58 protein-coding genes and 2 pseudogenes (1 of these 60 cut by a window edge) are annotated in these 54881 nt (G+C 66.7%); 31 read left to right on the top strand and 29 right to left on the bottom strand.

The window, feature by feature from the left end; translation table 11 throughout:
* On the bottom strand, positions 1-73 hold the start of the coding sequence (locus tag FFI87_RS25375) for a hypothetical protein (RefSeq protein WP_012365723.1). Its footprint begins 200 nt before the window's first position; only the first 73 of its 273 coding nucleotides appear in the window; it begins with the start codon at positions 71-73; the stop codon falls past the left edge of the window.
* Between the two features lie 536 nt (positions 74-609).
* On the opposite strand from FFI87_RS25375, the gene FFI87_RS25365 reads away from it, so the two are divergent.
* On the top strand, positions 610-945 hold the full coding sequence (locus FFI87_RS25365) for a hypothetical protein (protein WP_012365725.1): 336 nt from the start codon (positions 610-612) through the stop codon (positions 943-945).
* A gap of 112 nt (positions 946-1057) precedes the next feature.
* On the opposite strand, the gene FFI87_RS25360 is transcribed toward FFI87_RS25365, so the two are convergent.
* From FFI87_RS25360 to FFI87_RS25335, 6 genes and pseudogenes are all read right to left on the bottom strand, one after another.
* Positions 1058-1234, bottom strand: a complete 177-nt coding sequence (locus FFI87_RS25360) for a CsbD family protein (protein ID WP_012365726.1) — start codon at positions 1232-1234, stop codon at positions 1058-1060.
* A gap of 212 nt (positions 1235-1446) precedes the next feature.
* The gene (locus FFI87_RS25355; protein ID WP_006755260.1) at positions 1447-1626 is read right to left on the bottom strand and encodes a hypothetical protein; all 180 of its coding nucleotides are present in this window, start codon (positions 1624-1626) and stop codon (positions 1447-1449) included.
* 391 nt (positions 1627-2017) lie between these two features.
* Positions 2018-3259: a cation:proton antiporter gene (locus tag FFI87_RS25350; protein WP_261378653.1), complete on the bottom strand. Its 1242-nt coding sequence runs from the start codon at positions 3257-3259 to the stop codon at positions 2018-2020.
* Positions 3141-3603, bottom strand: a pseudogene (locus tag FFI87_RS34980) (transposase). The gene FFI87_RS25350 and the pseudogene FFI87_RS34980 overlap by 119 nt, the downstream one beginning before the upstream one ends.
* 195 nt (positions 3604-3798) lie before the next feature.
* On the bottom strand, positions 3799-4518 hold the full coding sequence (locus tag FFI87_RS25340; RefSeq protein WP_012365728.1) for a Crp/Fnr family transcriptional regulator: 720 nt from the start codon (positions 4516-4518) through the stop codon (positions 3799-3801).
* A gap of 578 nt (positions 4519-5096) precedes the next feature.
* Positions 5097-5915, bottom strand: a complete 819-nt coding sequence (locus tag FFI87_RS25335; protein ID WP_138848609.1) for a PRC-barrel domain-containing protein — start codon at positions 5913-5915, stop codon at positions 5097-5099.
* A gap of 521 nt (positions 5916-6436) precedes the next feature.
* Between FFI87_RS25335 and FFI87_RS25330 the strand changes: the two genes are divergently transcribed.
* Complete coding sequence (locus FFI87_RS25330; protein WP_041490159.1) at positions 6437-6673, top strand: hypothetical protein; 237 nt, start codon at positions 6437-6439, stop codon at positions 6671-6673.
* A 729-nt stretch (positions 6674-7402) separates the two neighbouring features.
* Positions 7403-9664, top strand: a complete 2262-nt coding sequence (locus tag FFI87_RS25325) for an EAL domain-containing protein (protein ID WP_261378580.1) — start codon at positions 7403-7405, stop codon at positions 9662-9664.
* Between the two features lie 227 nt (positions 9665-9891).
* Here FFI87_RS25325 and FFI87_RS25320 read toward each other — a convergent pair whose 3' ends face one another.
* Both FFI87_RS25320 and FFI87_RS25315 read right to left on the bottom strand, forming a co-directional pair.
* Complete coding sequence (locus FFI87_RS25320) at positions 9892-10443, bottom strand: DUF1003 domain-containing protein (protein ID WP_012365732.1); 552 nt, start codon at positions 10441-10443, stop codon at positions 9892-9894.
* A 175-nt stretch (positions 10444-10618) separates the two neighbouring features.
* The gene (locus FFI87_RS25315; protein ID WP_138848611.1) at positions 10619-11014 is read right to left on the bottom strand and encodes a hypothetical protein; all 396 of its coding nucleotides are present in this window, start codon (positions 11012-11014) and stop codon (positions 10619-10621) included.
* Here FFI87_RS25315 and FFI87_RS25310 point away from each other — a divergent pair.
* The gene (locus tag FFI87_RS25310) at positions 11013-11495 is read left to right on the top strand and encodes a hypothetical protein (RefSeq protein WP_138848612.1); all 483 of its coding nucleotides are present in this window, start codon (positions 11013-11015) and stop codon (positions 11493-11495) included. The genes FFI87_RS25315 and FFI87_RS25310 overlap by 2 nt on opposite strands.
* A gap of 223 nt (positions 11496-11718) precedes the next feature.
* Here FFI87_RS25310 and FFI87_RS25305 read toward each other — a convergent pair whose 3' ends face one another.
* The 3 genes from FFI87_RS25305 to FFI87_RS25295 are packed head-to-tail and all read right to left on the bottom strand — an operon-like array spanning position 11719 to position 14166.
* Positions 11719-12567 (bottom strand): SDR family oxidoreductase, encoded by an 849-nt coding sequence (locus tag FFI87_RS25305; RefSeq protein WP_012365735.1) that lies wholly within the window; start codon positions 12565-12567, stop codon positions 11719-11721.
* A 43-nt stretch (positions 12568-12610) separates the two neighbouring features.
* Positions 12611-13372 carry an SDR family NAD(P)-dependent oxidoreductase gene (locus FFI87_RS25300; RefSeq protein ID WP_012365736.1) on the bottom strand — a complete coding sequence of 254 codons (762 nt, stop codon included), beginning with the start codon at positions 13370-13372 and terminating at the stop codon, positions 12611-12613.
* A 53-nt stretch (positions 13373-13425) separates the two neighbouring features.
* Positions 13426-14166: an SDR family oxidoreductase gene (locus tag FFI87_RS25295; RefSeq protein WP_138848613.1), complete on the bottom strand. Its 741-nt coding sequence runs from the start codon at positions 14164-14166 to the stop codon at positions 13426-13428.
* A 279-nt stretch (positions 14167-14445) separates the two neighbouring features.
* Here FFI87_RS25295 and FFI87_RS25290 point away from each other — a divergent pair, with 279 nt between their 5' ends.
* Complete coding sequence (locus tag FFI87_RS25290) at positions 14446-15339, top strand: AraC family transcriptional regulator (protein ID WP_012365738.1); 894 nt, start codon at positions 14446-14448, stop codon at positions 15337-15339.
* 6 nt (positions 15340-15345) lie between these two features.
* On the opposite strand, the gene FFI87_RS34975 is transcribed toward FFI87_RS25290, so the two are convergent.
* A complete protein-coding gene (locus tag FFI87_RS34975) occupies positions 15346-15483 on the bottom strand; it encodes a zinc-binding dehydrogenase (RefSeq protein WP_324287485.1) in 138 nt (45 codons plus the stop codon).
* A 2-nt stretch (positions 15484-15485) separates the two neighbouring features.
* On the opposite strand from FFI87_RS34975, the gene FFI87_RS34970 reads away from it, so the two are divergent.
* Together FFI87_RS34970 and FFI87_RS34965 are read left to right on the top strand one after the other, a co-directional pair.
* On the top strand, positions 15486-15833 hold the full coding sequence (locus tag FFI87_RS34970) for an SDR family NAD(P)-dependent oxidoreductase (protein ID WP_261378579.1): 348 nt from the start codon (positions 15486-15488) through the stop codon (positions 15831-15833).
* Positions 15833-15991: pseudogene (locus tag FFI87_RS34965) on the top strand (SDR family NAD(P)-dependent oxidoreductase); the annotation flags it as partial. The gene FFI87_RS34970 and the pseudogene FFI87_RS34965, both read left to right, overlap by 1 nt.
* Before the next feature lie 769 nt (positions 15992-16760).
* On the opposite strand, the gene FFI87_RS25265 reads toward FFI87_RS34965, so the two are convergent.
* Positions 16761-17918 carry a DUF4382 domain-containing protein gene (locus tag FFI87_RS25265; RefSeq protein WP_012365740.1) on the bottom strand — a complete coding sequence of 386 codons (1158 nt, stop codon included), beginning with the start codon at positions 17916-17918 and terminating at the stop codon, positions 16761-16763.
* 360 nt (positions 17919-18278) lie between these two features.
* On the opposite strand from FFI87_RS25265, the gene FFI87_RS25260 reads away from it, so the two are divergent.
* Entirely contained in the window at positions 18279-18491 is a 213-nt protein-coding gene (locus tag FFI87_RS25260) for a hypothetical protein (RefSeq protein WP_006753552.1), read from the top strand.
* Between the two features lie 51 nt (positions 18492-18542).
* Here FFI87_RS25260 and FFI87_RS25255 read toward each other — a convergent pair whose 3' ends face one another.
* The 4 genes from FFI87_RS25255 to FFI87_RS25240 all read right to left on the bottom strand — a co-directional run bounded on the left by FFI87_RS25255 (position 18543) and on the right by FFI87_RS25240 (position 22004).
* The gene (locus tag FFI87_RS25255; protein WP_012365741.1) at positions 18543-18845 is read right to left on the bottom strand and encodes a hypothetical protein; all 303 of its coding nucleotides are present in this window, start codon (positions 18843-18845) and stop codon (positions 18543-18545) included.
* Between the two features lie 86 nt (positions 18846-18931).
* Positions 18932-19354, bottom strand: a complete 423-nt coding sequence (locus tag FFI87_RS25250; protein ID WP_012365742.1) for an NUDIX hydrolase — start codon at positions 19352-19354, stop codon at positions 18932-18934.
* 97 nt (positions 19355-19451) lie between these two features.
* Positions 19452-20840: a nucleobase:cation symporter-2 family protein gene (locus tag FFI87_RS25245; protein WP_012365743.1), complete on the bottom strand. Its 1389-nt coding sequence runs from the start codon at positions 20838-20840 to the stop codon at positions 19452-19454.
* 195 nt (positions 20841-21035) lie between these two features.
* The gene (locus FFI87_RS25240; RefSeq protein ID WP_138850178.1) at positions 21036-22004 is read right to left on the bottom strand and encodes a LysR family transcriptional regulator; all 969 of its coding nucleotides are present in this window, start codon (positions 22002-22004) and stop codon (positions 21036-21038) included.
* A gap of 133 nt (positions 22005-22137) precedes the next feature.
* Here FFI87_RS25240 and FFI87_RS25235 point away from each other — a divergent pair, with 133 nt between their 5' ends.
* The 4 genes from FFI87_RS25235 to FFI87_RS25220 all read left to right on the top strand — a co-directional run bounded on the left by FFI87_RS25235 (position 22138) and on the right by FFI87_RS25220 (position 25290).
* A complete protein-coding gene (locus FFI87_RS25235; protein ID WP_138848615.1) occupies positions 22138-22854 on the top strand; it encodes an SDR family oxidoreductase in 717 nt (238 codons plus the stop codon).
* 189 nt (positions 22855-23043) lie between these two features.
* Entirely contained in the window at positions 23044-23379 is a 336-nt protein-coding gene (locus tag FFI87_RS25230; RefSeq protein ID WP_006753558.1) for a putative quinol monooxygenase, read from the top strand.
* Positions 23376-24533, top strand: coding sequence for an iron-containing alcohol dehydrogenase (locus tag FFI87_RS25225; RefSeq protein WP_138848616.1), 1158 nt, complete (start codon positions 23376-23378; stop codon positions 24531-24533). Before FFI87_RS25230 ends, FFI87_RS25225 begins: the two co-directional genes overlap by 4 nt.
* A 172-nt stretch (positions 24534-24705) precedes the next feature.
* A complete protein-coding gene (locus tag FFI87_RS25220) occupies positions 24706-25290 on the top strand; it encodes a putative glycolipid-binding domain-containing protein (RefSeq protein WP_138848617.1) in 585 nt (194 codons plus the stop codon).
* Positions 25291-25310: 20 nt separating this feature from the next.
* Here the strand turns inward: FFI87_RS25220 and FFI87_RS25215 are convergent, their stop codons facing one another.
* Both FFI87_RS25215 and FFI87_RS25210 read right to left on the bottom strand, forming a co-directional pair.
* On the bottom strand, positions 25311-26303 hold the full coding sequence (locus FFI87_RS25215; RefSeq protein WP_138848618.1) for a sulfonate ABC transporter substrate-binding protein: 993 nt from the start codon (positions 26301-26303) through the stop codon (positions 25311-25313).
* Positions 26304-26523: 220 nt separating this feature from the next.
* Positions 26524-26931, bottom strand: coding sequence for a DUF427 domain-containing protein (locus FFI87_RS25210; RefSeq protein WP_012365749.1), 408 nt, complete (start codon positions 26929-26931; stop codon positions 26524-26526).
* Positions 26932-27161: 230 nt separating this feature from the next.
* Between FFI87_RS25210 and FFI87_RS34595 the strand changes: the two genes are divergently transcribed.
* Complete coding sequence (locus FFI87_RS34595) at positions 27162-27299, top strand: hypothetical protein (RefSeq protein WP_175736676.1); 138 nt, start codon at positions 27162-27164, stop codon at positions 27297-27299.
* The gene (locus FFI87_RS25205; protein WP_138848619.1) at positions 27296-28957 is read left to right on the top strand and encodes an ABC transporter substrate-binding protein; all 1662 of its coding nucleotides are present in this window, start codon (positions 27296-27298) and stop codon (positions 28955-28957) included. Before FFI87_RS34595 ends, FFI87_RS25205 begins: the two co-directional genes overlap by 4 nt.
* Before the next feature lie 139 nt (positions 28958-29096).
* Here the strand turns inward: FFI87_RS25205 and FFI87_RS25200 are convergent, their stop codons facing one another.
* The gene (locus FFI87_RS25200; protein ID WP_138848620.1) at positions 29097-30050 is read right to left on the bottom strand and encodes a TauD/TfdA dioxygenase family protein; all 954 of its coding nucleotides are present in this window, start codon (positions 30048-30050) and stop codon (positions 29097-29099) included.
* 722 nt (positions 30051-30772) lie between these two features.
* On the opposite strand from FFI87_RS25200, the gene FFI87_RS25195 reads away from it, so the two are divergent.
* The 12 genes from FFI87_RS25195 to FFI87_RS25140 all read left to right on the top strand — a co-directional run bounded on the left by FFI87_RS25195 (position 30773) and on the right by FFI87_RS25140 (position 41284).
* Positions 30773-30952: a Flp family type IVb pilin gene (locus FFI87_RS25195; protein ID WP_012365752.1), complete on the top strand. Its 180-nt coding sequence runs from the start codon at positions 30773-30775 to the stop codon at positions 30950-30952.
* Positions 30953-31039: 87 nt separating this feature from the next.
* Positions 31040-31519 (top strand): prepilin peptidase, encoded by a 480-nt coding sequence (locus FFI87_RS25190; protein ID WP_138848621.1) that lies wholly within the window; start codon positions 31040-31042, stop codon positions 31517-31519.
* 20 nt (positions 31520-31539) lie between these two features.
* Entirely contained in the window at positions 31540-32568 is a 1029-nt protein-coding gene (gene cpaB, locus FFI87_RS25185) for a Flp pilus assembly protein CpaB (protein ID WP_138848622.1), read from the top strand.
* Between the two features lie 54 nt (positions 32569-32622).
* Positions 32623-34005 (top strand): type II and III secretion system protein family protein, encoded by a 1383-nt coding sequence (locus FFI87_RS25180; protein WP_012365755.1) that lies wholly within the window; start codon positions 32623-32625, stop codon positions 34003-34005.
* A 14-nt stretch (positions 34006-34019) separates the two neighbouring features.
* Positions 34020-34403 carry a CpaD family pilus assembly lipoprotein gene (locus tag FFI87_RS25175; protein WP_006755785.1) on the top strand — a complete coding sequence of 128 codons (384 nt, stop codon included), beginning with the start codon at positions 34020-34022 and terminating at the stop codon, positions 34401-34403.
* 21 nt (positions 34404-34424) lie between these two features.
* Positions 34425-35648 (top strand): CpaE family protein, encoded by a 1224-nt coding sequence (locus FFI87_RS25170; RefSeq protein ID WP_138848623.1) that lies wholly within the window; start codon positions 34425-34427, stop codon positions 35646-35648.
* A complete protein-coding gene (locus FFI87_RS25165; protein WP_138848624.1) occupies positions 35645-37057 on the top strand; it encodes a CpaF family protein in 1413 nt (470 codons plus the stop codon). The genes FFI87_RS25170 and FFI87_RS25165 overlap by 4 nt, the downstream gene beginning before the upstream one ends.
* Positions 37054-38031, top strand: a complete 978-nt coding sequence (locus FFI87_RS25160; RefSeq protein WP_012365758.1) for a type II secretion system F family protein — start codon at positions 37054-37056, stop codon at positions 38029-38031. The genes FFI87_RS25165 and FFI87_RS25160 overlap by 4 nt, the downstream gene beginning before the upstream one ends.
* Complete coding sequence (locus FFI87_RS25155) at positions 38028-38972, top strand: type II secretion system F family protein (protein ID WP_138848625.1); 945 nt, start codon at positions 38028-38030, stop codon at positions 38970-38972. The genes FFI87_RS25160 and FFI87_RS25155 overlap by 4 nt, the downstream gene beginning before the upstream one ends.
* On the top strand, positions 38969-39826 hold the full coding sequence (locus FFI87_RS25150; protein ID WP_138848626.1) for a tetratricopeptide repeat protein: 858 nt from the start codon (positions 38969-38971) through the stop codon (positions 39824-39826). Before FFI87_RS25155 ends, FFI87_RS25150 begins: the two co-directional genes overlap by 4 nt.
* Positions 39823-40251, top strand: a complete 429-nt coding sequence (locus FFI87_RS25145) for a TadE/TadG family type IV pilus assembly protein (protein ID WP_012365761.1) — start codon at positions 39823-39825, stop codon at positions 40249-40251. Before FFI87_RS25150 ends, FFI87_RS25145 begins: the two co-directional genes overlap by 4 nt.
* On the top strand, positions 40244-41284 hold the full coding sequence (locus tag FFI87_RS25140; RefSeq protein ID WP_138848627.1) for a TadG family pilus assembly protein: 1041 nt from the start codon (positions 40244-40246) through the stop codon (positions 41282-41284). Before FFI87_RS25145 ends, FFI87_RS25140 begins: the two co-directional genes overlap by 8 nt.
* On the opposite strand, the gene FFI87_RS25135 is transcribed toward FFI87_RS25140, so the two are convergent.
* On the bottom strand, positions 41248-42513 hold the full coding sequence (locus FFI87_RS25135) for a glycosyltransferase family 87 protein (protein WP_175736668.1): 1266 nt from the start codon (positions 42511-42513) through the stop codon (positions 41248-41250). The two genes, FFI87_RS25140 and FFI87_RS25135, sit on opposite strands and share 37 nt — an antisense overlap.
* Before the next feature lie 15 nt (positions 42514-42528).
* Positions 42529-43605 (bottom strand): glycosyltransferase family 2 protein, encoded by a 1077-nt coding sequence (locus FFI87_RS25130; protein ID WP_138848628.1) that lies wholly within the window; start codon positions 43603-43605, stop codon positions 42529-42531.
* A 290-nt stretch (positions 43606-43895) separates the two neighbouring features.
* Between FFI87_RS25130 and FFI87_RS25125 the strand changes: the two genes are divergently transcribed.
* On the top strand, positions 43896-44270 hold the full coding sequence (locus FFI87_RS25125) for a phage protein NinX family protein (protein ID WP_041490161.1): 375 nt from the start codon (positions 43896-43898) through the stop codon (positions 44268-44270).
* A gap of 16 nt (positions 44271-44286) precedes the next feature.
* Here the strand turns inward: FFI87_RS25125 and FFI87_RS25120 are convergent, their stop codons facing one another.
* Positions 44287-45276 carry an ABC transporter substrate-binding protein gene (locus FFI87_RS25120; protein WP_138848629.1) on the bottom strand — a complete coding sequence of 330 codons (990 nt, stop codon included), beginning with the start codon at positions 45274-45276 and terminating at the stop codon, positions 44287-44289.
* A gap of 138 nt (positions 45277-45414) precedes the next feature.
* Positions 45415-46293: a LysR family transcriptional regulator gene (locus tag FFI87_RS25115; RefSeq protein WP_138848630.1), complete on the bottom strand. Its 879-nt coding sequence runs from the start codon at positions 46291-46293 to the stop codon at positions 45415-45417.
* Positions 46294-46391: 98 nt separating this feature from the next.
* Here FFI87_RS25115 and FFI87_RS25110 point away from each other — a divergent pair, with 98 nt between their 5' ends.
* Positions 46392-47951 (top strand): MFS transporter, encoded by a 1560-nt coding sequence (locus FFI87_RS25110; RefSeq protein ID WP_138848631.1) that lies wholly within the window; start codon positions 46392-46394, stop codon positions 47949-47951.
* Between the two features lie 138 nt (positions 47952-48089).
* Here the strand turns inward: FFI87_RS25110 and FFI87_RS25105 are convergent, their stop codons facing one another.
* Positions 48090-49256, bottom strand: a complete 1167-nt coding sequence (locus FFI87_RS25105; RefSeq protein WP_138848632.1) for a LysR family transcriptional regulator — start codon at positions 49254-49256, stop codon at positions 48090-48092.
* A gap of 372 nt (positions 49257-49628) precedes the next feature.
* Here FFI87_RS25105 and FFI87_RS25095 point away from each other — a divergent pair, with 372 nt between their 5' ends.
* Positions 49629-49898: a hypothetical protein gene (locus tag FFI87_RS25095; RefSeq protein WP_138848633.1), complete on the top strand. Its 270-nt coding sequence runs from the start codon at positions 49629-49631 to the stop codon at positions 49896-49898.
* Between the two features lie 179 nt (positions 49899-50077).
* The gene (locus FFI87_RS25090) at positions 50078-50632 is read left to right on the top strand and encodes a DUF3005 domain-containing protein (RefSeq protein ID WP_138848634.1); all 555 of its coding nucleotides are present in this window, start codon (positions 50078-50080) and stop codon (positions 50630-50632) included.
* A gap of 63 nt (positions 50633-50695) precedes the next feature.
* Here FFI87_RS25090 and FFI87_RS25085 read toward each other — a convergent pair whose 3' ends face one another.
* Positions 50696-51457 (bottom strand): DUF4397 domain-containing protein, encoded by a 762-nt coding sequence (locus FFI87_RS25085; protein WP_012365772.1) that lies wholly within the window; start codon positions 51455-51457, stop codon positions 50696-50698.
* Positions 51458-51999: 542 nt separating this feature from the next.
* Between FFI87_RS25085 and FFI87_RS25080 the strand changes: the two genes are divergently transcribed.
* On the top strand, positions 52000-52332 hold the full coding sequence (locus FFI87_RS25080) for a hypothetical protein (RefSeq protein ID WP_011658466.1): 333 nt from the start codon (positions 52000-52002) through the stop codon (positions 52330-52332).
* 89 nt (positions 52333-52421) lie between these two features.
* Here the strand turns inward: FFI87_RS25080 and mmsB are convergent, their stop codons facing one another.
* A complete protein-coding gene (gene mmsB / locus FFI87_RS25075) occupies positions 52422-53312 on the bottom strand; it encodes a 3-hydroxyisobutyrate dehydrogenase (protein WP_138848635.1) in 891 nt (296 codons plus the stop codon).
* A gap of 14 nt (positions 53313-53326) precedes the next feature.
* The gene (locus FFI87_RS25070) at positions 53327-54853 is read right to left on the bottom strand and encodes a CoA-acylating methylmalonate-semialdehyde dehydrogenase (RefSeq protein ID WP_138848636.1); all 1527 of its coding nucleotides are present in this window, start codon (positions 54851-54853) and stop codon (positions 53327-53329) included.
* Between the last annotated feature and the right edge of the window lie 28 nt (positions 54854-54881).

Genomic DNA, 54881 nt, shown 5'->3' with positions numbered 1-54881 from the left:
CGAACGGCGGGAAAAGCATTTGTGAATAGACGCGGAGTTCACGTCCGCGATATTCGAGAGTGGGGATGGTCATGATTTGCTCCTGACAGAGCAACCGTTGGCGCCGAAGGATTCAAGGGCGCCGATGCCTTGACAAAAAAAACGGCAGGTATCTTCAGTGTGCGCGCTTGACAATGGTTTCGCAATAAAAATATCGGAGGCCGAATCATATTTTCGATACGGATAAATCACCGGGTTGCGGTGCGGTTGCGGAAGAATTCGCTTCAAAATAGTCGATACCGTACAGACCAACGCGTGTCGTCCGGTTCACGATGAAATCAGCACCGAGGAGGCTGCCATGTGCATCCCACTTTCACCCGAGGTCGTCGAGACCCTCAAATCGCTTGATCGAATTCCGGATTCCCAAGCCGATATTCCACGTTCCATAGCCAATGAACTATTGACTCACGGGCTCGCATACGAGTCGCGCACCGGCGGCTCCATCAATATGACGTCAGCAGGCCGGATGTGGCTGAATCGGTGCGCCGATTATTAGGAAGCGCGCACGCATCGACCGGACGAGATGGGAGTTTTGTCGCGTACCACGCTCCATGGACAAGTGAGGCAATGATGAAAATCCAATCTACACGATGGTTTACGCTGAACCGGTATGCGCCTGTTCGCAACGGATGGTATGAAGTGCGACTGGTGAGCGGCGACACGGCATTTGCGAAGTTCGGCGACGGCGAATGGACCGAAAAGCCGATGCTCGCCTTTACGCGTTGGCGAGGCTTGCGCTCCGATCCGGACAAGTCGGGCGACCAGGAGACGATTGCCGCGGATGCGACCGTAGCGAAAGGTGTCCGAGACGTGTGGAACGCATTCTTTCCCGGCGTGGGAGACGAGCAGCACACACCACTTGCCGCCGCGCACAGCGATCACACCCGACACACTGCGGCATCGTGACGGCCGACTGGAAACGGAATTCGCCGGGTGCAGACGTGTGTTATCGGCACCCGGCGAGTCAACCGCAACTTGCACGATCGCGCGGCGCGTCGGAACGAGCCGCGCGCGCACCCTACGGTCGCTTCTTGAATTGCGCTCTCGCGTCACCGAATGAGGCTTGTGTCTTTCCGACGACCTGCTTGACCGTACCCTGCATTCTGGTCGTTCGATTCCCCAGGATCCTGCCGATCATTTCCTTCAGTTTGCCTTTTGCTTCATCGATGCGGCCTTTCACTTGATCCCTGTTCATCACATTGCTCCTTGGCAAGACCGCCTGTCTCACCGATACGAAACCACGAACCGATCGAAGCCTCGTATCGGGCGCGTTGGCGCACGACAACCAAGGCACCGCAACACATGCTGTGCGCCGTCTAGCCGCGAACTCGCTCGCCACGCTCCATTCGCGATATGACGGCTGAACACCGGTCGGCCTCGTGGAGGCCATAAGGCGCCTTGCATCGCTCATCTCGCCCGATTGTCGGGACGCGAATAACGCCACTTGGTCGCATTGGAATTGATGCCGGCATCCTGCCGGATGCGCTTTTCGGACCGCTCGATGTCGGCGCGGTCGAAATCTTCCCGCTGCTTCTGTCGGGTCGCCTGATCGCGTTGATCAAGTGGTGTGCCTAAATGATGTTTCATGGATCCTCCTGATTGGAGCGTACCGTGTATCGATATCGACCACTGCCGCAAATGTGTGCAGACACAGAATGGGCGAGAAAAAGGGGGGAGTCGGTACGATGCCGTGCAGTGGTGGTTGGCGTCGCTTCAAATCGTCATGCAGATGCTTTCCGGCGATGTCCGCCATGACCCGCGTGCGCCCGGTACTTTGCCGGCCAGACTCCGCGCCAGCGTTCGGCTACTTGGATATCGAAAGATTCGATGCACGTTCCGAACCGGGTGCATCGAGCACGTGTCCTGCATGAAGGAGCAGGGCGACTTGCGTCCCGGCCACCCGGCACTTGCGTGCCGGCGGCATCGCACTGGACCGCTCGACGCTGGCGCGCAGCGCACCACGGCGTCCGCCTGAGTCTTACGCATAGCGGCGCATAAGCGGCGTGGCCGAAATGCCGTGCAGCACGATCGACACGGCGATGATGGCCAGTACTTGCGGAACCAACGGCAACAGTTCCGCGCGCGGCCCTTGCTCGAGGGACAGCATCAGGTAATACAGGGAACCCACGCCACGGATGCCGAACCAGCCGATCAGCCGGCGCTGGTGGCGCGACGCTCGGGAACCGATCAGCGCAAGCCAGGTAGCGGTCGGCCGGATGACGAGCAGCAGTGACGCAACCACGGCCGCGCCTGTCCAGGTGAGCATATCGGCCCAATAGCGGGAGACGAGCGCGCCAATCAGCAGGATCAGCACGGCTTCGGCGATGTGTTCCAGCTCGATCGTGAATCCCATGACCGATTCAGCGACGAAGGCATGAGCTTTGTCGGGGTTGGTGGAGGTGGCTTCGACATCCTCGCTGTCCACGACGCCGACCGTCTCCTTCGACGTCTTCCGGCCGCTCGTGCGATGCTCGACGCGTCGCATCGCGACGCCCGCAGCGAACACGGCCAGGAACCCGTAGCCGTGAACGGCGAGCGCCGCGCCATATGACAGCATGATCAGGCCCAGCGCGAAAAACCCTTCGAGGCCGAGCGCCTGTCCGTGACGGCTGCGCAGAAATGCGACGAGCCGGGCGGTGGCCAAGCCAAGCAACCAGCCGACGCCCACACCGGAGGCGATACCCCATGCAACGCCGCCGACCATGTTCCAGTGAAGCGCCGACGTCGTGCTGGAATCGCACAATAGCAGGCCGAGCACCGCGCACGGATAGGCCGTGCCGTCGTTGATCCCGCCTTCGCCAGACAACGAAAAGCGCACCAGTTCGACATCACCCGCGTCGCGCACGCCGACGTCATGAGCGAGCACGGGATCCGTCGGCGCGATCATCGCACCCAGCAGCACCGCGACGCCGAGACTCAAATGCAGCACCAGCATGCCAAGCGCGGCGATCGACGCGACGGTGAAGATCATCGCGACGACGCCAAGCCGCAGCGGCAGCATCCAGCGGCGATCGGCGGGCGGGACACGCAGCCTCAGGCCGATCGCGAACAGCGAGATCAGCAAGCCGATTTCGGCAGCGATGCGCAAGCGCGTGACGTCATCAGGCAATGTCATCGCCAGGAAACCGATACCGGACGGCCCGACCAGAAAGCCGATGCCGAGATACACCATGGCCGCGCTCAGCGGCAAGCGCTTGAGCGACGATCCGACGAGTCCCATGAAAATCAGTAGGGCCCCGAAGATGAGGCATCCAATCGTTTCGGTCACTTTGAATGTCCTGCATGGATAACGTCGCGCTCGCCGCGCGTCGAGCGCAGGTCGCCATGCGGTGTCGTCGAGACTGCACGCGGGACGCGCGGGACGGCACACACAGGGATGGGCGTCGATGCCTCGCATTCGTCGCACGATATCGCGCTGGTCGTACCTGACCGCGTTGCGAGAGACCCCGCCGAGTCAACTTGTTGCGCCAACGATAGAACGTCTGTTCCGAGATGTTGTGGCGCTTGCACCGATCCTTCACCGGCTCGTCCCGGTTCTCGGCCTCCCGCAAAGTTGCGGATGATCTGCTCGTCGGATTTCGCGCCCGGCCCATCGAAAGCATTACCGGAAGTCGCCCCACATCAAGCACCGTTAGCGCAGGTTGCGCGGCGCGCATGTCGAAGGCAGGAAGGCAATCCGTCTCGTCGAGAGCGCGAACGTGTCGATGCCCCGGTTTCACTCCTTCGGGAGCGTCACGGACATCCGCGGTGCAGTGGCGGCTAGAGTCGCTTCAGATCGGGAAGCAGGCGATCGAATTCGCGTTTGACCACCCCATAGCATTCGCACACGCGCTTTTCGAGCCCAGGTCGGTCCAGCACCTCGATATGGCCGTAGTTGTAGCGGATGAGGCCTGCATCCTGCAGCTTCAATGCCGCTTCCGTCACGCCCGACCTGCGCACGCCCAGCATGTTGGCGATCAGCTCCTGCGTCATGCGCAACTGGTTCGAAGGCAGGCGGTCGAGGCTGAGCAGCAGCCAGCGGCAAAGTTGCTGGTCGATCGAGTGATGCCGGTTGCATACCGCAGTCTGAGCCATCTGCGTGATGAGCGCCTGGGTATAGCGCAACAACAGGCGTTGCATCGCATTGCCGCGCCGGAATTCTTCTTTCAGAATGCGCGCGTCGAGCCGGTAGGCCTGCCCCGCGCTTTGCACGACGGCGCGACTCGGCGTCGTTTCTCCGCCCATGAACAGCGACACGCCGATCATGCCCTCATGGCCGACGATCGCGATTTCAGCGGACGAGCCGTCCTCCATCACATAGAGCAACGAAACGATCGACGTGGTCGGAAAAAAGACGTGATGAAGCTGGCCGCCCGACTCGTACAGCACTTTTCCCAACGGCATGTCGACAAGGGTCAGGTGAGCGGCGAGGTGAGCGCATTCGTTTTCGGGCAGCGCGGCAAGCAGGTGATTTTCGGTAATGGGCGGGTTGTCCTGCATGCGAGGCTCCTGCGCGCGGCTGACGATGGTGAATCCGGCCGATATGGGCGCAGCGGAAATCGGCGGGACGAGACACCCATCATACTTTACCGATCCGACGACCGGACAGGATGGCGGCAATGCGTCCTTTTTTCGATGAGTTCGGAATGTCCGTTCGAATTCGAACCTACCTTCAAAAATTATAGTGTTGGCACATGTCTCATCAAGGTGCGCAAAATCACGCGCGCTCGATGCGGAACCGATATTTCATGGAGCGTTTGAAGGGAAATCGCGGTCGCCAGGCCTGGCCGGCATCGACCGCCGAACGGTGTGCCGCGATGACTCGGGTGCGTCGGTACTCGGCGTCCAAATGGGGAGGTAGGTCGAGATGGTGGATCTAATCGAAGTGCGCGACGGCGATTGGCCGACGGACGAGACGAACGTAGATAGATGACTACGCCGCTCGCCCGGCGCGTCTCGGCAAAAAGTCGAACTCGAAATGACGGGCATGAACGCGAACACGTAGCTTTTTCGATACGAACCGATAAAGAGTTCGCGATGGACGACCCCCGAGGGCCGCAGCGGTCATGCTGGTGGCATCAAAGCGTCCCGCGGGCCGAGGATGATTCGGCATTCAGCCAGTAGCCATGCTTGCCGTAAAACTGATACAACGCAATCTCGTCGCTTCGGTAGACGGGCTGTGAATCGTCGTATTCGGGACTGTGGCGAATCGAGTCGCGGTTGAGCGCGGTTGATACCGTTTCCGTGGCCCAGTTCACCCGGTCGAGCCAGTGCGTCGCGATCAGAATTTCCTTGTTGGTCAACCACCAGTTTCGCGTACTGATTGCGAGATAGCGGATCACCCAGGCTTCATCGTCGTAGACGAAGTCAGACACGTGGCCGATGCGTCCGGCCGTGGCTTCGAGCCGATAGCCCTTGACTCTGCTGGTGCCGTGCAGATGCGTATCCGTCGGCGCATCGGCCGGCACATCGCGGGGCATTGTGAGGGAGGGGAGCGGATTTCCGGCCTCGAGTTCTCGCGACAGGGTGGCAGAACCGGACGTAGGGTATGCGTCCATGCCCCACCGGTTCGGGCCATCCCAGTAGCGCGGATAATGGTAGTAGCTCAGGTATTCGATCTCGTGTTGGCGGGATACGGGTTGGTGTGTGTCCAGAGCCGGGCTGTCTCCCACTTGCTGGCGCGTGAGGTCGACATGCAGCGTGCTGGACCGGGAGTCGGTGTGCTTGATGCAGTAGGGCGAGATGAGCACCTGCCTCTCGTGCAGCCAGTCCTCCGTCTTGACGACGAGGTAACGGATGCACCAGTCGTTGTCGAAGTAGGCTTGATTGACGTGTCCGATGTCTCCGTCCTTTGCACGCACCGCACTTCCGTGTAATGCCTTGGTGCTTCGTAACATGATGTTCTCTTCAGATCGATGCGCGGCATGCCGATGATCCGGCTGAATCGCGAGCCGTGCGGTGGCGTCCAGTCACTCGCCCGCGGATGACGGGCGATGCGTGCCGATCCCTTTCATTCACGCGGTTCGCTGTCGCGACGTCGTAACGGATATCCGGCATGCTTTACACGGTACCGGCAATGCGCAATCAACGCGGTACGAAAGCGTACAGAGTGCGTGCCCATCGATGCAGATCAGGGTGTCGAATCGACCCGAACGGAAAGGCCGATGCGTTTCAAGCGTTGGCGAGTTACGCGGATGTGACGTGAAGCCGAGGATGCAGGCATTCGACAATGCGAATTGGCTGCCGACGGCGAACTCGCAGTGCGGATTGTCGCTTCATCGTCGATTACAACGGGACGCCGTGCTTGGCGGATAGTACGTCGGACAAATATTCGTTCCTCCAGGTGCTCGACACGCACGCCGGCGATCTCAAGCGTATTTCATTCATGCTAGGCTCCTTCCAAGTAGCGGAGGTTGTCATGCAGCGCACGATCCAGTACCGCGGATTTGAAATTGATATCCAACTGATCCCATCCGCTCCAGATATGTTCGATGTCATGTTCCAGATAAAGGGGCGCGACAATCTCGGCATACTTGGCGCGCATGGGCATCGGATACCGCTTCGAAACGGCCCATTTACCCGACGCTGGGCGTACCTTGTTGCCGAGATCGCTGGGCAGGCAGCGATTGACGTTCTGCTCGGCCCCGCTGATTGATTTCATGTGCGCCCCAGCGGAAAGTGGTGGCCATCGTTTGGTCGGCTGCTGCGATGTGCCCGGCGTCTATCAGGTGCGCGGCTACCCGTCCCCCAACCCGACCATACCGCGTCCGACCGTCCATTCGCCGTCAAGCGCGAATGAGATTCCCGGTCACGAAAGTTTGTCAGATCGATGCGCGCGACTATACTTCGATCGTCTGACGAAATTGGGCCAATCTTTGGGGCTGATTTCGACCCAACACATGCGGGGCCCGACGTACAGCGGTGCCGCGGTGAGTCGACGTTGACGTATTGAATCAACATCGCTGCCAGCGTGGATCGGCCGGAATCGTCCAACTGTCCTAAGCAATCGTGTATCTGCGGCCCGACCCGTCACCGTGAGGCTTCGAGCGACCCCACGCCGCCGATCGGCTCGATGCGAATGCGATCGCGCTGGGCGGGATCGATGCGTCCCTATACGTGCTCAGGCGCTTTTTGTGGGGCGCAACTTGAGATCGATTCGATTCAGCGGCGACCGTTAGCGGGATTGCGGGGAGAACCTGTCATGCGTTTTCAATCCAGGCTTCACCACGGACAGGGGGAGGCACGGTCTGGGCCTCACGCCGGGGCTTACATGGAACCGCACTGGCTGCCCAGGCGCGTGCGCTCCGGCAGACACGGTGCGATGACGCCTGCAAAGGCGAAACCGTTGCCGTCGACCCACCACTGGCACCGTCAAGGGTCCTGCGTGAGCGTACAGAGCGATTCGGTCAATCGTCGCATCCTCGTGATCAACGACAACGTTGCGGCGCACCAGAATTTCCGCAAGATCCTCGCTCGGCCACTGGACGGCGAAACTGCGCTGGCCGCAACCCAGGCGCCGTTGTTCGGCGAGGTTCCAGCCGGTCGCGCGGCGTTTCAGATCGATTCCGCCTATCAGGGCCGGGACGCGCTGGAGCGGGTCGTGCGTGCGCTGGAGGAGGACAAACCCTATGCGATGGCCTTTGTCGACACGCACATGCTGCACGGTTGGGACTGCCTTCAGACCATCGAGCGACTCTGGCAAGTGGATCCGAAGCTGCAGTTTGCCCTATGCAGCCCGCATTCCGATCCCCCTTGGGGCACCCTGGCCAGGCGCCTGGGCGCAGACGACCGGCTGCTCATTCTCAAGAAGCCATTGAACAACATCGAGGTCCGTCAGACGGCCAGCGTGCTGACCACGAAGTGGCAGATGACGAAAGAGGCGGCCTTCAAGACGGGCGACCTGGGAGAGCTCGTCGAGGAAAGAATCAATGCGCTTGCCGAAGCCAACATCATCGTCCAGAACAGTCCGGTCATCCTTTACCGTCTGCGCGGCGTGCCGTCGTTTCCGCTCATCTACATATCGCATGACATCGCCAGGTTCGGCCACGACCGCGCTACCTTGCTCGCTTCGCCAGTCTGGGCCAACGAGCTTGTCGCGCAGGACGACCAGGCCAGAGTCGATGCGGCGCTGGCGCGAATACTGGACAAGGACACCGAAGGCGTCTCGATCGAGTTCCGCTTGCGCACTGGCGACGGCGCTTACCGTTGTGTCGAGAATCGCTATGTTCCGGTCCGCGACAAGGATGGACGGCTAATCGAAGTCGAAGGGATCATCATCGACATTGCCGAGCGCAAGGCGGCGGAGGAAAAGATCGCGCGGCTCGCTCATACCGACGCGCTCACGGGATTGGCGAATCGTGCCGGCTTCCTCGCGCGGGTGCGCCACGCTTTCGCCGCGGCCCGACATGGCACCATGCCGTTTGCGATCTTGTTTGTCGCTCTCGACCGCTTCAGGCCGGTCAACGACAGGCTGGGTTATCCGGTCGGCGACCTGTTGCTTCGGGAGGTGGCGGAGCGTCTCGGGAATTGCGTTCAGGAAAGCGACCTGGTTGCACGGTTGGGCGGCGATGCGTTTGCCGTGGTGCAGGGCGAGATGATCGAGCCGGCGGACGCCGGGGCACTGGCTGCGAAGCTCCAGGCGGCGCTGGCGGCTCCCTATCTGCTTGATGGCAACGATGTGCGGATTTCGGTGAGCATCGGCATCCGGGCGTACGTCCAGGGCGACAGTGGAGCAGACGCCATGCTGATGCAGACCGATTTGGCGCTCCACCGCGCGAAGCATCACGGCGGCAACCGGTACCGCTTTCATTCCGACGAACTGGACCACGAAGTACGCGAACGTGTCGCACTCGCCGACGACTTGAAAGGAGCGATGGATCGCGGCGAGCTGGAACTCCAGTACCAACCCGAGGTCGAGTTGTCCTCCGGAAACATTCTCGGAATGGAAGGGCTGGTTCGCTGGCATCACCCGACGCGAGGCCTCATTGCTCCCGGTGTGTTCATTCCGATCGCCGAGAGGGAAGGCTCCATGGCAGCGCTTGGTCGCTGGGTGCTGGATCAGGCGTGCCGGCAAATGAGAACGTGGCGCGACGAGGGGGTGGCCCCGCTGATGATCGCGATCAATCTGTCTCTGTTCGAGCTCCGGAGTACTCAAACGTTCGTGCGCGATGTCGCTGAAGCGGCCGCGAAGTGGCGCCTTGCCCCCTCCGATCTGGAATTCGACGTGACCGAGGCGACACTGGCCAGGCTGTCGTGGGCACAAAGCGACATCCTCCCGCAGTTGCATGCGCTCGGCGCGAAGCTTGCCATCGATGATTTCGGTAGCAATTACGCGTCATTTGAGTATGTCCAGGCTTATCGCGTGAACCATCTCAAGATCGCGCGATCCCTTATCCACCGGTCAACCAGCGATCCAGAGAGTGCGGCGACGATACACGCCATCGTCACCTTTGCGCACAGTATCGGGATCGGAGTCATTGCCCAAGGCGTGGAGACCGAGCAACAGCGCGCGCTGCTGGCTGCGACGAATCGGGCGACAAGCGCGCAAGGCTTCCGTTTCAGCGAAGCGGTGGGGGCCGCTCGCGCCAGCGAACTCCTGCGCCAAGGCCACATCGCGCCATGCGCGGCGCCTTGTCCGGAAGGGTAGGCATTCGATGGTCGCGGCCGCACGTTCCGCACGGGTACCCGTTGACACGAATCGAAAGCCGATACGCATAGCGCATCGATGGTGCCGGAGCCGACTGGCTGGTTCGGCCGGTTCCGGTCGTCAAGCGACACCCGCGGCAATCCGCGAAGAATTGCTTGCATCGACGTTCCGATTGCCGGAAAAGAAGAAGGGGCGTCGCGAAGCCGCCGATCCCGATGCGCGATCGCTCACGTCCTGCCAGGTTCGAGCAGGTTCTTCAGCGCAGCCAGCTGTTCCTTCTGCATGTTCAGCAATTCAGTCCATTGCTCCTCGCGCAACCCGTCCAATTTTTCATGGAGCAACATGATCTCGAGTTCGGCCTTCAGATTGATTTCATAATCGTGTTCGGCCGACACCCGATCCTTGTATGACTGCCGGTTCTGGGCCATCAGGATGATGGGCGCCTGGATTGCTGCCAGCATCGACAGAAACAGGTTGAGCAGGATATACGGGTAAGGGTCGAAGGCCTTGCTGTACGTTGCCAGAATCAGCGAATTCAGGCTGACCCAGACGACCATGACCACAATAAAGCACGTGATGAATATCCACGACCCACCGAAGGCCGCAACGGCATCCGCTGCGCGCTGGCCGCGCGTTGCCGTTGCATCGAGCGTTTGCGTGGAGTCTCTCGCTATGTGCTTTCGTTCCGCGATGAGGCGTGCAACATTTTTCGTGCGCTCGTCCAACGATTCATAGGGTATGCCGAAGAATTTTTCGGCAAGCTCGGCAGGTTTGTGCATGTCGCCCTCCGCGCGGTCGCACAATCCGGACGGAATGGAACCGCAATAACGTCATGGAAAAATGTTGCCGGCGCAGCAATCGGAAAGCAAGGAAACCGAACGAGACCGAACGGCGTTCTGTCCCGGTTCCGTTGCCATTCGGCTCAGCGGACAACGTCCCGTGCGATTCCGCACGCTACCGGAATCGGAGCGGTATGAACAGGCTGACGCCCGGCGCCGTCTGAGGGGCATAAACGACTGGGGGCGGCGCGTACACATAGTCCTGGGAGTCGTAGTAGTCGCCGCGACGGTAGACATTGTCCGGATGTTGATAGGCATGCCGATCGCGGTGATCCCATCGGTGTCCATGGTGCGGCCGGTACCCGTTGTCCATGCGGTGCTGCTGTAGCTGGCTTTGATCATGCTGATAGCCGTCATACGGGCCATGCTGCTGACCGTCGTAGTCGCCGTAGTCCGCGCCGAGCGCCGACGCCATGGACATGCCGCCAATCGCCAGGGCCAGGCCAACCGCCGTCATGCTTCTGGTCATCATCGAGCCGACCGACGCGACGCGTACGTCTGGAGTTTTCATGATGTTCTCCTGTCTGAGATCCGGAGCGCCGAACGTGGGCACCGGTCCGCTTCCCGCTGCGGGTGTCTCAGGAGGCTCGATGCGCGCCGCCGGTCTCACGGGGCGCGAATCCTTGAAAGCGAACATGACGGCTAATGCCTGCGATATCACTCATTCTGCCGGGCTTGGCCTTGCAGCGGTGGCCAGGCGCGCGCAGGCCCGAATGATTGATTTCGTCATCGATTTGTCCAGTGCGGGCCGTGACGGGACCGTGCGTATCGAACGCGCTGAAACAGACGCGTCGAGCGCACTGTGTACGTTGATCTCGGCCCGCATCGAAGTCGGTACGGTGCCGTACCCGGCTTCGGAGCCCACCGTTTTCATGATTTTCCGCGATGCGCAGCGACAGGGACTGACTGCCGACACGCTCTCCAGCCCCGGAGCGCCGAATCGCATCAGTCAGGTCGGCCGGTCGCCGATTTACCGTTCCCGAGCCGTTTGAAGGAACGGCGGCCTTCCGCGGGCACGGGCGTGACCGCCTTTTCGGCAATGCGGGTGCCCGCGCCTGTTCGGTCATGGGTACGGCAGCAGTACCGACTGCCGGGGCGGGCCGCGTATAGCGGGGGGAAGACGTGACGGGAACGCGCATCGCGTCGGATGTGTTTCTCCGGCCGCATGTGATAAGCGACAGCGCCTCCTTCAGTATCGGAGGCTTCCTCCCGGACTCAGTCCGCGAAGTCGGTGGCTTCGGAAGAGCCCCTCCACGCGTCGAGATCCTGTGCGACAGCGTTAGCCTTGACTGCTGCGAGTTCGTTGGCGATCTTGCCGGCGAACAGATGCAGGGGCGGCGTCTCGACACTGGCTGCCTGGATGATCAGCAGTGCCAGCTTGTCTGGGTCCCCCGCCTGATGGCCGTGCAGCGTGTCCAGGTGCAGGTCGAGCGACGCCTTTGCCTCCGCATAGTCGTCGATCTGCCGCTTTGCCACTGCCAGCGCGCCGCTCGACAGGAATTCGGTGCGCACTGGGCCCGGATACACCACCGTGGCGCGAATGCCGAGTTCAGCAACTTCGGCGGCCAGCGACTCCGTCAAACCCGCCAGCGCGAACTTGCTCGAAACGTAGCTGCCCCAGCCGGCATATCCGCCCTGGTAGCCAACAATCGACGAGATGTTGATGATGTGTCCGCTGCGCTGCCTGCGCAGATGCGGCAGCGCATGGCGCAGTACAGCCACTGGGGCAAAGAAGTTCACTTCGAAATTCTGACGAAGCTCGCCTTCGGACAGTGCCTCGACCGTTCCTTGCTGTGCGTATCCGGCGTTATTCACGACCACATCGATGGCGCCAAATGTCTGCACGGACTTCTCGATTGCCTGTCGGATGCTCTGTTCGCTGGTAAGGTCCACTTCGAGCGGAAGGAAGTCGTCGGATGCCTGACCGAACGCTTCCGTCAGCGAAGCTGCGGTGCGCGACGTCGCGGCCACGCGGTGGCCTTGCTCGAGCAGATGATGGACGAGCTTCTGACCGACGCCTTTCGATGCGCCAGTGATAAACCAGGTACGGGATGCTGATTTCATGATGAAAGTCCTTGAGTAGCGGAGGATTGGGTGTGCAATGTCTTTACGGGAGTGCGACGCTCATGCCGCCATCGGCCATCACCACGGCGCCAACCATGAAGCTGGCCTTTTCCGATGCCAGGAAGGCAATCACCTCTGCAATTTCTTTCGGCTGGGCCGCGCGGCGGATCGGCGCCTTTTTGCCGTGCTCGGCCAGGAATGCTTGACCGTCAGCGTGGATGTGATTGGTGATGTTGGTGATGACGTCGCCCGAGCCGACCGCATTGACGCGAATGCCATGCTCGATGGCTTCCAGCGACAAGGCGCGCGTCAACTGCGCCAGCGCCCCCTTCGAGGCCGCATAGGCTGCGATCGTCGGGAAAGCCTGATAGCACGCGTACGAACCCACGTTGACGATGGCGCCGGTCTTTGCCGGCACCATCACGCGCATGGCTTCCCGTGAGAACAGAAACGCACCTGTGGCGTTGACTGACTGGATGCTGTTCCAGTCTTCAAGCGACATTTCAACGACGGGCTTGTTGATGATGATCGCGGCATTGTTGACGAGGATGTCGAGCTTGCCGAATTTATCCACCGCAGCTGCGACGGCCTGCACGGCGCTTTCTTCCCGCGCAACGTCGGCGATGAGGGGCACGATGCCGGGGCGGGCGAGCGCCTCGACATTGGCGCTGCGCCCAACCGCGATTACGTTTGCACCTTCGGCATGGAGCAGTTCCGTAGTCGCCAGGCCAATGCCGCTGGCCGCGCCGGTAACGATAGCGACTTTGCCTGCGAAGGCTCCGGTTTCTCGATTGCGTGATGTCATGATGGTTTCCTTGATGGTTTGCCAGATCGGGGTGAGTGACAGGTGCCCGACTTTCAGAACGGGCTGGCGGTAGGCCGCACGACTATTTCGCTGACGTCGACATCCGCCGGCTGCTCTACGGCGTAGGCGATGGCGCGGGCGATGGCGTCGGGTGTGATGGCAATGCGGCGGAACTCCTGCATGGCCGACCGCGCGGTGTCGTCGGAAATCGAATCGGCCAGTTCGGACTCCACGACGCCTGGGCAGATCACGGTTACGCGGACCTTGTCGGTCTCCTGGCGCAGCCCGTCGGAAATGGCGCGCACGGCGAACTTGGTGGCGCAGTAGACGGCTGCGGTCGGCGTTACGGACAGCCCACCGATCGAGGAGATATTGATGATCTGGCCTTGGCCTTGCTGCTCCATGGCCGGCAGGACCGCCGCAATGCCGTGCAGTACGCCCCGGATGTTTACGTCGATCATCCGGTTCCACTCGGTGATCTTCAGTGCGTTCAACGGTGACAGGGGCATCACGCCGGCATTGTTGACAAGCACGTCAATGCGGCCAAACGTACCGAGCGCAAAGCGGGCGAAGGCCGCGACGTCCTCGGATGAGGTGACATCGAGTTCGCGGTAGCGGACGATGCCGCCGGCCGACTGCAGCGACTCCGTCAGTTCGACGAGCCGGTCGGTGCGGCGCGCGCCAATCACGAGCCGATGGCCTTGCGCGGCGAGCAAACGGGCGGCGCCCTCGCCAATGCCGCTGCTTGCGCCGGTGATCAGAATGACTTTGGGCTCGGTGGATGGGATTGCCATCTTTCACACTCCTGTTGTTGGTTCGAAATTGGCCGCGCCTGTCACTGATAGCTCGGAGGACGACGTTGCCGGAGTTCGGCCTGTAGAAGCGCTATGTGTTCATCGGCCGGTGAATGAATGGTAGGGAAGACGGCATCGCAGGCGAATACATGGAGCGATGCCATCTTTGCCTAATCCTATTGACTCGGTTGGCGCATACAGCGGGGGTGAATAAAATGCTGTCTGTCGAAACTTCGGGAGAGTGTGGTGCCGAACACTCGCAAAACGGTTTCCATCCGGATGGTCCGGCTACTGGAGAAACTTGCGCCCAACGAGGGTTACACCCAGTCGGCGCTCGACAGCGTGCGGCTGATGCGATCGGATCGCCCGCTCGGGCGCACGCCCGTGTTGTACGAGCCGAGCATCGTGATCGTTTGCCAGGGGCGCAAGCTTGGATTCCTGGGAAACGAGGTCTACGTTTACGATGCGCAGCACTATCTCGTGCTGTCCGTCCCGCTACCGTTCTCGACGGAAACGCAGGCCTCGCCAGACGAGCCGATGCTTGCCGTATCAATCCGGCTGGACCTGCTCGAACTGAGCGAACTGATCGCGCAGATCGGTGCGGCCAGGCAGCATCCCAAAGCGGCGCCAGCGGGTATCGTCTCCACACCGCTGGACGGCAACCTCGCGGGCGCGACAATACGGTTGCTGGAAGCGTTGACAGAGCCGCTCGATGCACAGGTACTCGGGCCGGCGATCGTGCGCGAAATCTGCTATCGCGTACTCACTGGCGAGCAGGGAGCGGCAATGCGTGCCGCGCTGGCACATCACGGCCGCTTCGGACGCGTGGCGCGGGCACTCAAGCGGATCCACACCGAATATGCGGAGCCGCTCAATGTCGCGCGTCTTGCCGAGGAAGCGGGCATGAGCGTTCCTGCGTTTCATGCCAACTTCCGTACCGTGACCCAGACATCGCCGATCCAGTACATCAAGTCCACCCGCCTTCATCAGGCGCGCCTCATGATGATCCGTGATGGTGTGACTGCGGCGGCGGCAGCCGGACGAGTTGGGTACGAAAGCGCGTCCCAGTTCAGCCGGGAGTTCAAGCGCCTGTTTGGGCGGACACCGGTCGAGGAAGTGCGCGACATGCGCGAATCATTCACGCTCTCGCCGGCGGTCCGCTTCGGGACGTAGGCTTTGCTAAGCGGCTACATCGAGTGTCACCTTCCCGCGCACGTGGCCGCTCATGCTCCGTGCAAGGGCATGGCTTGCCTTCGGCAAGGAAAAGACCGAATCAATGTGGGTGCGCAATTCACCTGAGGCATAAAGCGCGGCCAACGTTGCAAGCAGCGATCCATCGGCACGGGTGGCGAAGTTTTTCGCCCGTATGGTTCATCTCCGGCGCATCGTCCGGCATCGGCCGTGCGCTCGCCGAAGCCGTGCTCGAACGTGGCTGGCGCGCGGTGGTGACCGCACGCCAGCCCGACGGCCTGTCGGATCTCGCCCGCCGGTACAACGAGCGCGCGTTGCCGCTGCCGCTCGACGTCACCGACCCGGCTTCGATCGCAAGTGCCGTCGAGCAGGCGCGATCTCGTTTCGGCGCGATCGACGTGCTCGTGAACAGCGCCGGCTACGGGTATCTCGCCGCGCGCAGTTCGAGGCCAACGTGTTCGGCCTCAACGCACTGATGCAGCGGATTCTTCCCCGCATGCGGCAGCGGCGCCGCGGCCACGTCTTCAACATGTCGTCGCTCGGCGGGCCCGTCGCGTGCGCCGCGACCGGCTACTACCGCGCGACGAAATTCGCGGTCGAGGCCCTGTCCGAATCGCAGTCTCATGAAGTCGCGCCGCTAGGCATTCGCGTGACGATCGTCGAGCCGGGTGCGTTTCGCACCGACTGGGCGGGGCGTTCGATGGTTGAATCCGCGATTCGTACGGCCAGGCGGGCGCCTGAGCGATTTCATGAGCCGCCCGGGAGCGGCCCCTGCGTCGAGTGCCGAATGCGACCGATTAGAGCGTGGAGAGCACCGTATCCAGTTCCGTCAGCAGACGGTCGGCGTCGTTGGACCCGAATACCAGCGGCGGCCGGATCTTCAACACGCTCGCGTGTGCGTGCAGAGCATCGAGAGCTGACGGGCAATGGCGTCGACGATGCGCGGATTGGCATGCCCGACGCAGACGACATTGTTGTAAGCATCGAGATAGTCGTTGCCTCGATCGTCGTACAGATAGACCTTCTCGCCACGCACGATCTTCACCGGCTCGGCGTAGAACAGTCGATGTTTAACCAACCTTATCGCGGTCAAAAGTTCCACATGTTATTGAACCGATATCGGCGCGATATCGTCAACACCACGAAAAAGGCCCGCTTTCCGCGGGCCTCATACAATCAGCAATTGCCTTTCTTCGCCTGTCCGGGCGGGCAGAACCCGTTGCCCGGGCCGCCCTGCGGTGCGACGACGACCGGCGGACCCGGAACGTATGCGACGCATCCACCGAGTGCGCCAACCACGCTCGCCGCGACGAGCAGTGCGATCACCCCTTTCTTCACTTCGTTCTCCCGTTATTGAGGAAAGGGCCGCGAGGCCCTTTCGTTGAATGCTGCCGACGTGTGCGTCAGAAGCTGAAGTTGACGTTCGACTGGCTCGTCGTGGCGTTCACGTTCGTCGATTGCGTTGCGCCCGATGCCGCGTCCGCCTCGATCGTATATTGTGCAGCGGCAGCCGGCGATGCAGCCAGCGCGACCGGCAGCGAGCCCGAGTACGTACCGACGATCGGTGCGGCCGTGGGCACGTTCAGCGCATAGGCGCCCGTGTCCATGTTCGCGTTGATCGACGTGATCTCGTACGCGCGGGCATCGACCGTCTGCAATGCCCGAACCAACGCGTCGGCGCTTGCCGTCACCGTGCCGCTGACCGAGCTCATCGTCGAGGCCGGCAGCGTGATCGGCGCGTTCGACGCCGACACGGCCGTGGTCGTGTTCACCACGACCGGCACCGTGCGCACGATGCCCGACGCGAAGTTGTTCTGCACGATCACGACGTCGTAGTTACCTTGCGTCGAACTCTGGATCAACGGCGACAGCACGAACTTCCCGGTGCTGTCGGCAACGGTGCCCCTGACCACCTTGCCACCCTGTTCCGCGTACACGGTCGCGCCGGCTTCGGCCGGTGCGACATAGCCGGAGATCGCGCCGCTCACGACAGTCGGGATCGCGGTGACGACCGGCTTCAGCGCATACGTGCCGTTGCCGCGCTGAACGATCGACTTGCACGCGTTGAAGTCGAGCACGAGGTCGACGAGCGTGTTCGCTTGCACCGTGAATGGCTGGATGATCTTGTAGCCGCTTTGCGTCGCGCTCGGCGTTGCAAGCGCCTGCTCGGTGCCGCCCGTCGGAACGACCGAATTCGCGAGGCTGTTGCCCTGGTTCGGCGCGAGAACGAGGCGGATTTGCTGATACTGGCCGGCCGGCAGTGCGGTCTGGCCGATATCGGCGAGCACGCCGTTGGTCAGCGACAGCAGGTCGATCTTGCGCGGTGTCGCCAGCGTGATCGTCGACCAGCCGGCATCGTTATCGGAAGCATTCGTATTCGCATTGACGCGAACCTGCGAGACGGTCACGTAGACATGGTCGAATCCGCATGACGGCGCATCGGTCATCGCGACATGCAGCGTGCCGGTTTGCGCGCCGCCATCGTCGCCGCCGCCGCAACCTGCCAGCGCAAACGGCACCATGGCCGCGCACAGTGCGGCCTTCCAGAAATGGTTGTTCATGATTTTGCCCCCTCCAATCTGATTGTGGATGCAACGAAGCATAGCGGCGCGGCATGCCCAAAGTGTGGACAGCTTTGAAACGAACCGTAAATTGTGCGTCGGAGCGTAAGGACTGCTGCCAACCGGTTGCGAATGGCGATGCAACGGGCGGAAAGCTGTTCGAGAGCCGCCGAATTTTTCGCCATTCATCTGACGAAAAGGAGCGAACCGCGACGTCGCCCGATTGCGTCCGCGAAAAACTTGATGGGGAAAAGCACCGAACCCGTTTGAATTTTTTCCTCGCTATAGTCTAGGCACGGACGGTAGGCGCACGTGCGATGTGCCGACACCGTTCAGGCAATAACCGTAGACGGGTGCTGTATGAAAAACACAATCGAAAAGACCACCGGACCGGTGTGGGGTGTGGCGGCAGGGGTATTCCTGGCTGCCGCAGGACTGAGTCTCGGCATCTTCCCGAAATCGCTGAACAGCGCGGGAACCGCAAACGACTTCATTGCATCCGGCGTCGCGATGCTGGGTATCTTCCTCGTCGTCTATTCGACGCACGAACTGCGACGAAAACGCCTGCACTGAGCGCCGGCACGCCGGCCGATCCGCCCAGCACGTTCGAGGCCGACCACCGGCTCAGGAACGCGCGCGCCCGTCGGCGGGGCCGCAATCGACCAACAGATCGTCGACGATGATTTCGCCGGCGGCCCGGCCTGCACGCAACGCATTGAGCGTGTTGTCGAACAGGCGGCCGCCATCGTCCGCGAGGCGGACCGGTGCGAGCAGACGCGGCGCGCTGCCGGCCGTGCGCACCTGCACGACCGCGACGAACCCGAACCGGAGCGTGTCGGGCGGCGGCGCGTGGTCGCGCGGTTCGTCGAGCCGGAATTCGCAGCGGACGTCGATGGTGTATCCGCGGTAGGTGTACGCACTGTTCATCTGCAGCTCGCTCGGAAGGGAACGCGACGACGGACCGTGGGCGCATCATATCGGCTCGTGCGAGCCGCTGGGGGTGGGGTGTCTACCTACTTGAGGAGTTCGTGCCGGTAGACGAGCTCGACGATGCGCTTCGTCGGAATGCTCGCGCGCACGCCGTCGACGCTGTCGATGCGAAACCACTTGCACTTCTGGATCTCGTTGCTCGCTTGCGGCGTCTGGTCCGGGCCGACTTCGGCGAAGAACACGTGATGCACCTTCGCGAGCCCGGTGAACTGCATCGAGTAGACGAGATCCTGGCCGGTGATGCCGGTCTCTTCCTGCAGTTCCCGATGCGCGGCTTCGAGCGGCGTTTCTCCGCGCTTGATCGTGCCGCCCGGTAGCGCCCAGCGCGACGTCGCGCGTGCCACGAGCAGGACCTGTTCATCGCGGTAGCAGACGATCGTCGCCCGTTCCTTGATCGGGACGGCATTGCCTTCCGGCGGCTTCGTGGAGAGGAGAGTTTGAGGCATGGACCGATTCTAGCGAGTGTCGGGCACCCGGCCAAGCCGGGGCGTCGAGCGCGACGCGGCCCGCCCGCCGGGTCGCGTCGTCATGCAGCCGCCAGTGTTACTTCTGTTCCGGCAGGAACCAGTTCATCACGAGCGCACAGATGCCGCCGGTGGCGACGCCCGATTCCAGCACGTTCTTCAATGCATGCGGCAGGCTGTTCAGAATGTCCGGCACTTGCGACACGCCGAGGCCGAGCGCGAGCGACACCGCGATGATCAGCAGCGCGCGGCGATCGAGGTGGATGCCGGACAGGATGTTGATGCCCGACGCGGCCACCGCGCCGAACATCACCATCGCCGCACCGCCGAGCACGGGCTCCGGCACGGCCTGCAGCGCGCCCGCGACGACCGGGAACAGGCCGAGCACCACGAGCATGCCGGCGATCCAGATGCCGACGTGGCGGCTCGCGACGCCGGTGATCTGGATCACGCCGTTGTTCTGCGCGAACACGGAGCTCGGGAACGTGTTGAACACGCCGGCCAGCAGCGAGTTCGCACCGTTCACGAGCACGCCGCCCTTGATCCGCCGCATCCACACCGGCCCTTCGACCGGCTCCTTCGAGATCTTGCTGGTGGCGGTGACGTCGCCGATCGCTTCGAGCGACGTGACGAGGTAGATGATCAGCATCGGCACGAACAGCGACCACGAGAAGCCGATGCCGAAGTGCAGCGGCGTCGGGACCTGGAACAGCGCGGCCTGATGCACGCCGGTGAAGTCGAGGCGGCCGAGCACGGCGGCCGCGGCATAGCCGATCACGAGGGCGATCACGAGCGCGGTGCTGCGCACCCACACGATCGGCACGCGGTTCAGCAGGATGATCGTGCCGAGCACGACGCACGACAGCGTCAGGTTCTGCGCGCTCGCGAACGTGCCGTTGGCCATCGCGCCGTAGCCGCCGCCCATGCTGATGAGACCGACCTTGATCAGCGTGAGGCCGATCAGCAGCACGACGATACCGGTGACGAGCGGCGTGATCAGGCGTTTCACGAACGGCAGGATGCGCGACACGGCCATCTCGACGAACGAACCGGCGATCACGACGCCGAAGATCGCGGCCATCACGGTCTCGACGGGCGTGCCCTGCTTGACCATCACGCTGCCGCCGGCGATCAGCGGGCCGACGAAGTTGAAGCTGGTGCCCTGCACGATCAGCAGGCCGGCGCCGAGCGGGCCGAAGCGCTTGCACTGCACGAAGGTGGCGATGCCGGAAATCACGAGCGACATCGACACGATGAGCGTGGTATCCCGGCTCGATACGCCGAGCGCCTGGCAGATCAGCAGGCCGGGCGTGACGATCGGCACGATGATCGCCAGCAGGTGCTGCAACGCGGCGACGAAGGCGACCATCGGCGCGGGCCGGTCATTGGGGCCATAGACGAGGTCGTGCGACGGATCGGCGTCGGCGGCGCCGTGGGCGGCGGATCGGGCGGGGGAAGCGGGTTGCATGGCGAGCGGGCCGGACAAGGTGGAAAGTGCGGCATTTTAGCCGATGGGCCCTGCGGCGCGGCTCGCGCGCGATGCAGGGGTCGGGAGGCGGAAAAGCGGCGCCGGATGCGTTTCGCCGAGCACGCGGCGGCGAGCTTGCGGATCGTCGGCTGGCTGCTGCCTGCGTCGACAGCGTTTCGCGCGGATCGCGGCGCTTCAGCCGGCGCCGCGCGGTGTCGTGCCGCGCGCCGGTGCGCGGGCCGCCGGATACGCGCGCCTGCACACGTCGATGACGGCATCGCGCAGACGGCGATGGACGGGGTCGCCGTGCATGCGCGGATGCCATAGCGCCGAGATCAGGATCTCGGGCAGCCGCACCGGTATCGCGAAACCGCGCAGGCCGAGTGCATCCACGAGCCCCGGTGTGAATGCGTTGCCGAGGCTCGAGCGCGGCACGAGCGCAATCAGGTCGGTGCCGGCCGCGACGCGCATCGCATCGGGATAGCCGGGCACCACGACCTGCACGGTATGGACGGGTGCGGGCGTGTCGGCCGCATCGTTGGTCGGGCCGCCGAAGTCGCCGAGTTGCGCTGCGATCACATGACGGCAGGCCGCGTAGCGCGCGGGCGTGATTCTGGCCGCCGCGAACAGCGGATGCCCGGCGCGCGCCACCGCGACGTGCCCGTCGTGAAAGAGCTCGCGCGTGTGCAGTTCGGGCGCGTCGTCGCCGCGCTTGCCGATTTCCAGGTCGACCGTGCCGTCGCGCAGCGGCCCCGGATCGCGGTCGGGCTTGGGGACGAAACGCACGCGCACGCCGGGGGCGATGTCGCCGATCGCGGCGACCACCGGGCCGGCGAGCATGTCCATGAACGATGCGGCCGCGCGGATGGTGAACGTGGACGACAGCGTCGTCATGTCGATATCGGCCGTGGCCGGCCGAAGCACGGCACGCGCATCGACCGCGACGGCATGCACGCGATCGCGCAGTGCCGCCGCGTGCGGCGTCGGCACGAGCTTGCGTCCGGCGCGCACGAGCAGTGGATCGCCGGTCGCGGTGCGCAGCCGCGTGAGCGTGCGGCTCATCGCGGACGTGCTCAGTCCGAGCCGGCGCGCGGCCCCGGTCACGCTCCCTTCGGTCAGCAGCACGTCGAGCGCGGTGACGAGGTTCAGGTCGATGTCTTCCATCCGGACAGCATACGACATCGCGCGAAATGACATGGCGTTTGATGCAACTATCGATTGAATTTGGTGCGTCTGGTGCATCCGATGAGGCGCGCCTATAGTGGCCGGATCACGGACTTCGGCAAAGGTGAAACCCATGCAATCGACTGTATCGAACGCCAGCACACCGTCGATCCTGCTCGTCGCGGCCTCGCGCGGCCTCGGGCTCGCGATGGCGGAGCAATTCCTGAACAAGGGCTGGCATGTCACCGGCACTGTCCGCGCCGGATCGGGGCGCACGAAGCTGCATGAGCTCGCCGAGCGCTTCGGCGAACGACTCGAGATCGACACGCTCGACATCTGCGAGCCGGACCAACTGGCTGCGTTGCGCGCGCGCCTGTCGGGCCGGCGCTTCGACATGCTGTTCGTGAATGCCGGCACGACCAACGATCCGAACGAAACGATCGGCGAAGTCGCGACCGACGAATTCGTGCGCGTGATGATCACGAACGCGCTCGCGCCGATGCGCGTGATCGAGGCGTTGCAGGATCTCGTGACCGAGGACGGCCTGATCGGCGCGATGTCGTCGGGGCAGGGCAGTGTCGCGAACAACGTGAGCGGCATGCGCGAGGTCTACCGCGGCAGCAAGGCGGCGCTGAACCAGTTCATGCGCAGCTTCGCGGCGCGCCAGGCCGGGACGCCGCGCGCGATGGTGCTGATGGCGCCGGGCTGGGTCCGCACGGAACTCGGCGGCCCCGATGCGCGACTGACGATCGACGAAAGCGTGCCGAGCCTCGTGAACGTGCTGATCGGCAAGCAGCGGCGCGCGGGACTCGAATACCTCGATTACCAGGGGCGCACGGTTCCGTGGTAGTGGCCGGGCCAGCGGGCGCGTGACGACGCGCTGCGCATGCCGCGCCGATTCAATACAATGCGACGTCGAGGTGCTGGCGCCATGTCGGGCAGCCGGGCGCCCCGTTCGATGAGCGGTATCGACCGGCGACCGCGCATCGTGGAATGACGTCCTGCCCTGACGGGGCCGCTGGCGAATACGGAGCGCAGCATGAACGAACCCTACCTGCAGGTCATCGCCCATTTCTTCGCGAAACCCGGCAACGGCGACCGCGTGATCGAACTGCTCGCGGAACTCGCGCCGCTCACGCGTGCCGAGCCGAAAAACCTCGACTACGCGTACTTCCGCTCGCCGGTCGAGCCTGATCACATCGTGATCCTCGAGCGTTACCGCGAAGCCGACGGCCTCGACGTGCATCGGGAAACGCCGCATTTCCAGCGGATCGGTGTCGGCGCGATCATTCCGTTGCTCGATCGCCGCGACGTGACGTGCTACATGGTGCAGCCGGACACCGGCACGGCGACGCCACCGGGAGGCACCCGATGAACCCGTTTCAATTCCGTACCGTTCCGACGCAGATCGTGGAATTCGGCGCCGCGCGCCGGCTCGGCGCGGTGTTGCGCGAACGCTTTCCGGCGCTCGCGCGGCTGTGCGTCGTCACCGACGCGTTCCTGCATCGCAGCGGCGTGCTCGCGCCCGCGCTGGCGAGCCTCGCCGCGCACGGCTGGCAGGTGACGGTGATCGACGACGTGATCGCCGATCCGCCCGAGCATGTAGTGCTCGAAGCGACCGCGCGGGCGGTGGCGGCCGACGCGGAGATCGTGCTCGGCCTCGGCGGCGGTTCGTCGATGGACGTCGCGAAGCTGATCGCCGCGCTCGCGCCGGGGCGGCAGGCGCTGGCCGACATGTACGGCGTCGACAAGGTGGCAACGTCGCGGCTGCCGCTCGTGCAGATGCCGACCACGGCCGGCACCGGCTCCGAAGTGACGGCCGTGTCGATCGTCACGGTCGGCGAGGCGCGCAAGATGGGCGTCGTGTCGCCGCACCTGTTCGCGGACGTCGCGATCCTCGACGCAGAGCTGACGCTCGGGCTGCCGCGCGCGGCAACGGCGGCGACGGGCATCGACGCGATGGTGCATGCGATCGAGGCCTATACGTCGTCGCGGCTGAAGAATCCGGTGTCCGACATGCTGGCCGTGCAGGCCTTGACGCTGCTGTCGCGCAACCTGCTGAAGGCGTGCGACGACGGCCTCGATCGCCACGCGCGCGAGGCGATGCTGGTCGGCGCGATGTTCGCCGGCCAGGCATTCGCGAACGCGCCGGTCGCGGCCGTGCATGCGCTGGCCTATCCGGTCGGCGGCATTTTCCATGTGCCGCACGGGTTGTCGAACGCGCTCGTGCTGCCGCATGTGCTGCGCTTCAACGCACCGGCCGCCGCGCCGCTGTATGCGGAGCTCGCGGCGATCGTCGCGCCGTCGGCGACGGGCAGCGACGAAGCGAGGACGCAGGCGCTGATCGACGAGGTCGATCGGCTGATCGTCGCGACGGGCATCCCGCGCACGCTCCGCGAGGTCGGCATCGGCGAAGGCGACCTGCCGCGCATGGCGTCGGATGCGATGCTGCAGACGCGCCTGCTCGTGAACAATCCGCGCGAGGTGACGGAAGCCGACGCGCTGGCGATCTATCGGCACGCGTGGTGATGCGGCGCGCGTGACTGCGCAATGGCCGGCGGCGTCACGCCACCGGCCGCTGCCATTTCTGATCGCGATTCTTGCAGGTCGACTCGAGTTTGCCGTCGGGCTTGCGAGGTGGCACATGCGCGCGTCGGCGGCATGAATGGAAATCGCCTTCGCTCGATCGACAGGAGACGACATGACGCAACGGGACGAAGCGGCGCGCACACGATGCGTTGCGTGGCAGATCGCGCAGACCTGGCAGGCGGGCGAATGGTGCCGGCTCGTCGAGACGCGTGACGGCGTCGATCTGTCGGGGGCGGTCGCGGGCGCGATCGACGGCACGCCGTTTCGCGTCGACTATGCGATCGCGTGCGGCGCCGACTGGCTGACGCGTTCCGCGCGCGTCACGCACTGGCTCGGCGCGGCGCCGCCAGCGCAGCTCGAGATCGAATGCGACGCGGGGCGCTGGACGGTCGACGGCGCCGACGCGCCGGCACTCGCGGGCGCGACCGACATCGATCTCGGCTTCAGTCCCTCGACCAATACGCTGCCGATCCGGCGTCTGAGGCTGGCGGTCGGCGCATCGGCCGTCATCCATACCGCGTGGCTGCGCTTCCCGGCGTTCGAGCTCGTGCGCGGCGAGCAGCGCTATGCGCGCACGGCGCAACGCGTGTACCGCTACGAGAGCGGCACGTATGCGGCCGACATCGCGGTGGACGATGCGGGCCTCGTCACCGATTACGACGAATGGCGGCGGATCGGTGCGACGCGTTCGCCGTAACGCGTCGCAGCGACGGGGCGTCAGCGCGCGTTCGCGACCGTCACCCTGGCCGGAATCAGCTTCAGCGTGCTGAACGCGTCGGCGATCTTCTGCTGATACGCGAGCGTCGCATCGGTGATGGGCTGCACGCCGTAGCCGGCCCGCTTGAGCGCGATTTCGAGCGTCGGCGCGTCGAGGCCGACGAGCGGCGACAGTTGCGCGGCGACTTCCGGAACATTGTCGCGTCCCCAGCGGTCGACCGCGTCGACTTCGTCGAGCAGCGTGCGCAGCACCTGCGGTTGCGCGGCCGCATACTTGCGCGCGGCGAGGTAGTACTGCGTGTTGCGCACGAGCCCGTCGCCGTTCGCGACCACGCGCGCGCCGAGCTGCCGTTCGGCGGCCGCCAGATACGGATCCCAGATCACCCACGCGTCGACGCTGCGCTGCACGAACGCGGCGCGCGCATCGGCGGGCGTCAGGTAGACCGGCTGGATGTCGGCATATGTGAGGCCCGCGTGTTCGAGCGCCTTCACGAGCAGGTAGTGGACGTTCGAACCCTTGTTGAACGCGACCTTCTTGCCGCGCAGCTGCGCGACGGTGCGAATCGGTGAATCGGGCAGCACGACGATGGCCTCGCCGTGCGGCGCCGGCGGTTCGTTGCCGATATAGACGAAATCCACACCCGCGGCCTGCGCGAAGATCGGCGGCGTCTCGCCGACCGTGCCGACGTCGATCGCGCCGGCATTCAGCCCCTCGAGCAATTGCGGGCCGGCCGGGAATTCGAGCCACTGCACCGCCACGCCCTGGCTCGCGAGCCGTTTCTCGAGCGTGCCGCGCGCCTTGAGCACGACGAAGTTGCCGTATTTCTGGAAGCCGATGCGCAGCCGCTTGTCGCTGCCCTGCGCCAGTGCGGGCAGGCCTGCGAGCGGGCCGAGCGCGAGCCCGGCCAGGCCGGCGGCCGCGCCGTGCAGCCAGTGGCGGCGGCGCGGGTTGGCCGGGGTCGTTTCAAGGTCGGCGTGCGGTGTGTCGTTCATCGAAGCGTCCTGCTGGCGGGTTCACGGGGCGCGCGCGGGCGGGCGGCGCAATCGGCACGGGAACACGGGACGCAGCCTTATGCGGGCGATGCGCACGGCCGGCCCGCGCCGGATTCGAGACGATACGGCCGCGCGGGCCGGCCGCCAACCAACGAATCCGCATATGCAAATCAGCGGCCGGACGATACGTGAACGACGGGGTGGCAGCACACCGCCGTGCTCAATCGGTGCCGAGCGGGCTTTCCTCGATCGCGTCGACGCGGTCCGGATAGAACGCGAGGTGCGCGCGAATCGATTCGACGGCGGGATTCGGATGCTCGTACGTCCACACCGCGTTGGTCGCGCGTTCGCCGCCGGCGGGGATCGAGTAGTACGCGCAATCGCCCTTGTACGGGCAGTACGTCGCATGGTCGGTTCGTTGCAGCAGCGACATGTCGGCATCCTCGCGCGGAATGTAGAGCACGGCCGGATAGCTGGCCTCGCGCAGCGCCAGCGCGCGGCGCGTGTCGGCGACGGTCTTGCCGGCCACCTTGACCACGACGCGCGACGGATGCGGCTCGATCGTGATCGGATGATCGGGGCCCGGCGACTTCACGGGACGAGAGGGCGTATCGGGGCTGATCGACATCGTGGGTCCTCCAGGAAGGGGCGGCGCGCCGCAGCGCGCCGTGCCGGAACGTGCGCGCCGGGCGGATCCCCGCGCGCCGGTGCCGGCGTCGGCCAACCGATACGATGCGCCAATTCCGGAGAACCTGCAGAGGGCCGGAAGGCGGCGCGCGGCCGTGCACGAACTGCGGTGACGCAGGGCGTGGCGCGGGTCGTCGCTGCGAGGTTGGCTGAAATGTCCGCGGCGCTCGCATGGACGATCCGATGCAGCGGCAGCGGGATGCATCCGCCGCGATAAGCAACGCGGAATTAATTGGTAAGCGATCGGCGGGCGGCGCGCGAAGATCGGCGGTCGTCATTCGCATGAACGTCCTGTCCGAGCCACCATGAAGATTCCATTCGTCTCATCCGCCGCGCGTCGTTCGCGGCATCCATCCGTTGCAGTCGTGTCGTTGCGCGCCATGGCCGCATCGCTGCTGCTTGCCGGCGGCCTCCCGCACGCGTTCGCCGCGCCGGCCGGCAAGACGCTCGTGTACTGCAGCGAAGGCAGCCCGGCCGGCTTCGATCCGGGCCAGCACACGACCAGCACCGATTTCGATGCGAGCACGTACACGATCTACAACGGGCTCGTGCAGTTCAAGCGCGGCACGCTCGATCTCGTCCCGTCGCTCGCGACGAGCTGGGACGTGTCGTCCGACCAGCGCGTCTACACGTTCCACCTGCGGCGCGGCGTGAAGTTCCAGACGACCGCGTGGTTCAAGCCGACGCGTCCGTTCCAGGCGGACGACGTCGTGTTCACGTTTGGCCGGATGCTCGACCCCGACAGCCCGTTTCGCAAGGCCTATCCGGTCAGCTTCCCGTACTTCAGCGATCTCGGTTTCGACCGCAACATCGAGCGCATCGAAAAGGTCGACGACGACACGGTGCGCTTCGTGCTGAAGTCGCCCGACGTCGTGTTCGTGCGCAATCTCGCGATGGCGTTCGCATCGATCCTGTCGGCCGAATATGCGTCGCAACTGGCGGCACGTCACCGCGAGGCCGACATCAACCAGCTTCCGGTCGGCACCGGGCCGTTCCAGCTGCGTGCGTACCAGAAGGACGCGGTCATCCGCTACGACGCGAACCCCGACTACTGGAAACCGGACGACGTGAAGCTCGCGCATCTCGTGTTCGCGATCACGCCCGATCCGGCCGCGCGCCTACAGAAGCTCACGGCCGGCGAGTGCCAGGTGTCGGTGTTCCCGCGGCCGGCCGATCTCGAGACGGTGCGGCGCGATCCGAAGCTGACGCTGTTTTCGGGGACCGGGTTCAACGTCGGCTTCGTCGCGTACAACACGCAGCATCCGCCGCTCGATCGCGTCGACGTGCGGCGCGCGCTCGACATCGCGATCGACAAGACGGCGATCGTCAAGACGGTGTTCAACGGCGACGCGACGATCGCGACGAACCCGATGCCGCCGGCGCAATGGTCGTACAACCCGCGGCTGAAGGACGCGCCGCGCGATCCGGCGGCCGCGAAGGCGCTCCTCGCGCAAGCGGGATTCCCGAACGGCTTCGAGCTGACGCTGTGGGCGATGCCGGTGCAGCGCCCGTACAACCCGAACGCGCAGCTGATGGCGCAACTGATCCAGCAGGACTGGGCGAAGATCGGCGTGCGCGCGAAGATCGTCAGCTACGAATGGGGCGAATACAACCGCCGCGCGAAACGCGACGGGCAGCACGACGCGATCCTGTACGGCTGGTCGGGCGACAACGGCGACCCCGACAACTGGCTCGGCACGCTGCTCGGTTGCGATGCGGTGCACGGCAGCAATCTCGCGAAGTGGTGCAACGCGGATTTCGAGCGGCTCGTCAGCGCGGCGCGCACGAACGCGGACGTTGCGAAACGCACGTCGCTTTACGAACAGGCGCAGGTGGTGTTCAAGGATCAGGTGCCGTTCACGCCGATCGCGACGTCGATCGTGTCGCTGCCGATTTCGAAGCGCGTGCACGGGGTGACGTTCTCGCCGCTCGGCGGGCACCGGTTCGATGGGGTGTGGCTGGATTGAAGCGGGGGAGCCGGCGCGTGCGGAGCGCGCCGGCCCGGTGGCGGGAAGCTCGTAGTCGGATCGTCCTGTCGGAATTCCAGGAACGCCGAAACCGCACCTGCACGGCCGCGCCAGACGCGCGCACCGTGCGCGGCGCACGTCACTGCAATGTCACCCCCGGCCCCTTCAGCAAGATGCTGCGGCGGCCGTCGATCCCGACCGGCACATCGCCGTGAACCGTCGCGCGGCGCACGACGCGGCGCGCATTGCCGTAATCGTTGATCGCATAGTGCTGCGTCGCGCGGTTGTCCCAGATCGCGACGTCGCCTTGCTGCCAGCGCCAGCGCACGGTGTTCTCGAGGCGCGTCACGTGTTCGTGCAGCACCTGCAGCAGATGCGCGGAATCCTGCGACGACAACCCCTTGATCTTCTGCACGAAATGCCCGAGCACGAGCGTGCGCTCGCCGGTCTCCGGATGCACGCGCACGACCGGGTGTTCGGTTTCGTAGACGCTCGACGTGAACACTTCACGGTAGCGTTTCAGTTGCGTGTCGTCGGCGTGCACGTGGGTCGACGCATAGTCGTAGGCGTTCGTGTGCAGCGCCCACAGCGTATCGGCGAGCGCGCGCAGCGGCTCCGGCAGGTGCGCATACGCGGTCGCCGTGTTGGCCCACACCGTGTCGCCGCCGAACGGCGGAATCACGACCGCGCGCAGGATCGACACCTTCGGGTACGCGTCGACGAACGTCACATCGGTGTGCCAAGAATTGGCGCGCGCGCCGTGCGCGGAATCGAGTTCGAGCAGGTGCGCGCTGCCGTCCGCCGGCGGCACGGTCGGATGCGCGACGGTGTCGCCGAAGCGGCGCGCGAATGCTTCCTGCGCGGCGTCGTCGAGATGCTCCTGGTTGCGGAAGAACAGCACCTTGTGGCGCAGCAGCGCGGCCTGGATCGCGTCGAACGTCGCGTCGTCGAGCGTGCTGGACAGCCGGACGCCGGCGATCTCGGCGCCGATCCGGCCGGCGACCTGGCGCAGCTCAAGCGGGGCGGCGGCCGTGTGCGGCGCGGCGTGCGAAGCATGCGAGGACGGGTAAGCGGCATGCTGGACGTCGGACATCGGGAGTCTCCTGGGTCGGGTCGGTCGGGTCTCCATTCAAGCAGGGGCCGCGCGAAACCGGAACCGATGAATCGTCACAACCTTAGCGCGCGTCGTGACGATCGATATGTGTCGCCGTGCTGAGCGACTCGCGCGTGGTATCCGGCAATTCGATCGGCACGCGGAATACGGAATATTTTCCCGGTCAAATCGGCGGACACGAAAAGATTGCCGAAAAGCGAGCGTGAATGGCCGTTTTAAAATTTGCCGAGGCGACTCCGATGAATTTGGAAAAACCGGCTAAAAAATATCGAATCGTCGGCCAACGCAATGATGTGCGTCATCGTTGACATTCTTACGCCGCGGCCCCCACAGGCCTTGCGTGGCGGGCGGGAAAGCGGTAAGCGGTGTGCCTGAATTTCATCGTTGAAGGGCGCCGTCCATAAATACACTCCGACGCTAAATAATTTGAAATCCGCGAAAAAATTGTCTATACCCTAGACGAATCGGTGTGATCCGCATCGTGTCAAATGCGGCCACGCAACAAAACGCGCGAAGTACCGGCAGATGGGTTGCCATACACGCGCGTCGCAGCGATCGAAGGGATTCCGGGGGATGCGACCGGCCCGACGCACGGGCCGCCGCATGAATCGTGAATGGGCGAACGTTATGCGCCGCCACCGAAGCAACGCAGCGTCTTTACATTCAAGGTCGATCACCGGCCCCATCACACGGAGGGAGTCATGCTGCAATACGTCAAGTCCTTGTTGCGCGATGAACGGGGCGTCAGTTCGCTCGAATACGCGGTGCTGGCCGGCATCATCGTGGTTGCACTCGCGGCAGTCGGTACGGTCCTCAGCGGCACTTCAGGCCTCTCGTCCATATTCACAACGATACTCAACAAGGTCAACTCGCTGATCTGATCTCCTGAACCGCGCGCCGCCGACGAATACACGGATCCGCAGCGGTACGACGTATCCAGCCGGGGCGCACCGACGGACGGCTCTCCGATGCTCTATCTCGTACAGCTGACGGCCACGCTCGTGCTGGTGTCGATCGCGATGCAGGACTTGCGCGAGCGGCGCGTGTCCAATCGCGCGGTGCTGGCGTTCGCGATGCTGTACCCGGTCGCGGCGGCGCTCGGGCGCGAAGGGCTCGCGCCATTTGCCGGCCACGTCGCGACCGCCGCGGCGATGCTGGTGGTGTTCGGCGCGCTGCGTCACGCGGGCTGGCTCGGCGGCGGCGACGTGAAGCTGGCCGCGGCGGTATTCCTGTGGGCCGGCCCGCCGCTCGCGTTGCCGGTGCTGACGATCGTCGGCGCGAGCGGCGCCGCGTGCGGCCTCGCCATGCTCGCCGGCGTCGCACGGCAGCGTCGCGTCGCGCCTGCGCACCCGATGGCGACGCGCGGCGTGCCGTACGGCGTCGCGCTTGCGTTCGGCGGCGCGCTGGCCGTCTGGGCGCCGTTTCCTCACGCACTTTCGCTTACCTAGCCAGGGGGACGCGCGCCGCCATGCCCAAACCCCTGAGAATGGCCGTGCTGATCATCGCTGCCGGCATCGGTGCGTTCATCCTGCGCCAACTGTATGTTTCCGCGTCGACACCTCCGCCGCCCGGTAACACGGCCGACGTACGCGTGCGGGTCGCCGCGGCCGACCTTCCCGAAGGGCTGCTGCTGCGCGACAACGATCTCGCGTGGAAGTCCATGGCGCGCGCGCAGGTGCCGGCCGGCGCGTTCGTCGAATCGCAACCGGGCGCAGACCTGAAGGGGGCGCTGCTGCGCAACCGCGTCGACGCGGGCGCGCCGATCCGCGCAGACAACGTGATTTCGGCAGGCGCGCCGGATTTTCTCGCGGCCGCGCTGCAGCCCGGCATGCGCGCGATCTCGGTGCCGGTCGACGACGTGTCGGGCAACGCGGGGCTGATCCAGCCGGGCGACTTCGTCGACGTGGTGCTCACGCAGCAGATCGGTGGCTCCGCGACGACGCCCGGCACGTTCGAAGCGGAGACGGTCGTGCGGCGCGCGCGCGTGCTCGCGGTCGGCTCGGAATTCCAGCGCGCGAAGGGGCCCGCGAGCGCGCCGGACGCGCCGGTCCGCGCGCGCACGGTCACGCTCGAGGTCGCGCCGCGCACCGCGCAGGTCGTGCTGGTCGCGACGCGTCTCGGTTCGCTGTCGCTCGCGCTGCGCAGCTTCGCGACGAGCGACCGCCGCCAGGCGGCGGGCGGCGACGAACAGGAGCCCGATACGCCGCCGGTATGGGCCGGCGACGTATCGCGCGCGGCCCGCGAAGCGGCGCGTGCGCCGTCCGCGAGGACGGATGTCGGCACGCGGCCGGCGCAGGGCAACACGGTGGTGATTTATCGCGGCTCGTCGGTCGACGACGGATCGCGCGCCGGTGGCACCGGCACGCCGGGCGTGCCGCCGCTGCCGGCCGGTTGGCCGGGCACGCCTGTTGCACCGGTTGCGCCGGCCGCGCCCGCGGGCGGCAATGCCACGGCGGACGCGGCGACGCAAGCGCCGCGGACCACGACGGTGCAGTGATGCAGTGAAGAATCGGGCCGGCCGCCCGGCGGCCGGCAACTGACGGGAAAACGCATGGTGCGCATGGTTCGTTGGATCGCTGTCTGGTGTCTGGCCTGCATCGTCGCGCCGGGCGTCGCGCTCGCGCAGCGCGCGCACGCGGCCGACGCCGGCGCGCCGTTGTCGATCGCGACCGGCAAGGGCGAGATGCTGTCGCTGTCCGAACCCGCGACAGCGATGTTCGTCGCGGATCCGAGCATCGCCGACATCCAGGTGCCGTCGCCGCGCACCGTATTCGTGTTCGGCAAGAAGGCCGGCACCACCACGCTGATCGCGCTCGGCGCGAACCATCGGCCGATCCTGCGCCGCACGGTGATCGTGCAGGTCGACACCGCGTCGCTGCAGACGGTGCTCGACAGCCGCTTTCCGCAATTGAAGCTGGCGGTGTCGGGCGCGCCGGGCTCGCTGATGGTGTCGGGCAAGGTGCCGAGCGCGGCCGACGCGGACGCCGTGATGCAGTCGCTCACGCCCTACCTGAACGACAAGGAAAGGATCGTCAACCGGCTCACGCTGTCCCGCCCGATCCAGGTGAACCTGCGCGTGCGCGTGACCGAGGTGAGCCGCAACGTCACGCAGCAGCTCGGCATCAACTGGAGCTCGCTCGGCGCGGCCGGCAATTTCATCGGAGGGCTGTTCAACGGGCGCACGTTGATGGATCCGACGACCAAGCTGTTCAACCTGTCGCCGACCGGCGCGTATTCGGTGCTCGGCGGCTTCCACGCGGGACGCTGGTCGATCGACGTCGTGCTCGACGCGCTCGACCAGGAAGGCCTGATCACGATGCTCGCGGAGCCGAACCTCACCGCGATGTCCGGCCAGACCGCGAGCTTCCTCGCGGGTGGCGAGATTCCGATTCCGGTCGCGCAGGCCGGTAACACGACCGGCGCGATCACGGTCGAGTTCAAGCCGTTCGGCGTATCGCTCGATTTCACGCCGACCGTGCTCGCCGACAACCGGATCAGCCTGAAGGTGCGTCCGGAAGTGAGCGAGGTCGACGCGAACAACAGCGTGACGACCGGCGGCGTGACGGTGCCGGGGCTCACCGTGCGGCGCGTCGAAACCACGGTCGAGCTGTCGAGCGGGCAGAGCTTCGCGATCGGCGGGCTGCTGCAGAGCCAGACTGCCAACACCGTGTCGCAGATTCCGGGGCTCGGGCGGCTGCCGATCATCGGCCGGCTGTTTTCATCGAAGAACTTCCAGGACAACAAGACCGAGGTCGTCGTGATCGTGACGCCGTACATCGTGCAGCCGACCGGCCCCGGCCAGCTCGAACAGGCGCTCGACACCGTCGCGCGGCCGAGCAGCGATCTCGAGTTCGCGGTGCAGCGCAATCTCGGGCTCGACCTGATGTCGGGCGAAACGCCGCGCCCCGTCGGCGCCGCGGGCTTCGTGTATTGACCGGAGGAGCGCGCATGCGGGTTCGAACCATCGTTTTCGCTCTGCTGGCGCCGGCGCTTGCAGGCTGCCTGTCGGCGCCGCCGCCGATCAACCTGCCGGATGCACGCGCGATCGGCTTCGACGGCGTGCGCGCGGTACCGCCCGACTGCGCGGCGCTGATGCAGCCGTCGCATCTCGTCGACGCGGGCTTCGGCCGGCCCGGCGTGCCGTTCGGCTGCGCGACCTACACGAATCTCGCGACGATGCTCGCGCGGCCGGAAGACCTCGTCGCGCCCGTGCCGTACGGCGGCGCGGACGCGCAAGTCGCGGCCGACGCGGTGCGCCGCTACGTCGAGGATCGCGTGAAGCAGCCGACCCCCGGCAAGACGCTGACGACGACCGGCTCGCCCGGCCATTGACCCGCTCCGGATGACATCGCGATGCCGACCATGAACGTCCTCGATCGCCAGAACGCCAAGCGTGCCGCCTCCGCCGGGGCGGCGGATCTCATCGCGGTCGTGTCGGACGCGGGCAGCGAAGACGTGATCCGCCGCGTCGCGCAGGATCTGTCGATCACGCGCGCCCATGTGCAGCCGGGCAACTGCGATGATGCGATCCGCCTGCTGCAGCAGCACGAGCGCTCCCCGCGCCAGCTGATCGTCGACGTGTCGGATTCGGTGCTGCCGGTGTCCGACCTGATGCGGCTCGCCGAGATGTGCGATCCGTCCGTGCGGGTCGTCGCGATCGGCACGCAGAACGACGTCGGGCTGTTCCGCAACCTGCTCGGCATCGGCGTGCAGGACTACATCGTGAAGCCGCTGACCGTCGAGCTGATGCGGCGCGCGCTGACCGCGACGGAATCGGTCGTGCAGGTGCGCACCGGCAAGATCGTCAGCTTCGTCGGCGCGCGCGGCGGCGTCGGCGCGACGACGGTCGCGGTAAGTCTCGCGCGGTGCCTGGCCGGCGAGAAGCGGCGCCGTGTCGCGTATGCCGACCTGAACCTTCATGGCGGCGGCGCGAACTCGATGCTCGGGCTGTCGAGCAACAACGGGCTGATCGAATTGCTGAACATGGAGCAGCGCCCCGACGACGCGCTGTTCGACCGCATGTTCGTCACGAAGGGCGACCGCCTGCACGTGTTGTCGGCCGAGCTGGCGTACGGCGAGGACGCGCCGCTGCGCGACGACGCGATCGCGCAGCTCGTCGACATGCTGAAGGACCGCTTCCATTACGTGCTGTTCGACGTGGGCAATCGCGCCGGCAAACTGTTCGAGGACGCGCTGGCGGCGTCGGATCTCGTCTATATCGTCGCCGACCGCTCGGTGCATGCCGCGTACGAAGCCGCGCGGCTAGCGCGCTTCGTGAAGGAGCTGCCCGGCGAGCGGCTGCTGTCGATGGTGCTGAACAATCCGCTCGAGCCGGTCAAGGGACGCGTCGCGCAGACCGATTTCGAGGACGCGTTCGGCGGCGTGAAGCTGCGCGAGCTGCCGCACGAGCCGCAGCCGCTCGCGGTCGCCGAGAACCTCGGCGAGCCGATCGAAGGCGGGAAGCGTCATGGCTTCCTGGACGAGATCCGGCGGCTCGCGAACGGCATCACCGGCGAATCGATGGCCGTCGCCGAGCCGTGGTACGCGCGCTTCGTCAAGTGGAGGAAAGGATCGTGACGTTCGGTACCCGCAAACGGTCGACGCCGGAGCCTGCGCCGGCAGTGTCCCCGGCCGTGCCGCGCGACGACGCGCCCGCGCCGGCGCCGATCGCGAGCCACGCGCCGCCGCCGCTGCGCGGGGCCGCGGCGGCCGACACGCAGGAGGCGCTGATCCGCTCCGGCAAGTTCGATGCGATTCGCACCGCGGTGTTCTCGTCGATGAACATGTCGGCGGCATTGATGAAGACGCGCGACGAAGTGCGCACGGGCATCGAGCAGGTGGCCGCGCACACCGTCGAGCGCGAGCGCCTGAAGATCACGGCGGGCGAGCAGGTGCTGATCGTCGACGCGATCCTGAACGACATGTTCGGCGTCGGGCCGATCGAGCCGCTGCTCGCCGACGACACCGTGTCCGACATTCTCGTGAACGGCCCCGACCAGGTGTACGTCGAGCGCGCGGGGCGGCTCGAACTCACGTCGCTGAAGTTTCGCGACAACGCGCACGTGACGAGCGTCGCGCAGCGGATCGCGGCGGCGGTCGGCCGCCGTGTCGACGAGAGCAGCCCGATGGTCGACGCGCGCCTTGCCGACGGCAGCCGCGTGAACGTGGTGCTGCCGCCGATCGCGATGCGCGGCGCGTCGATCTCGATCCGCAAGTTCGCGAAGCGCGACATCACGCTTGCGCGGATGGCGCATCAGGGTAACATCTCGCACGGGATGCTGCAGGTGCTGAAGATCGCATGCGCATGCCGGCTGAACATCGTGATCTCGGGCGGCACCGGCTCGGGCAAGACGACGCTGCTGAACGCGCTGTCGCAGCACATCGAGGAGCACGAGCGGATCGTGACGATCGAGGATGCGGCCGAGCTGCAACTGCTGCAGCCGCATGTCGTGAGTCTCGAGACGCGGCCGGAGAATACCGAAGGGCTCGGCGGAATCTCGCAGCGCGACCTCGTGCGCAATGCGCTGCGGATGCGGCCCGATCGCATCATCCTCGGCGAAATCCGCGGCGCGGAGGCATTCGACGTGCTGCAGGCGATGAATACGGGCCACGACGGCTCGATGACGACGATCCATGCGAACACGCCGCGCGACGCGATCAGCCGGCTCGAAAGCATGGTGATGATGGCGAACGCGAACCTCCAACTGCTGTCGATCCGGCGCCAGATCGCGAGCGCCGTGCACCTGTTCGTGCAGATCGAGCGAATGCGCGACGGCGTGCGCCGCGTGACCCGGATCACCGAGATCGTCGGGATGGAAGGCGAGGTCGTGATCACGCAGGACTTGTTCACGTTCCGGCAGGAAAGCGACACGACGCGCGATGTGGTGAAGGGGGTGTTCGAGGCGTCGTCGCTGCGCCCTGCGTTCGCCCCGCGTGCCGCGTACTACGGCATGGAGGACGCGCTCTCCGAGGTATTCCGGCAATGAGGCCCGCCGACCTGTTCGCGCTTGGCGCGTTCGTCGTGATCCTCGTGATCGGCCTCATGCTGTCCGCGCTGCTCGATCGCGCGCGGCAGGCGCCGGAGCAGCGCATTCGCGAGCGGATGCGGCGCCTCGCGCCGTCGCTGGCGGGCCGCGAGGCCGGTGCCCACGCCACGCCCGGCGTCGCGCTGTTCAACCTGCCGCGCCGGCAGGGCCGCGTGCGTGCGTGGCTGCAGCGTTACGTGACGCGCGTGCGCGCGGTCGGCGGCGAGCGCGGGATGCGGATCGTCATCGCCAGCGCGATCGTCGGCGAGATCGCGGCGATCGTCGCGATGAAGCTCGTGGCGTTGCCGAGCGTCCTGCATCCGCTGATCTACGTCGGGTTGCCGCTGCTGGCGATGCGCGCCAGCTATCGCGCGCTGGTCGAGCGTTTCCGGCTGCGCTTTCTCGAAGCGTTCCCCGACGCGATCGACCTGATCGTGCGTGCGGTGCGCGCGGGCATCCCGGTCACGCAGGCGATCAGCACGGTCGGCGACAGCGCGGCGGAGCCGGTGCGCTCGACCTTCCGCACGATGGGCGACAGCCTGCGCGTGGGCGTGGATCTGAAGGACGTGCTGACGCAGGCGTCTGACCGGCTGATGATCGCGGACTTCTCGTTCTTCACCGTCTACCTGCTGCTGCAGCGCGAGACCGGCGGCAGCCTCGGCGAAACGCTCGACGAGTTGTCGAGCATCATCCGCACGCGCCGCGACATCCGCCTGAAGACGCGCGCGTTGACCGCCGAAGGGCGGATCACGACGAAGATCATTTCGGCCGTGCCGTTCGTGATGATCGGCGCGCTGTTCCTCGTGAACCGTTCATACGTGATGTTGCTGTTCGACACGCACGCGGGGCACGTGATGCTGACGATCGCCGCCGTGCTGCTGACGATCGGACTGCTGACGATCAACAAGATCTCGAAACTGGATACCGCGCGATGACGATGTCGATGCTGGCCGCCCGCGGCCTTGAACTGCTGCTGTTGGTCGCGTGCGTCGCCGCGGCGCTCGCGACGCCCGGCGGCGGCACGCGCCGGCGCATCGCCGCGCGCGCGCAGCAGGCGGCCGGACAGCGCTCGCTGTCGCTGGCGGCGGGGCGGCTGCAGCCGGGCGAGGTGCGTCAGGACCTGACGCGGCGGCTCGCGCAGCTCGGCGAGCGGCTGCCGGTGCTCGACCCGATGCAGCGTGTGAAGCTCGGGCTGCAGCTCACGCGCGCCGGCTTTCGCGAGCGCCGCGCGGTGTCGGCGATGATCGGCATCAAGCTGAGCTGCGGCGTGCTGTTCGCGGGCTTCGCGATCGTGTTCAGCCCGTACATTCCGCGGCTCGGCGAATTCTTCGTGATCCGTGCGGTGGCGATGGTCGGCGCGTTCGTGATCGGCGTGATCGTGCCCGAGTACGTGCTCGGCGCGATGATCCGGCGGCGCCGGCGCATCATCGCCGCGTGCTTTCCGGATGCGCTCGACCTGCTCGTGATCTGCACGATGGCCGGGAACAGTCTCGCATCGGGCGTGCGACGCGTCGCACGCGAACTCGAACGCATCTGTCCGCCGCTTGCCGACGAGCTGACCGTGTGCGCGGACGAGTTGACGCTGAGCGGCAATGTCTCGGAGGCGCTCGCGCATTTCGCGCTGCGCGTCAATTTTTCGTCGGCGCGCTCGCTCGCCACGACGCTCACGCAATCACAGCGATTCGGCACGCCGATCACGCAGGCGCTGCGCACGCTGTCGCGCAGCGAGCGCACCGAGCAGGTCGTCGCGCTCGAGGAAAAGGCCGCGAAGCTCGCGCCGAAGATCACCGTGCCGATGATGCTGTTCATCCTGCCGACGGTCGGCCTGATCGCGGCGGGGCCGGCGGCGATCCGCCTGATCGAGGTATTCAAATGACACGATCCGTCATCCGCGCGCTGGCGTTCGCGGCGGTGCTGCCCGTGCTGGCCGGCGGTTGCGCGCCGGGCATCCAGACGAGACCGGCGCTGTCGCACAAGAGCGACGACCCGCAAGCCGAATTGCGCATTGCCGACAGCGCGCTCGCCGGCGGCAACGTCGAGCTCGCGTCGACGCTGTACGGAAAGGTGCTCGCCCGGCATCCCGATTCGCTCGCGGCGCAGCTGGGGCTCGGCGACGTCAACTACCGGGCCGGCGATCTCGAGCGTGCGCGGATTCTCTATGAGCAGGCACGGCAACAGGCGCCGGCGGATCTCGGGCCGCAACTCGGGCTCGCGCGCGTCGCGTTGCGGCAGCGCCGGCTCGACGAGGCCGCGCAGCGCTACCGCGACCTGCTGGCCGCGCAGCCGAACCTGCCGCTCGCCGCGCAAGGACTCGGCACGGTGCTCGACCTGCAGGGCCGCCATGCCGACGCGCAAGCCGTGTATCGCGACGCGCTCAGCGCGCATCCGGACGCGCAGGGGCTGCGCATCGACCTCGGGCTGTCGCTCGTGCTGAGCAACCGGCCGCGCGAAGGCGTGAACGTGCTGCTCGACGTGGCCGGCTTGCCCGACGCGCCGTGGCAGGCGCGCCAGAACCTCGCGTTCGCGTACGGGGTGCTCGGCAACACGGATTCGGCGAAGAAGCTGTTGTCCGCCGACCTGCCTGCGTCGGCGGTGGCCGACAACCTGCGCTTCTACCAGGCGGTGCGCGCGCAGCTCGCAGCGCGCCCGGCGGGCGCCGCCGCGCGGCCGTTGACGGGCGCCGCGCTCGAGCGGAGCGTCGTGCCTCCCGCTGCGGGGACCGCAAAATGACACGCGGGGCGAGGGGCGCGCGCCACGCGCGCGGCGTCGTATCCCTCGAATTCGCGCTGATGCTGCCGTTCCTGTTGATGGTGCTGATCGGCATCATCGACGTGAGCCTGCTGCTGTGCGACAAGGCCGTCATCACGAACGCGAGCCGGGAAGCCGCGCGGGCCGGCGTCGTGCTGCGCGTGCCGATGCTGACCCCGACGCAGATCGCCAATGTCGCGTTGAGCTACACGCAGAACAGCCTGGTCAGCGGCGGCACCGGGACGGTCCCGACCGTTGCCGTGACGCAGGCGAACGGCACGACGTCGGGCACCGCGCTGACGGTGACGGTGACCTACACGTATTCCGGGCTGGTGCTGGGTACGGCATTGAGCGTGCTGACCGGCCCGATTACGATCTCGGCCAGCTCGGTGATGCTCTATGAATGACGCAGCCGACACGCGATGCACCGGCCCCGCGTCCGAGCGAGGCTCCGTCGCGCTGTTCTTCCTGATGTTCCTGATTCCGCTGCTGTCGTTCGGTGCGCTGGCGATCGACATCGCGTGGGTCGCCACCGTGCGCAACCAGCTTCAGAACGCCGCCGACGCGGCCGCGCTCGCGGCGGCCGATGCGATGATGTCGCCGACCGGCGGCCCGCTGAACTGGTCGCAGGCGGCGCCGGCGGCGAACGGCGTGATCGCACAGAATTCGGCGGCGGGCGCGGCGCTGGCGACGGGCACGGTGACGACCGGCTATTGGAACGTGGCGCGCAATCCGGCGACGATGCAGCCGACCACCATCACGCCCGGCGCGTACGACGTGCCGGCGGTGCAGGTGACGGTGTCGCGCGCGCCGGGCATCAACGGCGGCTCGATTCCCTTGCTGCTCGGCGGGCTGCTCGGCGTGCCCGGCACATCCGGCAGTGCGACCGCGATCGCGGTGCTTGCCGCGCCCGGCGGGGTGGCGGCGGGCGGCCTCTTTCCGATCGCGATCGACCAGTGCGTGTACAACCAGTACTGGAATGCGGCGACCAACCAGCCGCTGATCAATCCGCTGACGGGCCAGCCGTACCAGTTCTCGATCACCAACGGCCAGACCTATGGCGCGCTGTGCATGGGGGGGCAGTGGACGTCGTTCCAGTCGACCGCGACCGATACCACGACGATGGGCGGCCTGATGGTGACCGGCAACCCGACGACGCTCAATATCGGCGACAGCATCTACCTCGCGACCGGCGTGAAGGCGACGCTCTACACGTCGGTGCCGGTCGGTGCGACGGTCGTGCTGCCGGTCGTCACGCAGACCTCGAGCAGCACCTACGTGCCGATCGTCGCGTTCGCGGCGTTCCATATCGACGCGTCGTTTGGCGGCTCGAACAAGTACATCCAGGGCCACTTCGTCGCCGGCGTGAAGCTCACGGGCGTCGCGACCGGCGTCGGGCCGTACTACGGCGTGTACGTGCCGCCGCGGCTCGCGTTGTGAGCGTGGTGGGCGTCGTGCCGCGCGCGCCGCAGCAGCACGAGCAGCGCGAAGAGGGTCACGGCCGGGCCGATCTGCGGCCACTCGAGCCACGGGTTCAGGTATTCGACGATCGGCAGCGCCCACAGCAGCGCGATCGCCGTCTGTTCGCCACGCAGCCAGCCGTCGCGCCAGCCGATCGCCAGCATGCACGCGATCGCGACGGCGAGCCACGCGAGTTCGTAGTGCCAAACGTACGGGTTCGCCGCGAGCGTCGCGACCGTCAGCACGGCCGCGCGCACGCGGGTATCGCGTGACCGTGCCCATGCGGTGCAGGCGGCCGCGATCGCGATCACGGCGATACACGCGTGTGCGGCATAGGCGACGGCGAGCGGCACGCCCGCGAGGCGGAACGTCGCGAACGGCGTGGGCGACACGAGCCAGAACACGACACCGTGTTCGAGGACGATCGAGCGCGCGAGGCCCGTGCTGGCGACGAACAGGCGCAGCGAGTCGACCCCGCAGACCAGGACGCTCAGCGCGACGAACGTGCCAGTGGCGAGCGCGGCCCATGCGATCGTGCGCCACGCGCGCGCCGCGATCAGCACGAACGGGAACAGCAACGCCATCTGCGGCTTGACCGACAGCAGGCCGATGCAGAGGCCGGCCCACATCGGCCGCCGGGCGGCCCAGTGGACGGCCAGCGCCGCGCAGGAGGCGGTCAGGAACGCGTTCTGCCCGAGCGTCGCGGTGACGAACACGCACGGTGCGGCGCCCAGCGCGAGCGTCGCGGCGCGCCCTGCGCCGGCCATCGTGCCGAGGCCGGATACGCGCGATGCCGCGAGGCCGAGCACGACCACGCCGAACGCGACGAACAGCGGATAGCCGAGCGCAAAGGGCAGCAGCGCCAGCGGCGTCACGAGCAGCAGATAGGTGGGCGGGTACAGCCACGGCGCGAAGCTGTCGCGACGAAAATGGGTGAACAGCTCGGCCGTCAGCCGCGAGAATGACGAGAAATCGTACGCTTGCGCAGGCGTACCGTGCAGCATCACGTACGACGCGGACCAGAACACCGAGAAGTCGGCGCCGGGGCGGCCCACGGCCCCGCCGTGGCGCACGACGGTCGTCCAGACCGCGATGAACAGCGCGTAGAACACCAGCATGATTGCGCTGTACAGGACGAGGCGCCGCGGCGTGAGCCACTCGCCGACGGCGCGCGGCGCCGAGCGTATCGATTGGCTGGAAATGTCCAATTGCCGCGGCCCGGCTTACTTGAACGACGCCTTGCGGGCGGCGAGGCCGGCGGCGGCCGGTATCGTCGTCCGGCGGCGGGCCGCATGCGTACGCTTGAGCGGGAACTGCAGCAGCTTCGATGCGGGCTGCGCGGCGGCGTCCCGCTCGGCCCGGTAGCGCCGCCTGACGAGATAGACGGGGCGCTGCTTCGACTCGTGATAGATCCGGCCGAGGTATTCGCCGATCACGCCGATGCCGATCAGCTGGATGCCGCCGACGAACAGCACGACTGAAATCAGCGACGGGTAGCCGTGCACCGGATTGCCGAACAACAGCGTGCGTACGACGATGAACGCGCCGTACACGAGCGAGAGCATCGCGAACGTGATGCCGACGTAGGTCCACACGCGCAGCGGCACCGTGCTGAAGCTCGTGATCCCCTCGAGCGCGAAATTCCAGCGCCGCCACCCGGAGAACTTCGAGCGGCCGCCGCTGCGCGGCGCACGCGTGTAATCGATGATCTCGGTGCGAAAGCCGACCCATGCAAACAGCCCCTTCATGAACCGTCGCCGCTCCGGCAGCGCGCGCAGCGCATCGACGACCTCGCGATCCATCAGGCGGAAGTCGCCGACATTCTCCGGCATTTCCACCTCGGACAGCGCGTTGTGCACGCGATAGTAGAGCGCCGCCGCCGCGCGCTGCAGGTAGGGATCGCACAGCCGGTCGGTGCGTTTCGCGGCGACGACCTCGGCGCCGCCGCGCCAGCGTTCGATCATCGCGGGAATGAGCGCGGGCGGGTCCTGCAGGTCGGCGTCGATCAGGATCACCGCGGCGCCGGCCGCCTCGTCGAGGCCCGCGGTGAGCGCCGCTTCCTTGCCGAAGCGGCGCGTGAGATCCACGACGTGCACGCGCGCGTCGCCGGCGGCGATCGCGAGCAGCCGGTCGAGCGAGCGATCGCGGCTGCCGTCGTTGATGCAGATGATCTCGAAGCGGACCGCGGCGACCGACTCCAGAATGGGCAGCGTTTCGGCAAAGAACGCGTCGATCGTTTCCTCTTCGTCATGAAACGGCACGACGAGCGAGATCAGCGGCTTCCTGGCTTGCGTGGACATGCTGCGGGCTCCCGAGAGATCCGGCCTGCGCTGCACCGTGTGATTCCGGTTGTTTTCCGCCGAACGGGCGTGGCCGGTTCGGCGCGACGTCGGTTCCGGCCTGCTTGTCCACCGCGGACCGGACATAGGTGTTGTGTCCATTGTATGCAGGGAATCGCCGATTCGTAACACGTATCGACGGATTTGCACGGCGTGGCGCACGGCCTGTCGCGCAAACACGGGGCGGCGCGTTGCGGCGGACCGTGCGCGGCGGCGCTAGGATGGCGTTTTCAATGCCGAAGGAGCGCGCGGTGCAAGTTCACGATCTGACAGGTGCGCCGCTCGATTTCTGGGTGGCGATGGCGGAAGAACTCGGCGCGCCGCGCGTCGACGCCGGCGGCTGCACGATCATTCGCGAGCCGGGTGGCGCGCCGGTGTCGTACGCGCCGTCGTCTTCATGGGTGGACGGCGGCCCGCTCGTCGAGCGTTTGCCGTTCGGCGCGTTCGAACGCGACGGCGGGCACGGCACGTGGCGCGCGGTGCTGCATCGGGCGGTGCCGGCGGCGGGCGAGCGCTGCACGTTCAATCAGTCGGGGCCGACGCTGCTGATCGCCGCGATGCGCACGCTGGTCGCGTCGACGTTCGGCGACGACGTGCCCGATCTCGACATGTCGAAGCCGCGCTGAGTGTGCGCGCAACCGGTTACGCGGTCGACAGGTTGCGCACCGCGATCGACGCGACGTCGACGCGCTTCGGCAGGATCGCGTCCGCGGCCGCGCGATCGGCGACGCGTTGCAGCACGTCGATGTCCGCGGCGGTGACGCCGCGCTGCGCGAGCGCCGCCCGGCGGGCGATATCGGCGGCCGCATCGCGCGGCAGGCGCGTGAGCGATGCGTAGACGGTCGCGTAGTCGGCCGGATGCGCGAGCGCCCACTGGCCGGCGCGGGTGAGCCGCGCGAGCACGTCCGACAGCGCCGCGCGCTTCGATCGATCGTCGAGCGTGTCGACCGGCGACGTGAGGAACGCGAGCCCCGAATTGATCCCGCTGCCGTCGCGCACGATGCGCGCGCCGCGCCGCACCACGTTGCCGTAGTAAGGATCGAAGGTCGCCCAGATGCCGATCTGCTTCGCCTCGAACGCGGCGAACGCGTCGACCGGCAGCACGAAGCGCACGTCGACGTCGCCCGGTGCGAGGCCGTGTTCGCGCAGCGCGCCGTACAGCTGGTATTGCGAGATGCTGCCGCGCGCCGACGACACGACGACGGTGCGCCCCTTCAGGTCGGCGACCGTGCGCACCGGCGAATCGGGCTGCACGACGATGCCGAGCGACGTGGGCGAGCCCACGCGCGTCGCGACGATCCGCAGCGCCGGATCGCCGAGCGCGGCCGTCAGCACGGGCAGGTCGCCGGCGGGCGCGAGATCGATCGCGCCCGCGCGCTGCGCTTCGAACAGCGGTGCGGCGCCCTGGAAATTCGCCCAGCGAAACCGGTACGGCACGCCGTCGAGCACGCGCGCGGCCTCGGCCAGCGCGCGCAGGCCGCCGGCCTGATCGCCGAGCACCAGCGTGACGTTCGACAGGTCGGGGGCCGCCGCGCGGGCGGGCAATGCGACGGCGCCCGCAAGCGGTGCGGCGGCCAGGGCGGCCACACGCAGCAACGCGCGGCGGCGCGCAGGGGTGGGGGGCGAAGTCATCGATGGCGGTCCTCGGTGATCCGCGCGCGTGCCGCGCGGCTGCCGGGCAGATTACGGAATCGGTTTCGCGCCGGCAAACATCGAATCGCGCAATGCTTATTCGTGCGAGGGGGAATGGCGGCGGGGGAAGATCACGCGCTAGCCTGCCGCAGGGACGGTGCGCAGGAACGCACGTACCGCGGGCGCCTTCTCGAAGCGCCGGTGCGCGAGCGCGAGTTCGGACGTGATCGGTTTGCCGGCGATCGGCCGGTACACGACGCCCGGCAACGACACGCAGCCGGCGAGCGCGTCCGGAATCACGGCGACCCAGCCGTTGACCGACACGCACGCGAGCACCGCGAGCAAGCCGCCCGGCCGCGCGGCGATCACGGGCGCGAAGCGGCCGCGGCGTGCGACTTCGAGCGTGCCGCGCTCCTGCTCGGGCACCGCGAAGCATGCGTCGGCGAGATCGGCGGCGCGTACGGTGGTCATCGACGCGTAGCGTGAATCGGCCGGCACGGCCGCGACGAACACGTCGCGCTGCAGCGTGACGATCCGCAGCGCGCCCGGCAGCGGTAATGGCGGCCGCACATATGCAAGATCGAGCCGGCCCGTGTCGAGCTGCTTCGCGACGTCGTCCATCGGCACTTCCCGGAGATTCAGTTCGATGCGCGGATGCGCGGCGCGAAACGCGCTGACCGTACGCTGCAGCGCGCCCGAATAGACAGCCGACGACACATAGCCGATTTCGATACGGCCGAGTTCGCCGCGCTCGGCCAGCATCGCGAGTTCGCGGCCGCGCTGCAGATGCTCGAACGCGGCGCTCGCCTCGGCGAGAAACGCAACGCCTGCCGCCGTCAGCGTGACCGCACGGCGCGAGCGCTGGAACAGCCGCACGCCGAGCAGTCGCTCGGCCTCCTGGATCTGCCGCGTGAGCGCGGGCGGCGCCATGTCGAGCGCGTCGGCCGCGCGAGCGAAATGCAGATGCTGCGCGACGCTCAGGAACGCGCGCACATGACGGAATTCGAGCTGATTCATGATTGCAATTTTCGTCAATAAAACTGCATGGACGTATCAATGACAGGCAATACGCGCCCAGCCTAGCATACGGCTCGTTCCCCTCTCCGGACCTGTCGATGTCCCAGCCTTCTCCCGCCTCGCGCGCCGCCGCGCCCGCGAACCCGCGCCTGCCGGCCGCCGCGACGCTCGCGGTCGCATCGGCGACGTGCTCGCTGATCGTGCTCGACACGAACGTCGTCGCGGTGTCGCTGCCGAGCATCGCGCGCGGCTTCCACGCGAGCTTCGCCGACATCGAATGGGTCGTGAGCGCCTACATGACAGCGTTCGCCGCGTGCCTGCTGCCGGCCGGCGGGCTCGCGGACCGCTTCGGGCGCAAGCGCATGCTCGGCGCGGGGCTCGCGCTCTTTTCGCTCGCGTCGCTCGGTTGCGGACTCGCGCCGTCGGCCGGCTGGCTGATCGCCGCGCGCGCGGCGAAGGGCGGCGGGGCCGCGCTGCTGCTGACGGCCGCGCTCGCGGTGATCGCGAACCGCTTTCCGGACGGGCGCGAACGGGCCCGCGCGTGGGCGATCTGGGGGATGTGCATGGGGATCGCGACGGCCGTCGCGCCGCTCGTCGGCGGCGCGATCACGCAGTGGATCGGCTGGCGCTGGGTGTTCCTGCTGAACCTGCCGGTGTGTGCGCTGCTCGCGGCCGGTGCGCGCGTCGCGATCGACGAGTCGCGCGATCCGCACGCGAAACGGGTGGACGCCGCCGGCAGCCTGCTGTTCGGCGCGGCGCTCGCGTGCGCGATCGCGGCGCTGATCGGTGCGCCGTCACACGGCTGGCTGTCGGGCGCGACGCTCGGCCGGTTCGCGCTCGCCGCCGCGCTGCTGGCCGCGTTCGTCGGCGCGGAGCGCTGGCAGGCGCGGCCGATGATCGATCTCGCGCTGTTCCGCCAGCCGCGCTTCGTCGGCGCGGTGCTCGCGATGTTCGGCTATGCGGCGTGCGCGCAGGTGATGATGACGTTTCTGCCGCTGTACCTGCAGAACGCGTTCGGGATGTCGGCGATCGACGCGGGGCTCGGGATGCTGCCGTTCGCGGTCGCGATGATCGGCGGCCCGTCGCTCGGCGGCATGCTTGCCGCGCGCGTGTCGCCCGGCGGCGTGCTGGCGGGCGGGCTCGCACTGATCGGCGCGGGCAATCTCGCGACCGCGGCGCTGACGGCCGGCGGCGACTACCGGCTCGTTGCGCTTGGCATGTTCGTGACGGGCTGCGGCGCCGGCATCATGAACGGCGACACGCAGAAGGCGATCATGGCGTGCGTGCCGCCGAACCGCACCGGGATGGCGTCGGGCATCAGCACGACCACCCGCTTCTCGGCGATCGTGACGGCCGTCGGCGTGCTCGGCGCCGTGCTGGCCGCCAGTACGCACGCGCAACTCGACCGGCTGCTGTCCGCCGCACCGGGCGTGCGGGCATTCGTCGATGTGCCGTTCATGTCGAGCCTGCTGGCCGGCGATCTCGCACAGGCGCTCGCGCACGTGCCGGCGTCGGCCGCGCGCACGCTCGCGGAGGCGGCGCCCGCGGCGTTCGCGAATGGGTTCGCCGATGCGTTGACAGTGAGCGGTGTGCTCGCGCTCATCGTTGCCATCGTTGCATACAAGTTGCTTGCGCAACCGATGCCGGCCGACTTCTAAGGACGCGAAGCGAATGTGACGTCGCGCACGATCCTGCTGTCGACGTTCGGGGCGATCGCATCGCTGTCGGTGCGGCTCGGGATCGCACCGCAAGTGCGACACCGCGCCCCGGCGCAGCGCGCGCGATTTCAGCGGGACTCAGTGCGACTTCGTCGCGCTCCGATGGATGCGCGCCGCGCGCGCGGGGTGCTGCCGCTGCGAGGTGCCGCAATGCGTCGCTTGCCGCCGGCGGATGCGTCGCGCGGGTTCGGGCGGTTCGTCGGCCACCGGCGCAGCCGTTCGCGCGTCCGCGTTCGCGGCAACCGCCGTGACATCCGGCAGCGCAGCTTCCGCGTCGAGCCAGCTGCGCGTCGCTTCCGCGATCAAAGTGCGCAGCCAGCGCACGCCGTCGACGCACGGCCCCGACTCGTTCCACGTCATCCGGTACACGATGTCGGGCGGCTCGGCCGGCAGCGCGACCGCGCGGAGCGGCAGCAGCTTCGCGTAGTGGCGCGCGAGCCGATACGTGGTGGTCAGGATCAGGTCGGAGCGCACGAGCGCATGCGCGGCGAGTTCGAAATGCGGGAGCGTGACGACGATCCGCCGCCGCAGGCCGACGCGTTCGAGCTGCAGATCGATCGCGCCGGACGCTTCGAGCCACGACGGCGTCGGGCACAGCTGCGCCGCCTGCGCGAATTCGGCGGCCGTCATCGCGCCGCGCCGCGCGAGCGGATGCGTCGCGCGCATCAGGCACACGACGCGATCGTCGAACAGGTCGTCCTGCCGGAACCGCGACGAACGGGCAGGGCGATTGTCGATCACGACGTCGAGCTCGCCGTCGGCGAGCGCACGTTCGTCATCGTAGCCGTCGCCGAGCGGATGGAACACGAGCTGCGCGTTCGGCGCGCGTTCGCGGAACAGCGCGACGAGCTTCGGCACGAACAGCACGTTCAGGTAATCGGGGCAGCCGATCCGGTAGGTGCGCACGGAGGTGCGCGCGTCGAAGGTCGGCTGCTGGATGCGGATGAAGTCGATCACGCGCAGCGCATTGCGCAGCGGCTCGATCAGCCGCGCGCCGAACTCGGTCGGCACCATGCCGTAGCGGCTGCGCACCAGCAGCGGATCGCCGAGCAGCGTGCGCAGCCGCTTGAGCGCGGCGCTCGTCGCCGGCTGCGACATGTTCAGCCGCACGGCCGCGCGCGACACGGTGCGCTCGGTGAGCAGCACGAGCAGGATGCGCATCAGCCGCGCGTCCAGTACGTCGAGCGCGCCCGTGGCGTCGGACGCGTCGACGGGCAGGCCGGTCGGCTCCGGTGCGTCCCGCATGTCGCTACGCGCGCCCGTGGCCCGTCATTCGACGAAGGTGCCCGGCCAGCCGACGATCCGCTTCGGACGCGGCGGCGTCCGCGCCGATCCCGATCCCGGGCCGGTGGATGGCTTCCAGTTGCACGCGTTGTCTCCTTCCATGTGCGGCGGCGCGAACCGGCAGCGTGTGCACGCAGCGCGGGCCCAGCCACCGTGGACGTTATGTCTCGGATTTGCTGGCGAGTATGGATGGGCGCCGCGACGATGGGAAATTAAATATTCGGCTGAGCGCCAGTTGGAAAATGAATGGGGCGCGACGCGCGTCGGCGCTGACGCGCGGCACGCGGATTGCGCGCCCCCGGCTTCCATTCAATCGACATCAGCGGAGGTGTCATGCAGCGATATTCCATTCGTTACGTATCGCGAGCCGTCTTCGCCGGCATCCTGGTCGCCGGCCTGGCGGCGGGTGCGGGCTGTCAGAAGAAGAGCGAGACCGACACCGGCACCGGTGCGAGTTCGAGCGCCACGGGCGGCATGGCGCCGGCGCCGTCCACCGCGCCGTCGGGCATGCCGAGCAGCGGCACGGCCGGCAGCGGCGTCGACAGCGGCGCGGCGAGCATGCCGGGCGCGGCATCCGCGCCGGCCGGCGCGAGCGGCGGCTGACACGCGGCAGCGGGCGCCGCCCGGCCCTGCCGTGGTGACGTGCCGATTCGGCACGTGCGTCGCAGGGCGCACGCGTGCGACGCCCTGCGCGTGAAAGATTTGCAAGGACCGTTGTAGTGATTCCCGGACCGGCGCCGGCGGTAGCACGCCGGTGCACGCCGTCCGGAACAGGAGGTGCGATGCAGAACGCGGAATCGAATTCAACCCCCGAAAAGCAGCGCGAACAGATCGAGAAGAGCCCGGTGAAGACGCCGGCGGCCGGCGACATGCCGGATGCGTCGACCCAGGCCGCGGAGGTCGCGAAGCGGCCGCTGACGCCGGAGACGATCGCGGCGAAAATGCCGACCGGCCTGCCGCCGATCGACGTCGACGCGCATGCGGTCGACAGCGGCGACCCCGTGCGGCGCGCCGCCGGCCGGATCGTCACGCTCGACAACGCGAACATGGCGATGACCGACAACACGGTCGACGTGGACGGCAAGGGCCTGGAGGCTGCCGCCGGCGCGACCGAGTGGCACGACAACGTGATCTACTCGAATGCGTCGCTCGACGATGCCGTCATGACGCCCGATGAAGGGCTCGGCGGCATCGAGAGCCGGCCGGGCGGCAATGTGCCGCTGATCGGGACGCGGCCGGGCTGGCGCGTCCGGTATGTCGGCGACGTCGAGGTCGAGGTCCAGCATGGCGTCGGCGCGCGGGCCGAACATGTGATCCGTTTCGAGCGGATCGGCTGACGTCGCGATCGTTGCTTCGGCGGACCGCCAGGAGGCGGTCCGCCGCGAGCTTACCGAGAGCCCTTACTGCGGGCCGAGTTCCTGCGCGGACGTGTCCGCATCGTTGCCTTGCGCGACGAGCACGTGAACGTCGTTCGGTATCACGTCGTCAATGCCGCCGGCTGGAATCGTCAACAGCAGCCAGTCGGCGTTGTTGTTCAGCGCGACCGGCGGGGTCTTCAGGATCGGCGTCTTGCTGCCTGCCGTCGTGACGATCACCTGGTAGGTGCCGCCGTTCAGATAGACGGAATCCTGTCCGGATGCCGGCACCGCATTCTGGTAGGCCGCACCGGCCAGCGTCGGGCTTTGTCCCGTGATGTCGGTGCCCGGAGGGACCACGTAGACGTCGACGTTCTGGGCATTCGGCGACGCATTGAAACTACGCACGCGCGCCTTGTCGGACAGCAGCTTCTTGTCGAAGGGGTCGTCGATCAGCGAGATCGCCGACGACTTGCTCGGCAACGCAATGGTCGTGTAGTGGTGACCGTTCGCCGCGCTGAACGACTGCGACGCGACGGTCGTGGTCGTTCCCGATACGTCGTAGCTGGCGGTCTGCGTGCCGGAGTCGATGTCGTGATAGCGGGTCACGCCCTTGTAGGCGATGCCTGACGCGTCGACTTTCGCGTTCAGGTAGTAGTCGAGATTCGGGCCGGCCGGCACTGCGTTGATGAAGCGTGCCTGCGGTTTGGAAATGCCGAGTTCGGTGCCGACGTCGTCGCCGCCGCCGCATGCCGCGAGTACGGAAATGACCGAGCACAGGGCCACTATCGTTCGAATGGATTTCATTATCGTCCTCTCGTTCAGGGAATCTGCTTGCGATGCGACGCCGCCGCACGACGAGAGTCGTCCGGGGCGCAGCGCCGGTTGAGGAAGGATTGCCGTCCGCCGGGGCGGCGGGCGCCTTGATGTCGCAAGGGATGTGCCTGCACGGTTTTGGAACGCGGTGGCGACGGTGGGGCGGTTGTTGTGCGGCGGTTGCCCGGCGTGCGGGTGCGGTTGCATGCCGGGCGTGATTGCGCGAGCGGGCGGCACCGTGCTTGTAAAAAACGGCAACTCTGTGGCGTAACGTGGCGATGCTGGCGCGCGGCGTTTGCCGGCAACGCGCTCTGCGAGCGGCATGGCCCGAACCCGCGCGGCGGCGACCGGGAAAAGCGACTCGCGGGCCAACGCCACACCCTCCGCAGGCCGTAAAACTTGCCGCCAGCGGCACATAGTTTAACCATTCGAAACAATGTGTTCACTGAAAAGGGCATGATCTCCGGCGATCGAGCAGGCATACTGTCGCCTATGTTGCTCAATGCCGTCGAACCGACGTGCGCTTGCCCCCCATGCCCATTCCCGTACCTTTTCGATCCCTCCGATGGTTGACCATCGCGGCTGCTTCATGCTTGCTCGCCGCGTGTTCGACCGCTTCCGACGTGACCACGACGTCGAACCCGAATGTCTTCACCGTGACGACCCGCACGCTCGGCGTGTCGACGACGTGGGCCGACGCCCATGAAAAAGCGGTCAGCGAAGCGACCAACTACTGCACGCAGCGCGGCATGCGCGCGAGCCTGCGGCAAGAGCAGCTGACCGCCGGCCGCCGCGTCGACGCGCGCTCCGAACTCGCGTTCGAGTGCCATCCGACCTTCGAGACCGCGTCGAACCCGCGCGGGTAAGCGCCGCGCCGCCCGTGCTGCTCCCGATGTGAAACGACCCGCGATGCCGTTGACGGGCATCGCGGGCCGGCGCACGTCCGTCGGTCGCGTTACGCGGGTTTTGTCTCGTACAGCTTCACGCACGCGGAGAAGTCGAGCGCGCCGAGCCCCTGCTGGCTCATCGACTGATAAAGCTGCTGCGCGAGCGCGCCCATCCACACCGGTTGCCGTGCGCTGCGCGCGGCTTCGGTCGCGAGCCCGAGATCCTTCAGCATCAGGTTCGCGGCGAAGCCGCCGGCATAGCCGCGCGCGGCGGGCGCCGCGTCGTTTACGCCCGGGTACGGGTTGTACGTATCCGAGCTCCAGCAGCGGCCGGTCGACGTGTTGATGATGCCGGCCAGCACGGCCGGATCGATGCCCAGCGCGGCGCCGAGCGCCATAGCTTCCGACACGCCCATCATCGAGATCCCGAGCAGCAGGTTGTTGCAGATCTTCGCGATCTGCCCGGTGCCCGTGCCGCCGCAGTGCACGACGTTCTTCCCCATGTCGAGCAGCACCGGACGGATGCGCTCGAACAGCGCGGCCGGCGCGCCGACCATGAAGGTCAGCGTGCCGGCCTGCGCGCCGCCGGTGCCGCCCGACACCGGTGCGTCGGCCAGCGGAAAGTCGTGCTGCGCGGCTGCGTCGGCCACCGCGCGTACGCTGTCCGGGTCGATCGTGCTGCAGTCGACGAAGGTGGCGCCGGCGCGCGCGCCGGCCAGCACGCCGTCGTCGCCGACATAGACCGCGCGCACGTGCTGCGCGGCCGGCAGCATCGTGATGACCAGCGACGCGCGTGCGGCCGCGTCACGCGGCGACGCGGCCGCCGTCGCGCCCGCGCGCACCGCGGCGTCGACCGCGTGCGCGTCGAGGTCGAACACCGTCAGCGCGTGGCCGGCCTTGAGCAGGTTGGCGGCCATGGGGCCGCCCATGTTGCCGAGTCCGATGAATGCGATTTCCATGTGCGGACTCCTGCTCAGCGCAGCGCGATCGTCGTGTTCACGCCGCCGGCCGTCGCGTCGTCGTCGAACCAGCGCGCGGTGACCGTCTTCGTCTGCGTGTAGAACTGCACGACCTGCTTGCCGTACGGGCCGAGATCGCCGAGCTTCGAGCCGCGCGAGCCGGTGAAGCTGAAGTAGGGCACCGGGACCGGGATCGGGATGTTGATGCCGACCTGACCGACGTCGATCTCGCTCTGGAACTTGCGCGCGGCCGCGCCGCTCTGCGTGAACAGCCCGACGCCGTTGCCCATCGGGTTCGCGTTGACGAGCGCGATCGCGTCGTCGAGCGTGTCGGCTTCGAGCACGACCACCACCGGCCCGAAGATTTCTTCCTGATAGATCGACATGTCGGTCGTCACGCCCGAGAAGATCGTCGGGCCGACGAAGTTGCCCTGCTCGTAGCCGGGCACCTTCACGTCGCGGCCGTCGAGCAACAGCGTCGCGCCTTCCTTCACGCCGGCGTCGATCAGCGACAGGATGCGCGCCTTCGCCGCCTTCGACACGACCGGGCCGACGTCCGTGCCGGCTTCGGCGCCCGCGTTCACCTTCAGCGCCTTCGCCTTTTCGGCCAGATCGGGCAGCCAGTCGCGCGCGCGGCCGACCAGCACGACGACCGAGGTTGCCATGCAGCGCTGGCCCGCCGCGCCGAAGCCCGCGCCGACCAGCGCGTTGATTGCCTGCTCGCGGTGCGCATCGGGCAGCACGACCGCGTGGTTCTTCGCGCCCATCATCGACTGCACGCGCTTGCCGTGCTGGCTGCCGAGGTTGTACACGTGCGTGCCGACGCGCGTCGAGCCGACGAACGAGATCGCCTTGATGTCCGGGTGCGTGCAGAGACGATCGACCACCGTCTTGCCGCCGTGCACGACATTCAGCACGCCCTGCGGCACGCCGGCCTCGATCGCGAGTTCGACGAGCTGCATCGTCGACAGCGGGTCCTGTTCGGACGGCTTCAGCACGAATGTGTTGCCGCACACGATCGCCATCGGGAACATCCACAGCGGGATCATCGCGGGGAAGTTGAACGGCGTGATGCCCGCGCACACGCCGATCGGCTGGCGCAGCGTGTAGGTGTCGACGCCGCCCGCGACGTTCTCCGCGAACTCGCCTTGCTGCAGCGTGCCGATCGAGCATGCGTGCTCGACCACTTCGAGGCCGCGGAAGATGTCGCCCTGCGCGTCGGGCAGCGTCTTGCCTTGCTCGGCCGTCAGCGTGTGCGCGATCCGTTCGAGGTTGCGGCGCACCAGGTCCTGGAATTTCAGCATGATGCGCAGCCGCGCGCCGATCGGCGTCGTCTTCCAGGTCTGGAACGCGCGCTGTGCGGACGCGATCGCGGCATCGACCTCGTCGAGCGTCGCGTACGGCACGCGGCCGATCACTTCCTGCGTCGCGGGGTTGACGATGTCGCCCCATTCGGCGCTTTGCGAATCGACGAACGCGCCGTCGATCAGCAGCTTGGCGGTGGGCAGGGCGAGGGTGGTTTGGGGGACTGCGGCGTTCATGGAATCTCCGGGAGACGATGATGCGAGG

It is taken from the genome of Burkholderia sp. KBS0801 (assembly GCF_005937855.2).
In the GTDB taxonomy this organism is placed as follows: Bacteria; Pseudomonadota; Gammaproteobacteria; order Burkholderiales; family Burkholderiaceae; genus Burkholderia; species Burkholderia ambifaria.
This window is presented reverse-complemented; position numbering and strand designations above follow the sequence as displayed.

Coding starts and splice junctions, on each gene's coding strand:
- FFI87_RS25365 (WP_012365725.1), top strand. CDS start 610: ATGAAAATCCAATCTACACGATGGTTTACGCTGAACCGGTATGCGCCT.
- FFI87_RS25360 (WP_012365726.1), bottom strand. CDS start 1,234: ATGAACAGGGATCAAGTGAAAGGCCGCATCGATGAAGCAAAAGGCAAA.
- FFI87_RS25355 (WP_006755260.1), bottom strand. CDS start 1,626: ATGAAACATCATTTAGGCACACCACTTGATCAACGCGATCAGGCGACC.
- FFI87_RS25350 (WP_261378653.1), bottom strand. CDS start 3,259: ATGGGACTCGTCGGATCGTCGCTCAAGCGCTTGCCGCTGAGCGCGGCC.
- FFI87_RS25340 (WP_012365728.1), bottom strand. CDS start 4,518: ATGCAGGACAACCCGCCCATTACCGAAAATCACCTGCTTGCCGCGCTG.
- FFI87_RS25335 (WP_138848609.1), bottom strand. CDS start 5,915: ATGTTACGAAGCACCAAGGCATTACACGGAAGTGCGGTGCGTGCAAAG.
- FFI87_RS25330 (WP_041490159.1), top strand. CDS start 6,437: ATGCAGCGCACGATCCAGTACCGCGGATTTGAAATTGATATCCAACTG.
- FFI87_RS25320 (WP_012365732.1), bottom strand. CDS start 10,443: ATGCACAAACCTGCCGAGCTTGCCGAAAAATTCTTCGGCATACCCTAT.
- FFI87_RS25310 (WP_138848612.1), top strand. CDS start 11,013: ATGATGTTCTCCTGTCTGAGATCCGGAGCGCCGAACGTGGGCACCGGT.
- FFI87_RS25315 (WP_138848611.1), bottom strand. CDS start 11,014: ATGAAAACTCCAGACGTACGCGTCGCGTCGGTCGGCTCGATGATGACC.
- FFI87_RS25305 (WP_012365735.1), bottom strand. CDS start 12,567: ATGAAATCAGCATCCCGTACCTGGTTTATCACTGGCGCATCGAAAGGC.
- FFI87_RS25300 (WP_012365736.1), bottom strand. CDS start 13,372: ATGACATCACGCAATCGAGAAACCGGAGCCTTCGCAGGCAAAGTCGCT.
- FFI87_RS25295 (WP_138848613.1), bottom strand. CDS start 14,166: ATGGCAATCCCATCCACCGAGCCCAAAGTCATTCTGATCACCGGCGCA.
- FFI87_RS25290 (WP_012365738.1), top strand. CDS start 14,446: ATGGTCCGGCTACTGGAGAAACTTGCGCCCAACGAGGGTTACACCCAG.
- FFI87_RS25265 (WP_012365740.1), bottom strand. CDS start 17,918: ATGAACAACCATTTCTGGAAGGCCGCACTGTGCGCGGCCATGGTGCCG.
- FFI87_RS25260 (WP_006753552.1), top strand. CDS start 18,279: ATGAAAAACACAATCGAAAAGACCACCGGACCGGTGTGGGGTGTGGCG.
- FFI87_RS25255 (WP_012365741.1), bottom strand. CDS start 18,845: ATGAACAGTGCGTACACCTACCGCGGATACACCATCGACGTCCGCTGC.
- FFI87_RS25250 (WP_012365742.1), bottom strand. CDS start 19,354: ATGCCTCAAACTCTCCTCTCCACGAAGCCGCCGGAAGGCAATGCCGTC.
- FFI87_RS25245 (WP_012365743.1), bottom strand. CDS start 20,840: ATGCAACCCGCTTCCCCCGCCCGATCCGCCGCCCACGGCGCCGCCGAC.
- FFI87_RS25240 (WP_138850178.1), bottom strand. CDS start 22,004: ATGGAAGACATCGACCTGAACCTCGTCACCGCGCTCGACGTGCTGCTG.
- FFI87_RS25235 (WP_138848615.1), top strand. CDS start 22,138: ATGCAATCGACTGTATCGAACGCCAGCACACCGTCGATCCTGCTCGTC.
- FFI87_RS25230 (WP_006753558.1), top strand. CDS start 23,044: ATGAACGAACCCTACCTGCAGGTCATCGCCCATTTCTTCGCGAAACCC.
- FFI87_RS25225 (WP_138848616.1), top strand. CDS start 23,376: ATGAACCCGTTTCAATTCCGTACCGTTCCGACGCAGATCGTGGAATTC.
- FFI87_RS25220 (WP_138848617.1), top strand. CDS start 24,706: ATGACGCAACGGGACGAAGCGGCGCGCACACGATGCGTTGCGTGGCAG.
- FFI87_RS25215 (WP_138848618.1), bottom strand. CDS start 26,303: ATGAACGACACACCGCACGCCGACCTTGAAACGACCCCGGCCAACCCG.
- FFI87_RS25210 (WP_012365749.1), bottom strand. CDS start 26,931: ATGTCGATCAGCCCCGATACGCCCTCTCGTCCCGTGAAGTCGCCGGGC.
- FFI87_RS34595 (WP_175736676.1), top strand. CDS start 27,162: ATGGACGATCCGATGCAGCGGCAGCGGGATGCATCCGCCGCGATAAGC.
- FFI87_RS25205 (WP_138848619.1), top strand. CDS start 27,296: ATGAAGATTCCATTCGTCTCATCCGCCGCGCGTCGTTCGCGGCATCCA.
- FFI87_RS25200 (WP_138848620.1), bottom strand. CDS start 30,050: ATGTCCGACGTCCAGCATGCCGCTTACCCGTCCTCGCATGCTTCGCAC.
- FFI87_RS25195 (WP_012365752.1), top strand. CDS start 30,773: ATGCTGCAATACGTCAAGTCCTTGTTGCGCGATGAACGGGGCGTCAGT.
- FFI87_RS25190 (WP_138848621.1), top strand. CDS start 31,040: ATGCTCTATCTCGTACAGCTGACGGCCACGCTCGTGCTGGTGTCGATC.
- cpaB (WP_138848622.1), top strand. CDS start 31,540: ATGCCCAAACCCCTGAGAATGGCCGTGCTGATCATCGCTGCCGGCATC.
- FFI87_RS25180 (WP_012365755.1), top strand. CDS start 32,623: ATGGTGCGCATGGTTCGTTGGATCGCTGTCTGGTGTCTGGCCTGCATC.
- FFI87_RS25175 (WP_006755785.1), top strand. CDS start 34,020: ATGCGGGTTCGAACCATCGTTTTCGCTCTGCTGGCGCCGGCGCTTGCA.
- FFI87_RS25170 (WP_138848623.1), top strand. CDS start 34,425: ATGCCGACCATGAACGTCCTCGATCGCCAGAACGCCAAGCGTGCCGCC.
- FFI87_RS25160 (WP_012365758.1), top strand. CDS start 37,054: ATGAGGCCCGCCGACCTGTTCGCGCTTGGCGCGTTCGTCGTGATCCTC.
- FFI87_RS25155 (WP_138848625.1), top strand. CDS start 38,028: ATGACGATGTCGATGCTGGCCGCCCGCGGCCTTGAACTGCTGCTGTTG.
- FFI87_RS25150 (WP_138848626.1), top strand. CDS start 38,969: ATGACACGATCCGTCATCCGCGCGCTGGCGTTCGCGGCGGTGCTGCCC.
- FFI87_RS25145 (WP_012365761.1), top strand. CDS start 39,823: ATGACACGCGGGGCGAGGGGCGCGCGCCACGCGCGCGGCGTCGTATCC.
- FFI87_RS25140 (WP_138848627.1), top strand. CDS start 40,244: ATGAATGACGCAGCCGACACGCGATGCACCGGCCCCGCGTCCGAGCGA.
- FFI87_RS25130 (WP_138848628.1), bottom strand. CDS start 43,605: ATGTCCACGCAAGCCAGGAAGCCGCTGATCTCGCTCGTCGTGCCGTTT.
- FFI87_RS25120 (WP_138848629.1), bottom strand. CDS start 45,276: ATGACTTCGCCCCCCACCCCTGCGCGCCGCCGCGCGTTGCTGCGTGTG.
- FFI87_RS25115 (WP_138848630.1), bottom strand. CDS start 46,293: ATGAATCAGCTCGAATTCCGTCATGTGCGCGCGTTCCTGAGCGTCGCG.
- FFI87_RS25110 (WP_138848631.1), top strand. CDS start 46,392: ATGTCCCAGCCTTCTCCCGCCTCGCGCGCCGCCGCGCCCGCGAACCCG.
- FFI87_RS25105 (WP_138848632.1), bottom strand. CDS start 49,256: ATGCGGGACGCACCGGAGCCGACCGGCCTGCCCGTCGACGCGTCCGAC.
- FFI87_RS25095 (WP_138848633.1), top strand. CDS start 49,629: ATGCAGCGATATTCCATTCGTTACGTATCGCGAGCCGTCTTCGCCGGC.
- FFI87_RS25090 (WP_138848634.1), top strand. CDS start 50,078: ATGCAGAACGCGGAATCGAATTCAACCCCCGAAAAGCAGCGCGAACAG.
- FFI87_RS25085 (WP_012365772.1), bottom strand. CDS start 51,457: ATGAAATCCATTCGAACGATAGTGGCCCTGTGCTCGGTCATTTCCGTA.
- FFI87_RS25080 (WP_011658466.1), top strand. CDS start 52,000: ATGCCCATTCCCGTACCTTTTCGATCCCTCCGATGGTTGACCATCGCG.
- mmsB (WP_138848635.1), bottom strand. CDS start 53,312: ATGGAAATCGCATTCATCGGACTCGGCAACATGGGCGGCCCCATGGCC.
- FFI87_RS25070 (WP_138848636.1), bottom strand. CDS start 54,853: ATGAACGCCGCAGTCCCCCAAACCACCCTCGCCCTGCCCACCGCCAAG.